A 57,671-nucleotide genomic window follows, 5' to 3' on the forward strand; every position below is an offset into this window, starting at 1 on the left:
TACGGAGAACGCTATATCACTTACGGTGCGACCAATCCGCAGACGACGCCGGCGAACTACGGGAGTCGAACGTGGAATGCAGGGGATATCGTCATCAATTACAATCCTGCCGCAGGAGGGTATATAGGGTGGGTTTGCGTGGCCGGCGGATCGCCGGGGACGTTTAAAGATTGGGGAGCCATACAGCCGTAGCTTTAGCGGAATCGGAACGGCAGGCAATTTGATCCGACATTGAGAGGAGGTTGTTTCATGTTACCTTTTAAAATATTTCCGACTGCAAGCGGTAACATGCATCATTCTCTTCCGCTCCGGCTCCATTCGGTCGGGTACCACAGCCAGCCTCCGGTTCATCACCCAAACGGCATACATTTCTGTCAGTTGATCATCGGAAAAAAAGGCAGAGGATTGTTTCGGGTGTCCGGCGAAAAAGAATTCGTGCTGAATAGCGAGCAGGCGGTCATCATCAAGCCCGTAATCAGGCATGAATATCGCGCGTTGGATGACGTGTGGGAGACAGCGACCCTTTGGTTTGATTGCAATCCTTTCGTTTTATCGCAATTTCGCATGCAGACGCATAAGCCTATGGAATTGCTCTCCTCGAAACGAGCGATGGAACTTATTGAGTTATTATGGTGGCAGGGAGGCGAGGAGGAAGGAGTGGCATCCAAAACCTCCGAGTTGATTTATTCGCTGCTGCTGGAGCTCAAATTGCAATCCGCGGGATTTCAAGAAAAGGACTCCAATCCTGTATTGACGACACAGAAAGTGATGGACTACATTCATATGCATTATGCGCGAAAGCTGACTCTTGACGAACTTTCCAATTTTTCCGGTTATACGCCTCAGCATTTAAACCGGATTTTTAAAAAGGAATCGGGCTGTTCCGTCTATCAGTATATTTTGAGGATACAGTTGGAACAGGCGGCGAATATGCTTCGAAACCAAGAAATGACCGTGGAGCGGGTAGTCTATGAAGTGGGGATGGAATGGAGATCTTTTTACCGGCTGTTCCAAAGGATGTACCAGGTTTCTCCGGGTGAGTTTCGGAATCAAGTAAAACGAAGAACATTCGGTTCATAATACGAAATACCGTGAGCGAATTTAGCTTGCGGTATTTTTTACCACATAAGAATGTTTAAGTTCTTTACAGCGCTAAAGCGCGTAGAACAGCATTCTTATTGGCGAATAAACCTACCTCTGAACGCGGTCGCTCATCTTCGAAAAGACCTCGGTAGAGGTTTATCTCATTTCTTTAGGGGTTGTTCGTTCATTTTCACCATAATTAGGTTCAGTTCGTACATAACAAATTGCTATTGATTTCGCTAGAATGAGCGTATCTACACAGAAATACTTTATAGGGGGATAAAAAGATATGAAAAAAAGCTTAAAAGTGATCGCTTCCGCAGCTTCAGCATTCTTGATGTTCGCATCGGCAGCAATGGCTGACACAGCGGCAACAACCGGCACTTCCGCTACTGCGACTGCAGCCGCCAAAACATCCGCCGATTTTAAAGATCTGGCTAACGTTGATGCAAGTCTGAAAGCAAAAATCGACGCTCTGCTGAAAGCCGGCGTGATTGAGGGCGTATCTGCCGATTCCTTCGGCATCGACCAAAACATGACTCGCGCTCAAGCTGCAAAAGTGCTGACGCTGATCTACAACGTTAAAGTTGACGATTCCGTTAAAACTTCCGGCTTCTCCGACGTTAATGCTGACGACAAAGCAAACGGCTGGGCAATTCCTTACATCGAAGCCGCTAAAAAAGCAGGTCTGATCGACGGTGTAACGGACACTGCCTTCGCTCCCGGCGACAAGGTTACGCTTGGCCAACTCGCTGCTATGCTCATTAAAGGTCTTGGCAAGAAAGTTGACGTATCCGGAACTCCTTGGTACAAAGACGCAGTCGCTCAAGCAGCAGCTGACAAGCTTCTTCCGGAAGGCGTTGACGGCGCTCAAGCTGCCACTCGCGCTGACCTCGTAACAGGCGCATTCGGCGGACAAGAAGCTTATGCTGCTCAAAACAAGCCTGCTGCAGTTTCCGTTAAAGAAGTTAAAATTACCGGCGTGAAGACGGTCCAAGTTATTTTTGACCGCGACGTTGATACTGCAAAAGCTGTGCTGTCCCTGAAGAATGGTTCGTCAGCTGTAACAACAACAACCAAATGGTCTGACGACAAGAAATCGGCTGCGCTGACTCTGACCGATACGAAATTGATGGCAGGCGAGTACACGGTAACTCTTGCCGGTTTGGATGCAGCTGATATCAAGACAGCAACCGGTACCTTCACCGCTCAGGACGAAACCGTTCAAAAGCTGGAATTCGTCACGACAAGCGATTCGATTGCTTACACCAGTCATGCTGCCATCACGCTTAAAGTTACGAACCAATATGGTGAAAACGCTTCCTTTACATCCGGTTCCTACTCTGTAATTGCAGGAAACAATAACGATGTTCAGCCGGTTATCAGCAAGAATGACGATGGGACACTGAAAATCAAGATGAACACCAAGAGCCTGACGAATGCACAGCAAAACGTATCTGTCATCCCGGTGAACGTATGGTTCAACGATACGCACCTTTCGGTCAGCAAAAACTTCACTCTGGGCGTTGCGCCGTTTGTAACTAAATTGGAACTCGGCGATGTAAAATATACGACCGGTACAGCGATTAACAAACTTGGAGAAGTGGCTACGATTGCCTTGAAGCTCTATGATCAATACGGCGGCCTTATCGGAACTGACAGCGACGCTTATTCCAGTGCCAACCTGAACACTCTTTTCACTCCTTATGAAAGCAACCTGCAAGTGGATAAGACGTATGTAAACACGGATCATCCGAACGATCCTTTTGTTCGCGTTAGCCTGCTGAACGATCTGGAGAAATCCGGCGATTACAACCTGCAAGTTTATTATCAGGGTTCATCAGCGACTACAAAGATCAGCGTTAAATCCGCAGCGGTCGCTTCCAAAGTTGCTATCGGCGACTTGGACGGCGTAATTGCTTCCGGAGATAGCGATGTTTATATTCCGATTCTCGCGTACGATGAAGCCGGCAATCAACTGAGCACTGATGACCTGATCGCCGATAAGAACCGCGATCGCATTCATTTGTCGGTTTCCGGTGCAGGTTACGAAGCGAAGATCATGAACACGGGTGACAAGAAGGGCACTATTCACATTCCTATGGTGACCGCTCCTGCGAAGAGCGTTATCTCTGTCACGGCATACATTGCAACAACCGGTGCCAGCAGCACATCTACGAAGAATTATACCATCGCTGATGTCCGCACTCCTGATCGTCTGAAGATCGCTACTGAGCCGGCTAAGAAAATCGTTGCCGGAACTAACTCTTACACGCCGTTCGTTGTTCAAGCTATCGATCAAAACGGTTCCAGCCGCGATAATTTCTACATCCTTAACAACGCTGGCGCAATGGTAACAACTGCAACTCCAATTACCGGTGTTCCGACGTCCGCCACTGATGTCCTGACTGCCGGTGTTGTCGGTAATGTATACTACTTTGCACGTGTTACTCAGTCTGGAACGAACTCGACTAACTTTATGATTACACCGTCCGCCGATAACAAAGTAAATGCGGATCCGGGCGTTCCAACGACACCGGTTACCGGAAGCGGTGCGGCTTCTACCGTATCACCCGCTAACTTCGGCAGCCTGCTGAACAAACGTTTGGCGTATTTCGATCTGGGTAACGGCACCTATGCTTATAGGATTACCGACTTCGACAGACTGAACGACACTTATCGTATTTATGCTTTTCCAGGTGCTAACGGCACTGTAACGTTCAAGGTAGAATTGGTTAAAGCTTTGATTACTGCTGTCGATGCGTCAGGCAACATTACTGCAACGAAAGAAACAGTAATAGATACTCAAACAAGAAGTGTAGACGTTGTTCCAAGTACCGCGGATCTGACATATTCGCTTAACAGTATAGCGACACTTTGGAATGCACTGGATAGCGGAGTTATCAAGGATACCAGCTATGTAAATTCAGCCGGAACAACAATAACGGTTGATGATGATGCGGTGCAAAAGGCGGCTCCATACAGCAAATTTGCTCGTGAAATCACGATATCCGCTAAACATGCATCCGGCGATGCGGTTGCAATTCCGAAGAAAATTACGGCAGTTGTTACTTCCAATCCAAGCGTCGCTCAAGCAGTTTATTGGACCAACCCGGCTACTAATGATCAAAAAGCATACGTCATCGGTAAAAAAGCCGGTACAGCCATAGTCAGCGTAACATTCCAGGCCAATGACGGAACGCAAAAGCAGTTGTCCACTACAGTAACGGTTAAGGGCGATGCACTGACAGCTGATTATCTGAAAAATGGGAATACCGGAGTACAAGCCTTCACATTTTCTACAGCCGGTGTAATTGCCAACGCATGGGATGCTATGAACTTGTCCACTTTTGACAACTATAACGTAGAGTACAATAAGCAGGCAGCCCTTCAGTATAACTACTTGCTGGGTGTAACGTTCTCCTTCTCAAACGTGAAGCCAATCAATAGCGCTCTTGCACAAGGTTCTATTTCCATCGATCAATATGGCAACATCTCCACAACCGGCGGCAACGTAACCTTCGACGTAACAGCTACCGCGCCCAACGGCAAGTCCGTGACAACTCCGTTCAAGATCAACTAACGATTCAAAAAAAAGGAGATCCTTCCGGGATCTTCTTTTTGTCTCATTTGTTGCCTGGGGGGCATTTCCCGCGCTCCTCCTGCGCGAAAAAATCCCGCACATACTGCACCCAGCCTCTGGCGGCGTAAGAGAGGTAGCTGTTTTTCCGCCAAATGATGGCGATGTTCCACTCGATAGTGGGCTTGACAGACGGGATGACCGCGATATGCGAAGGATCGAGCTTGTGGCAAACCGTCTCCGGCAAAAAGGCAATGCCGTGATTGGCGGCGACCATCTCGCTGATAAAATCCCACTGCGTGCTTTCGTACGCGATGCTCGGCTCGAAGCCCTCGCGAATGCACGCTTCGCGGACGCGGTCGTACAAGGCGAAGCCTTGACGGAACACAATGAACGGTTCCCCGGACAGCTCGCCGAGAGCTACTTCGCTTCTGTGAGCAAGCGGATGTGCGTTATTAACGATCAGCATCAACTCCCGCTCGACCAGCGGCACGATCTCGAAAACTTCCGCGTCGACAGGCAGCACGACGATGCCCAGATCAATGCTTCCGGCGAGCAAAGACTGTTCGACCTGCCTGCTGCCTTCTTCGATAACTTGAATATCGACTTGCGGATGTTCGTTTCGAAACCGGCTGATGATTTTGGGGAAAAAGCTGGAGCCTACGACGGGAGGCAGCCCCAGTTTGAATTTGCCCTTTTTCATTTGGGCGACGTCCGCCAGTGCGGCGGAAAAATCGTCGATCGCTTTAAAAATGAGCTGCGCATGAAGGTGCGCCACTTCGCCCGCATCGGTTAACCGAACCCGCCGCGTGGAGCGGTCCAGCAGGACGACGCCAAGATCGTCTTCCAGCGCTTTCAGCATTTTGCTTAACGTCGGCTGCGATACGTGGAGGTTTTGGCTTGCTTTTGAGAAGCTGACTTGATCGGCTATTTCCCGGAAGTAGCCCAGCTGTCTTAGATCCATAATGAACGCACCTCTTCATTTATAGCATTATCGCATAAATACTATTCGATATATGTATTTTACCTATAAAAGACAGAGGAGTAAACTGGAAAAAGAAAGCGTTTTACACAACCGCATTTATCATGCAGGAGGTCACAAATAATGAACCCACGCGACGTTGTCATCGTAAGCGCGGTGCGCACGCCGATCGCCAATTTTAACGGCGCATTGAAAGACGTGTCCGCCGTGCGGCTCGGTTCGGTCGTCATTCAGGCCGCTCTAAAGCAGGCGGCCATCGAGCCGGCCCAAGTGGACGAGGTGCTGATGGGCAACGTGCTCCAGGCCGGCCTCGGGCAAAACCCGGCGAGGCAAGCGCTTTTGGCGGCGGGCCTGCCGCAGGAAATTCCGGCCGCGACGATTAACAAAGTGTGCGGCTCTGGGCTCAAAGCCGTACATCTCGCCTGGCAGTCGATCGCATGCGGCGAGAGCGACATTGCCGTCGCCGGCGGCATGGAAAATATGAGCCAGGCGCCTTATTTGCTGCCCGGAGCGCGCGGCGGCTACCGGATGGGCGACAAGAGCGCCGTCGACAGCATGATCCGCGACGGCTTGTGGTGCGCGTCGGGCGATTATCACATGGGCGTCACGGCGGAACATTTGTGCGACCGGTATGCGCTCACCCGGGAGCAGCTGGATCGGTTCGCGTGCGAGAGCCAGCGCAAAGCGGCGGAGGCTGTTCGTGCCGGCCGGTTCAAGGACGAAATCGTGCCCGTTGAGATCCCGCAGCGCCAGGGCGCCGGGCCGGCCGTGGTCGACACGGACGAGTATCCGCGCCCGGATACGACCCCGGAGGCGCTGGCCCGCCTGCGTCCGGCTTTTCAAAAAGACGGCCGCGTGACCGCCGGCAACTCGTCCGGCATCAACGACGGCGCCGCCGCGCTCGTGCTCATGAGCGCGGCCAAGGCCAAGGAGCTCGGGCGGAGGCCCCTCGCTGCGATTCGCGCCAATGCGGCGGCAGGCGTAGACCCGGCCCTGATGGGCATCGGTCCGGTGCCTGCGACGCGCAGGGCGCTGGAGAAAAGCGGGCTCACGATGGCGGATATCGGCCTGATCGAAGCGAACGAAGCGTTCGCCGCGCAGTCGCTGGCCTTCGCCGGCCATTTCGAATTCGACCCAGCCATTTTGAATGTGAACGGAGGGGCGATTGCTTTGGGGCATCCGATCGGGGCCAGCGGGGCGCGCATTCTCGTTACCCTGCTGCATGAAATGAAGCGCAGAAGCGAAGTCAGGTACGGCCTTGCCGCCCTGTGCATCGGCGGGGGCCAGGGCATTGCCACGATTGTGGAAAGGTGGAACGAATAAACCTTGCGGGAGGCTATGAAAGCATGAAAACCATCTTAACTTCTTTTGCGGAAGCGGTTAGTGAAGTACGGGATGGCGCTACGCTGATGGTAGGCGGATTCGGTCTGGTCGGGATTCCGGAAAATTTGATTCTCGCTCTGGCGGACAAAGGAACAAAGGACTTGACGGTCATTTCCAACAACTGCGGCGTCGACGACTGGGGGCTCGGCTTGCTGCTGCGAAACAGGCAAATCAAAAAAATTATCGCCTCCTATGTAGGCGAAAACAAGGAATTCGAGCGCCAGGTGCTGGCGGGCGAAATCGAAGTGGAGCTGACACCGCAGGGCACGCTGGCCGAAAGAATCAGGGCGGGAGGCGCGGGAATCCCGGCCTTTTACACGCCGGCAGGGGTCGGAACCCCCATCGCGGAAGGCAAGGAAATACGCCGGTTCAACGGGACGGATTATATGCTCGTCCATGCGCTCACCGCCGATTTCAGCTTCGTTCGCGCTCATGTGGCGGATACGATGGGCAATCTGGTCTATAACAAAACGGCGCGGAATTTCAACCCGATGATGGCTGCGGCGGGGAAAGTGACGATCGCCGAGGCGGAGCGGCTGGTCGAAGCCGGGCAAATCGATCCCGAACACATTCATACGCCGGGCATTTACGTGCAAAAGCTGATCACAGGCCGGCAGCAAAAACGGATCGAAAAACGGACGACGACAGGATGACCCGCATAATAATGGGGAGGAGCAACGACGATGGAAGAAAAACAGCTTTCATTGCGGGAGAGAATTGCAAAGCGGGCGGAAAAAGAAATTGAGAGCGGTTTCTACGTAAATCTGGGCATCGGAATTCCGACGCTGGTCGCCAATTTTATTTCCGCTCATAAGCAGGTCGTGCTGCAGTCGGAAAACGGGCTGCTCGGCATCGGGCCGTACCCGGCTCCGCACGAAGTCGATCCCGATCTCATCAACGCCGGCAAAGAGACGGTGACGACGATCCGGGGATCGTCTTTTTTCAGCAGCGCCGATTCGTTCGCCATGATCCGCGGCGGCCATATTGACCTGGCGATTCTTGGAGGCATGGAAGTGTCCCGCAGCGGGGACTTGGCCAACTGGGTCATTCCCGGCAAAATGATCAAAGGGATGGGCGGCGCGATGGACCTTGTGCACGGCGCCAAGCGCATCATCGTCATCATGGACCATGTGAACAAAAACGGGGAGCCGAAAATACTTGATCAATGCACACTGCCTCTAACGGGCAAGCAGGTAGTGAACCGGATCATTACGGACCGCGCGGTCATCGACGTAACGCCGGACGGTCTGCGCCTCGTCGAAGCGGCCGCCGGATATACGGTTGAAGACATTCAGCGCGCCACGCAGCCGAAGCTTTTCATAGATGAACATATTGTGCTCGACGCTTATTGAAGCTATACAAAATAAACAAGAATAAACAAAATTACGGTAACCGGTCTCTTGCGCCATTCGTGCGCGCAGAGGCCTTTTTTGTTTGACAAAGCCCGCTCCCTGCAAGAATTTCTTGACAAAGAATAGGGTGGGGAGTACTATGGTTTTACAAATGTAATTAATTAAAACATATGTAAAAGGAGGGTCCGCAAGTGGCTGTAAAGTTCATTCAGAAGACGGAAATGTCTACGGAAAAATTGCTGGATCTGTACTATCAAATGTGGCTTGTGCGCTATTTTGACGAAAAAGTGGACGAATTTTTTGCCAAAGGTCTTATTCATGGAACGACCCATCTGTGCGTCGGGCAGGAGGGAACGGCTGTAGGAGCTTGCGCCGTACTGGAAGAGAGGGACAAAATTACAAGCACGCATCGCGGGCACGGACATTGCATTGCCAAAGGCGCCGAAGCGAGCAAAATGATGGCCGAGCTGTTCGGCCGCGAAACCGGCTACTGCAAAGGAAAAGGCGGCTCCATGCACATCGCCGACGTCGATAAGGGAAATCTCGGAGCCAACGGCATCGTCGGCGGAGGCATCCCGATTGCCGCCGGAGCGGCGCTTACCTCCAAGATGAAAAATCTCGGGTACGTTGTGCTGTGCTTTTTCGGCGACGGAGCGAGCAATGAAGGAAGCTTCCATGAAGCGGTCAACCTGGCGGCGGTTTGGCAGCTGCCTGTCGTTTTTTTCTGCGAGAACAACCAATACGGCATGTCCGGCCCGGCCAGAGAGATGATCGGCGCCGAGCATATCGCGGACCGTTCCAAAGCTTACGGCATTCCCGGCGTTGTCGTCGAGGGAAACGATATTTTCGAAGTGATGCGGGTGACGAAAGAGGCGGTCGACCGCGCGCGGTCCGGAGCCGGCCCGACATTGATCGAAGCGAAAACGTACCGCTGGAAAGGGCACTCGAAAAGCGATGCCAAAAAGTACAGAACGAAGGAAGAAGAGCAGTTCTGGAAAGAAGAAAAAGATCCGATCGTCCATATGGCTCAAAGATTGCTGGACGAACAGGTAGCTTCGCAGGATGAACTGGCGCGGCTGCAGCAGCGAGCGCTGGAAGAAATCGAAGCGGCCGTGAAGTTCGCGGAGCAAAGTCCGATGCCGTCTATGGATGCTCTTGAAGAGGACGTATATGCATAAAGCCGGGGAATCACGGCCGGGAGGAGAACAAACATGAGGGAACTCACCTATTTGGAAGCGGTTAAAGAAGCGATGTCGCAAATGATGAGGGAAAATGAGGACGTTTTTGTGCTCGGCGAAGACATCGGCGTATATGGCGGCGCTTTTGGCGTGACGAGAGGGATGATCGAAGAATTCGGTCCCGAAAGAATCCGCAATACGCCGATTTCGGAATCGGCGATCGCAGGCGCGGCCGTCGGGGCGGCGCTGACCGGGATGAGACCGATTTTGGAGCTGCAATTTTCCGATTTTATTACGATCGCTACGGATCAAATCGTCAATCAGGCGGCCAAAATCCGCTACATGTACGGCGGCAAAGGAAAAGTGCCTATGGTGCTGCGCACGCCTGCAGGTTCCGGAACGGGCGCAGCCGCGCAGCATTCGCAAAGCCTGGAGGCCTGGATGGCGCACATTCCCGGGCTGAAGGTCGTTCAGCCGTCGACGGCGTACGATGCCAAAGGTTTGCTGCGGGCGGCGGTCGAGGACGATAATCCCGTCATTTTTTACGAGCACAAATTGCTGTACAGAACGAAAGGCCCGGTTCCCGAAGAGCCTTACACATTGCCGCTCGGCAAGGCGGATGTGAAGCGCAAAGGCAGCGATGTTACGGTAGTCGCCACGTCGATTATGGTTCACAAGGCGCTGGAAGCCGCGGAATTGCTCGACCGGGAAGGCATCAGCATCGAAGTCGTTGACCCGAGAACGCTCGTTCCGCTTGATATCGAAACGATTGTCGAGTCTGTCAAACGCACCGGACGCCTGGTCGTCGTCCATGAAGCGGTGAAGCGCGGGGGATTCGGCGCGGAAATCGTCAGCCAAGTGACGGAAAGCGAAGCGTTCGATTATTTGGATGCACCGATACAGCGGCTGGGGGGGATGGCGGTGCCGATTCCGTACAATCCGTTTTTGGAAAAGAAAGCGGTTCCCCAAGTCGACGATATCGTCCATGCGGTTAAATTGACGCTGAAGTAAAGCGGCAGGAGGCCTGAGCAACATGTTGAATGAAGTGTTTATGCCCAAGCTGGGCATGACGATGGAAACAGGAACGATCATCAAATGGTTCAAGGAGGAAGGGGAGGCGGTCCGGCAGGGCGAGGTGCTGCTGGAAGTTTTGACCGACAAAATCAATATCGAAGTCGAAGCCTACCACTCCGGACTATTATTGAAGCGTTACTATGAGGAAGATTCCGTTGTTACGGTTAATCATATTATTGGCTATATCGGCGAAGCCGGCGATCTGGCCCCCGACGGCCCGCCGGACGCCGCAGGCTTGGCGCAGGATAGCGGCGGCGCCACGCAGGAGCGGGATGCGGCGGCAGAGCAGGATGCGGCTGCCGCGGCTTCGCCGGACGGCCAAGAAGCGGCCCGCCCGGCGGGCAAGCCGCGCGCTACGCCCGCAGCCCGCAAAGCCGCCCGGGAGCGCGGCATCGAGCTGGCCGCGGTTGCCGGCAGCGGCGAGCACGGGCGCATTCACCGCACGGACGTCGAGCGGCACGCCGCCGATGCTGCGGCCGCGCAGCAAGCGCTGGCGACGCCGCTTGCGAAGCAGATCGCTGCAGCCGGCGGCCTGCAGCTCGACGCGATCGCGGGCAGCGGCGACCGCGGCAAAATCGTCCGCGCGGACGTCGAGCGCGCGCTTCATGCAGGCGCGGCGAACAGCGCCGCCGCCGAGCCGTCATCCGCGCAGGCGGGTGCGCAGCGCACGGTCAAGCTGCAGGGCATGCGCAAAATTATCGCGCAGCGCATGGCGCAAAGCGCCTTTACGGCGCCGCATGTCACCCTCACATCGACTGTCGACATGACGGCGGCCAAGGCGCTGCGGGCCGAACTGCTGCCGGTTATCGAGCGGCAGACCGGACTACGCATTTCGTATACGGAAATTTTGCTTAAAGCGGTTTCAGCCTGTCTGGTTCGCCATCCGCTCCTCAATGCGCGCTGGAAAGACGACGAAGTCGTGCTGAGCGATCGCGTCAACATCGGACTGGCCGTGTCCGTGAAGGATGGCCTGATGGTTCCGGTTATTAACGGCGCGGAGCAAATGGGACTGGCCGAACTGGTCAGGAAGTCGAAGGAGCTGGCGGCCGGCGCGAGAGACAATAAGCTGAAGCCGGAAGATTTGAGCGGCGGCACGTTCACCGTAAGCAACCTGGGGATGTATGCGGTCGATTCGTTTACGCCGATTATTAATCAGCCCGAGGTGGCCATTCTTGGCGTGGGGCAAATTCAGGATAAGCCTGCGGCTGTCGACGGCCAAATCGCTATTCGTCCGATGATGACGCTCAGTCTGTCGTTTGACCATCGGGTTATTGACGGCGCTCCTGCGGCGGCATTTTTAACCGATTTGAAAAACGTGCTGGAGCATCCTTTTCAATTACTAGTCTGAGGTGAAAACAATGAACGCTTACGATTTGGCTGTACTCGGCGGAGGCCCGGGCGGATACGTCGCCGCTATTCGCGCCGCCAAGCTCGGGCTTTCCGTTGCGCTGATCGAAGGGTCTGAGCTCGGCGGGACTTGTCTGAACCGGGGCTGCATTCCTTCAAAAACGCTGCTTCATATGGCGGAAATCGCCGAAGCGATCCATAAAGCGCACGATTGGGGCATTCAAACGGGTCCGGTCTCTTTTTCCTGGAAAACGATGCTGGACCGGCAGTCGCAAGTGATCGGGCAGCTGCGCAGCGGCATCGCCGGGCTGCTGAAAGCGAACAAAATCGCCCACATCCGCGGCTGGGGCAAACTGACCGGACCCGGAGAGATTGCCGTGCAAACCGCTGAAGGGGACATCGCTGTCAGTGCGCGGAAAATCATTTTGGCGACCGGCTCGAAGCCTTTTGTTCCTCCGATTCCGGGACTGGCCGAAGCCTCGCACTATACGAGCGATACGATTTTTCAAATGGAGCGCATTCCGGCTTCGCTGGCGATAATCGGGGGCGGGGTCATCGGCGTGGAGTTCGCAGCGATGTTTTCCGCGTTCGGCTCCGAGGTAACGGTCATCGAAGCTGCCGAACGCATCGTGCCGGGCGAGGATGAAGCGGCTTCGCAAGCGCTGGCGAAGGCGCTCAGGCAGCGCGGCGTGACGATTTTGACGGGCACGAAAGTCGAGCATGTCCGGCAGGCGGGTGCGCACGTCCATATTGCGGCGTCCGGGAAGTCGAGCGAGCTGTCGGCGGAAGCGCTCTTGGTCGCAGTGGGGCGGGTGCCCAATCTCAAAGGGCTGGAGCACTTCGCTTTGGAAATGAACGGCCGCTATGTCAAGGCGAACGAGCGGATGGAAACGAGTGTGGATAACGTATACGCCATCGGCGATCTCATAGGGGGATGGCAGCTCGCTCACGTTGCGAGCGCGGAAGGCTTGGTCGCCGCATCGAACGCGGCCGGGAAGCGGGAATCCGTCAATTACAAAATTATTCCCAGATGCATATACACCCATCCGGAAATCGCCAGCGTCGGCATGACCGAGCAGGAGGCGAGAAACAGCGGGCTGCCCGTCAAGGTACACACCTACTCGCTGAGGGGCAACGGGAAGGCGATATCGATGGGCGAATCGGACGGATTCGTCAAACTCATCGCCGATGAGCGGTACGGCGAAATTTTGGGCGTTACGATGGTCGGGCCCCATGTCACCGATATGATCGCTACTTCCTCCGCATTTATGCATTTGGAGGGAACGGCGGCGGAATGGGCCAAGCTGATTCATCCGCATCCGACGGTGTCGGAAGCTTTCTTTGAAGCGGCCAACGGATGGCTGGGATTGGGAGTTCACTAGAACGGGAGGAAGATATGATGATGAACTTGAACAAAAAGCTGCTGGAGCTTGACCGCCGAGGCGGGGTTATCCGCGTGGGCCTTGTGGGAGCGGGCCAAATGGGAAGAGGGATGATCTCACAAATCGAGAGCATGAAAGGGATGCGCGTGGCGGCGACGGCCGACGTGCGCGTCGAGAACGCCCGCAACGCGTACCTGTACGCCGGTGTGAAGCCGGAGCGGATCGTGGAGACGCGGGAGCTGGAAAAAGCGGAGCGCGCGATCGGGCAGCAGCATGTCGTCGTCACCGACGATATGCACCTGCTGCTGGCGCTGCCGAACATCGACGTGATCGTCGATGCGACCGGGGTGCCGAGCGTCGGCGCGGAAATCGCTTGGAAAGCGATTTTGAATAAAAAGCACATCGTCATGCTTAACGTCGAAACGGACGTAACCGTCGGCCCGCTGCTGAACAAAATGGCGGCCTCCGCCGACGTCGTCTACACGGGCTCCGCCGGGGACGAGCCGGGCGCGGTGATGGAGCTGTACAATTTTGCCGACGCCATCGGCTTCGAGGTTGTGGCGATCGGCAAAGGCAAAAACAACCCGCTCAACGTGCAAGCGACGCCGGATTCGGCGCGGGAGGCGGCGCTGCGTGTCGGAGCGAACCCGAAAATGATCGCTTCGTTCCAGGACGGGACGAAGACGATGATCGAGATGACCGCGGTCGCCAATGCGACCGGATTTATACCCGACCGGCCGGGGATGCACGGCCCGAGCGCGCAGGTGAGCGAGCTGACGGACATATTGCGGCTGAAGGAAGACGGCGGGATTTTAGAGCGGACGGGTGTGGTGGAGTACGTCAACGGCGTCGCGCCGGGGGTGTTCGTCATCGTCACATCGGATAAGGAAGAAGTCCGGCATGAGATGGAATACTTGAAAATGGGAGCAGGCCCGAACTACGTGCTATTCCGCCCGTATCATTTGACGAGCCTGGAGACGCCGCTGTCGGTGGCGAGCGCTTACTTTTACAAGGAGCAGACGATTGCGCCATGGAAAGGGCTTGTAGCGGAGACGGTAGCGGTCGCGAAAAAAGATTTGCAGCCGGGAGACCGTCTGGACGGCATCGGCGGGTTTACGGTATACGGGACGATCATGACGGCCGCGGATGCGAAGCAGTGCGGCGGGCTGCCGATCGGACTCGTGCAGGCGCAGACGGTGAACCGGGCCGTCAAGGCGGGGGAGGTTATTACCTACGACGCCATCGAGCAGACGTCCCATTCTGTCATTTGGGAACTGAGAAAGCTGCAGGACCGAGAAGGCTATTGAGAAATGCGCCCGGCCGGAGTTGGCGCGTCCGCTCTTGGCCTTTTGGCTGTGCGGAAATTTGCTGCAAACGAGACTGCACGTACGTTAGAGCAGCGCATTCCTATTTGTTAGTGCGTAGAAAACTTGCAATAATTAAATTGTTATGAAAGCTGCGGGTTGGGGTAACCAGAGGGGCGCAGCACTGCCCAGCGTTCGCACCACGCACAGCACCCAAGCGTTCGCATCGCGCGCAGCACCCAGCGTTCGCATCGCGCACAGCACCCAGCGTTCGCACCGCTTGAAGTTCCCAGCGTTCGCATCGCGCACAGCACCCAGCGTTCGCACCGCTTGCAGTTCCCAGCGCGCGGTGTTACGCTGCATGACGGCGATCGGTCGACCACTTACCGGGGCTGCTGGAAAACCTGCAAAAGTGCAGGAATTTCCTGTAATAATGGTCCATTTTAGCGAAAAACCTGCAAAAGTGCAGGAATTTTCGCTAAAAGTGAACCTGAACCCATCTCCCCGCTGAAAAGCCTGCACATTTGCAGGAATTTTTCATGGCCGGCGACCAAGAGCGCAAATTCATGTATTTTTGCAGGTTTTTTTCGTGCAGTCAGCCAGATTGTGGTATCGCCCTCTGACGTGGGGGTTTTTCAAGAGATTTCGTGGCCGGCGACCAAGAGCGCAAATTCATGTATTTTTGCAGGTTTTTTTCGTGCAGTCAGCCAGATTGTGACTATCGACTCGGACGCGGGGGGGTTCAAGGGCGCATTAGGAGCAAAAAGCCGCACAATCTTTCACAGGTTTTTTTTCGCGCAGCCGGGCAGAACTTTTCCGCACCCGACACAGCTAGGCGGGTATGTGCGCCCAGCTCCTGCTTACGGGTTTCTCGGCAGCCTGTGCAATCAGGCGGTTTTTGCTTAAACAGGGCTTGCTTCGGCTTGCTGAAATCGGCGAATCCACCTTCGGCGCAAACCGGCAAGGGTGGATTTTTCCTCATTGAAGGAATGGAATCTGTCCTATATTATGATATAATCTGGATATTGATTACGGGTGATGGGATTGATCTATGATGACTGATGAGGAAAAGAAATTTTTGCTCAAAATTAGCCGGATGTACTATTTCGACGAATGGACGCAAGCCGAGATCGCCAAAAAAATCGGCGTTTCCAGGCCGATTATTTCCAAAGCTTTGCAGAGAGCCCGCAATGAAGGGCTGGTCGAAATCATTATTCACGACGACGGCTTTCCGACGATCGATATGGAGCAGGAAATTGAAAGCGTTTATTCTCTGGAAGACGTCATCGTCGTGCCTACGGCCGAAATGCCCCCAGAGATGAGCAAAACCGCCGTTTCCAAGGCTGCTGCGGCGTACATCGCCAAGCACCTGAAGGACGTGTCCAGGCTCGGCGTATCCTGGGGCAGAACGCTGCACGGCATCGTCAAGGAGTTCCCGAGCGACGCTTACGAGCAGCTCAAAATTATCCCTTTGGTAGGGGGGATGGGCTCCAACCGGATTGAGCTCCATTCCAATCAAATCGCCTTCGAGCTGTCCAAAAAATTAAGCTGCAGCTGCGAGTCGCTGTACGCGCCCGCCATCGTGGAAAGCGGCAGCCTGCGCGATCTGCTGCTGCAAACGCCGACCGTCGCCGATGTGCTGGAAGAAGCGAGAAGCATCGATATGGCCGTTGTAGGCATCGGCAATCCGTTCGTCCAGTCGACGATGGAGGAAATCGGGTACCTGGCCCGGGCGGAAATGGAAGATATCCGGAAGGCCGGGGTCGTCGGCGACATCAACTCCTGTTTTATACGCGCAGACGGTTCCATTGCCACAAATACGATCAACGAGCGGGTCATCGGCGTCAATGTCGAGGATTTGCGCAAAGTAAGCAAAGTAGTCGCGGTTGCGCAGGGCACCCACAAAGTGGAGAGCATTCTGGCTACGCTTGGCGGAGGATACATCGACGTGCTTATTACCGACGAGCAGACAGCGCAGGACCTCGTGCGAAAAATGAATAAAAAGAAGCCGACAATCTCATAATAAAGACGCAAAGGGTTGCATGAATACATGCGATCCTTTTGTTTTCAAGAGAAATATTGTTATTGACACCAAAAATGAAAGCGGTTTATAATACAAATGTAATTAAGTAAAACAAATGTAAAACGAGATTGAGGTGAGGTAAAGTGCAATGGTGGAATTCGGCAATATTGCTGCTGATCATTGCGTGGTTTCTCCAAGTCGCCCTTAGCTTTGTCCAAACGAAACATTATCAGCAAACGGTAAGAACGATGTCGAATCAGGGGTCGGGATTTTTAGGAGTGGGAGTGGTGAAGAGGCGGCTGGGCATCGGATCCGTTGTCATCTTGGTAACGAATCCGGAATGCATCGTTACCCAAGCCAAAGAGTTGACCGGAGTTACGGTCTTCGGACGGTTCAAGCCGGCGAAGGACTTCATCGGACGATCGGTTAACGAACTAGAGAATGAGCGCTCGGCGCACTCGCGTTATCATGCGGTAAGACAGGCCGCGGCCAGAATCAAACAACAGCTCGCCCAACAATAAGGAGGGAACTCGAATGGATTTTCTCGTACATGTAGCGGAAGGGTTTATCGGGATGTTTCAAGCCGGGGGCAAAACGTTCGTCGGATTGCTTACAGGCATTATCCCGACCCTCATTTGTTTAATCACGGTGATCAATGCGATCATCAAATTCGTCGGCGAAGAGCGGATCAACCGCTTTGCCCAAAAAACGACCAAATACGCTTTGCTGCGCTACACGGTGTTTCCGATTCTTGCCGTATTTTTTATGACTAACCCGATGTGCTACAGCTTCGGCAAATTTTTGCCCGAACGTCAAAAGCCCGCTTTTTACGATTCGGCCGTATCTTTCGTCCATCCGATTACAGGGCTGTTCGCCCACGCCAACGCTTCCGAGCTGTTCGTATATCTGGGTATCGCAAGCGGCATTACCGCGCTGAACCTTTCGCTCGGGCCCTTGGCGATCCGGTACTTCCTCGTCGGCATTATCGTCATCTTGATCCGCGGTCTCGTTACGGAATGGATTACGGCGTCCATGCTGCGCAAAAAAGAATCTCAAGCCCTCTAATCGAAAGGAGACGGCAACATGACAACTGGCACAACTTATCAAGCTGTAAGGGTCAGCAAAGGAACCGGCGGATGGGGAACGGGCTTCGTCGTTCAGCCGGATGAGAACAGGAAATATATCGTGTCCGTTACCGGAGGCGGCATCCACCCGGTCGCGCAGGCGATCGCCGATATGACCGGCGCAGAAGCGAAGGATGGCTTCAGCACGGCGATCGAAAGCGACGAGATGGCGTGCGTCATCATCGATTGCGGAGGTACGGCCCGCTGCGGCGTATATCCGAAAATGGGCATCTTGACGCTGAACGTGCATGCGACTTCGCCTTCCGGTCCGCTAATGAAATACATTAACGAAGACAACTTCGTCTCGGGCGTAACCGTAAGCTGCATATCCCCTCTGGACGGAAGCGCGGAAACGGTGCAAGCTCCGGCCGCAGCGCCCAAGTCGGTCGCGGAAATTAAAGCGGACGCCAAGGCCCGCGCTAAGGAAATGTATCCGAAGGGCCAGAAATCCAGTTTTATCGTCAACATCGGCCGCGCTATGGGCAACGTCGTCAGCGTGTTTTATCAGGCGGGCCGGGAAACGATCGATATGGTGCTGAAAAATATTTTGCCTTTCATGGCTTTTGTAAGCGCGATCATGGGTATCATTGTCTACACGGGAATCGGCGATCTGATCGCCAAATTCGTCACCCCGCTGGCCGGCAACCTGATCGGTCTGATCATTCTCTCCATCGTTTGCGCGATTCCGATCCTGTCGCCGATGCTCGGGCCGGGAGCGGTTATCGCTCAAGTCGTCGGGGTGCTGGTGGGCACGGAAATCGGCAAAGGATCGATTCCGCCGCAGCTCGCTTTGCCCGCATTGTTCGCGATTAACCCGCAGGTAGGGTGCGACTTTGTCCCGGTCGGGCTAACGCTGGGTGAAGCGAAGCCGGAGACGATTGAGGTAGGCGTGCCGGCGGTGCTGCTATCCCGTCAAATCACCGGACCTATTGCCGTCCTTGTCGCTTACTTGTGCAGCTTTGGCTTGTATTCCTAATATAGAAACGAAAAAACGCGGAGGTGTTGGAGTTGCAAATTTTATACGATGCAGCCATTACTGAAATTGGCGACGATGTCCCCATGATTGTTGAAGAAAGCATGTTGATTTTTTTCGATCAAAAAGTACCGAAAGAACTGCACGACGTAGCCGTTCTGCATAAGGACGGAAGCCTTGCTGACGATATCCGGGACGGCGATACGCTGGTGCTTGGCGATGCCGAATATCCGATTATTTTTGTGGGAGATACGGCCAATTCTACGATTCGTTCGCTGGGCCACTTTACCGTCAACTTCACCGGCGATACGTCGGAAGCTTTGCCCGGAAGCATCTACGTGGAGGCCGGACCGGTTCCCGAAGTGAGCGCGGGCTCCTCGCTCCGCTTTGTTAGAGACAAATAAACGAATCCTGGGAGGGAAACCATCATGAATTTGAATCAAAAGCTGCTGGAACTGGACCGCCGAGGCGGGGTTATCCGCGTGGGCCTTGTGGGAGCGGGCCAAATGGGAAGAGGGATGATCTCGCAAATCGAGAGCATGAAAGGGATGTGCGTGGCGGCAACGGCCGATGTGCGCGTCGAGAACGCCCGCAACGCATACCTGCACGCCGGTGTGAAGCCGGAGCGGATCGTGGAGACGCGGGAGCTGGAAAAAGCGGAGCGCGCGATCGGGCAGCAGCATGTCGTCGTCACCGACGATATGCACCTGCTGCTGGCGCTGCCGAACATCGACGTGATCGTCGATGCGACCGGGGTGCCGAGCGTCGGCGCGGAAATCGCCTGGAAAGCGATTTTGAACAAAAAGCACATCGTCATGCTCAACGTCGAAACGGACGTCACCGTCGGCCCGCTGCTGAACAAAATGGCGGCCTCCGCCGGCGTCGTCTACACGGGCTCCGCCGGGGACGAGCCTGGCGCGGTGATGGAGCTGTACAACTTTGCGGACGCCATCGGCTTCGAGGTTGTGGCGATCGGCAAAGGCAAAAACAACCCGCTCAACGTGCAGGCGACGCCGGATTCGGCGCGGGAGGCGGCATTGCGCGTCGGAGCCAACCCGAAAATGATCGCTTCGTTCCAGGACGGGACGAAGACGATGATCGAGATGACCGCGGTCGCCAATGCGACCGGATTTATTCCCGATCGGCCGGGTATGCATGGCCCGAGCGCGCAGGTGAGCGAGCTGACGGACATATTGCGGCTCAAGGAGCACGGCGGGATTTTGAACCAGACGGGTATCGTGGAGTACGTCAACGGCGTCGCGCCGGGGGTGTTCGTCATCGTCACATCGGATAAGGAAGAAGTCCGGCATGAGATGGAATACTTGAAAATGGGAGCAGGTCCCAACTACGTGCTGTTCCGCCCTTATCATTTGACGAGCCTGGAGACGCCGCTGTCGGTGGCAAGCGCTTACTTTTACAAGGAGCAGACGATTGCGCCATGGAAAGGGCTTGTAGCGGAGACGGTAGCGGTCGCGAAAAAAGATTTGCAGCCGGGAGACCGTCTGGACGGCATCGGCGGGTTTACGGTGTACGGGACGATCATGACGGCCGCGGATGCGAAGCAGTGCGGCGGGCTGCCGATCGGACTCGTGCAGGCGCAGACAGTGAACCGGGCCGTCAAGGCGGGGGAGGTTNGTACGGGACGATCATGACGGCCGCGGATGCGAAGCAGTGCGGCGGTCTGCCGATCGGACTCGTGCAGGCGCAGACAGTGAACCGGGCCGTCAAGGCGGGGGAGGTTATTACCTACGACGCCATCGAGCAGACGTCCCATTCTGTCATTTGGGAACTGAGAAAGCTGCAGGATCAGGCTCTTCTTACTGGAGGGTTGTAATATGCTGCAAGGAATTTCGGCTTCTGCCGGCATCGCGATCGGCCGCGTGCTGATCGTTGCCAGAGAAGAAAGAAACTTGAGCAAACAAGTTATCGACGAAGCACATGTGACGGACGAAATCAACCGGTTTCTGCAAGCTCTTGAACGAGCGAAAGAGCAGCTGAAATCTCTTATAGACGAGTTGGAGCGTACAGGAAACGTCCAGGAAGCCGGAATTTTGGAAGGACAATGGTTTTTGCTGGACGATCCCGAGCTTAAGCAGGACGTAACCGGCAAGATCGGCGGCGAGCGGGTTGCGGCGGCTTGGGCGGTCCACGAAGTTTTTCAGCAATATGCCTTGGCGTTCGAGTCGATTGAAGATGCTTACATCAAGGAACGAATTGCCGATATGAAAGATGCCGAAAGCCGGCTGCTGGATGAAATTACGGGCGCGACCAACACGGACCTTGGCGCTCTTGCCGAGCCTGCCGTTATTTTGGCCCATGACTTGACGCCTTCCATGACGGCGCAAATGAACAAAACGATGGTGCTGGGGTTCGCCACCGAAGTGGGCAGCCAGACGAGCCATACCGCTATTATGGCCAGAACTTTCGGGATACCGGCTGTGGTCGGCGTAAAAGATTTGCTGTCCGCATTCGAGCAAGGCGACACTGTCGTATTGGATGGAGAAGCCGGCCGCATCGTGAAAAATCCCGACGGCGCACAGCTCCAAGCGTATGCGCAAAAAAGAAGCGAATACGCCGATTTCAGAAAAAAGTTGGACGACATCCGGCATATGCCGGCAAAGACGAAGGATGGCAAAACATTCGACTTATATGGTAACATAGGGAAACCGGAAGAAGCCGAAGCGGTTTTGAAGCACGGCGGCGAAGGCGTCGGGCTGTTCAGAACGGAATTTCTGTTCATGGACAGAAGCGAAATGCCTTCGGAAGACGAGCAGTATGAAGCATACCGAAAGGCGCTTGACACGATGGAAGGCAGACCGGTGATCATTCGGACGCTCGATGTCGGCGGAGACAAGGAAATTCCTTACCTTCCGATTGACAAGGAATTCAACCCGTTTCTCGGCTGGCGCGCGATCCGTTACTGTCTGGCTGATCCCGTCTTGTTTAAAATCCAGTTGAGAGCTCTGCTGCGCGCGGCCGTTCATGGCGATCTGCGCATCATGCTGCCGATGATTTCCGGCTTGAAGGAAGTGGAGGACGCCAGGAAGCTGCTGGACGAAGCGAAGCAGGAGCTTGCTGCGCGCGGCGCCGACTTCAAACGGGAAGTTCCCGTCGGCATCATGATCGAAGTTCCCTCCGCGGCGCTCATTTCCGACCGGCTTGCCCGGCATGTGGACTTTTTCAGCATCGGGACGAACGATCTGATCCAATATACGGTGGCCGCGGACAGAATGAACGAAAATGTAAGCTACTTGTACGACGCGCAGCATTTGGCCGTATTGCGGCTGATCGACATCGTCTGCACGAACGCCAAAAAATACGGCAAGCACGTCGGCATGTGCGGCGAAATGGCCGGAGACCCGCAGATGGCTCCGCTGCTCGTAGGGCTTGGCGTAGACGAGTGGAGCATGAGCCCGTCGCAAATTCCGCTGGTCAAGCAAGCGATCGCGGGCCTAACGGAAAGCGATTGCATCCGCCAAGTGCGCGAGCTTTTGAACTGAAACCGGGAAGGAGCACAAAAGATGATAACGCAAACAGTGACTGTACAAAATCATACGGGTCTGCATACGCGTCCCGCCAAAGAAATCATCAAAATGGCCGGCTCGTTCCGGGCGCAAATTACGCTGCAAAAAGAAAACAAGGTGGCGAACGCGGCAAGCTTTATCAGCGTGCTGTCCTTGGGCGCTCCGAAAGGAACCGAGCTTCTGATTAGCGCCAGCGGCGAAGACGAAGAGCAGGCGCTGCAGACGATCGTCGCCTTTTTTAACAATAAATTCGGGGAAGAATAACGAACTTGCAGGCAACTCTAGCTTTGACAGTAGATTTGCCTCTTTCCTTTTTTATGAACGATCGCGGATTGCGGCTTCATCCTGATGTTGCCGTTACGGATTTAGGTTATACTATGCATAGAGAGAGAAAAGACTGTTTCGGGAGGGAGTAATGTTATGAAAGAGACCGAAGTGAACACGTTTCTTTTTTGCGTCCGCTGCAAAGAAGAGACGGAGCACACCATCGTCTATCTGAATCAACATATCTCTCGTATCGGGTGCGACCGCTGCGGAAGGCACATTGATATTAACATCGATATATCCCATGAAGTATACGACGAGGTTTTAAAAAGAATTATGAGCAAGCCTGTCCGCATGACCGAGGAATACCGCGATCATTTGCGGGAATTTCTGCTTTCATTGCCCGGAAGAATCGTCAGCAAGCCGTACCGCGTATACCGCGAAGCCAAGGAAATCAAAGGCTATTTTAAAAAATACAGCGTTCGGAAAAAGAAACAATAACGGGCTCTGCGGAATTTTCCGCAAGCCCGTTTTTTGCTCGCCGGAGCGCAGCGCTTGCGCCGGTTGAGCGGGGACTCGCGGGCACATCCATCCGTGGGCATGGCCCTGTGAAGCAGCCGCAGATGAGGCTGGCGAGAAACTCGCCACGCTTGAGCCAGCAGCAGCGCATCTGCCCGGATAAGCCCGGCAATGAGAAGAGAATCTGCAAAAACTCTCATGCCGCCGCGGACGTCACCACACAGAATGGTATACTGCGTTTTCGTATAAAGTTCATAGCCAGCAGAAACACCTGCCCGGCAGCGGGAAGAAAACTAGTCAGACTGATGGAAACTCATACGCTAGAAGGTAACACATTTATTCGAAAACGCGAAGAAAACCTGCAAAAGTACAGTTTTTTGCTCGTCGATACGCTAGCAGTGAAAAATTCCTGCAAATGTGCAGGCTTTTCATCGAATCTAGGGGCGCAGCCTCATTTTCAGCGAAAATTCCTGCACTTTCGCAGGTTTTTCGTCGAAACGAGCCGCATTCATCGAAAAAGCCTGCACTTTCGCAGGCATTTCAAGCTGCCAGGCCGCTTTTACGGGCGGTTGCGCGCGGTTTATGGCGGCGGCCATGTCCAGCGCCACCCTTCCGGTTGTTTCAACCGAGACCTGGTGTCACGCCCTCAACCGAGGGACTCGGACATCTTAGTTCCGAGGCGGCGGAGTCGGGACGGTGATGCCGTCAGCTGGCTTGAAAGAGAAAATGTCGCGCCATATACCCGTCTGAAGGTCGAGGTCGTTCATGTATGATTCGGATGCGCGTGGGACGAGTCTGTAACAAACGCTTGTTCCAATATCTCCGAAAAACACGCTGTCCGGTTTGTAAAAACGCTCGACCCGATAAAGCTCCAGTACTCGCTGCTTCGCTTCCTCCTTCGAGATGAGGGGCGGCCTTTGCGCCGGATAGGGAATGGCGGAAAGCTTATTGTCAAAAAGAATCAGTTTGCCGTCGTAGGCGCTGATTTGCAGTTCGACCTGCTCGTCGTCTACGGAAACCCCGTCCACGCGGCGCTGGTACGTAAATTTGTAGCCTTGCGAAGATGTGACGCTGCCATCCGTTAAGTACAAATTCATGGCGCTTAGCGATAGCTGGTTCGTCATATGGGGCAGCAGCGTCTTCAACCATTGCTCGGCGATAGCTTTGGCTTCCGCCTTGGATATCTCCGGCACGGTAATCCAATCATAGCTTTGTCCGTCCGTTGAGGAGTAGGACAAAAGAACTCCGGTGTCGGCATTCACGGAGGCATATGCGTAGCGGAAACGGTCCTGGTCCCCGGTCGGGATTTGCAGCCTGATGTTCCAGTTTCCGTTTATGCCGTCCGCTTGCACCGCTTCCGTCTGTTCAGGAAAAGCGAGCGCCTTCTTGACGATGTCCGCGGCCTGCGCAGAAGTCAGGCCCAGGCCTCCCGAAGGCTGCGCAGACAAAGGCTCTTCCGTCACCGTTCCGGACGAAGACACCTGGGGAGCGACAAGCCCTGTCTCGGCATCGACATACGAGTAGCGCTTGGAGAGAAAGGGAACAAGAGCTTCGCTGCCGCTTGCCTTGCTTCGATAAGGAGTGGTGTACGTCATATGGTCGTACCCGTCATCCGCCAAAACTTGCGCAGCCTCGTCGGCGGAAAGCTTCGGCGCGGGCGGATCGAATTGTTGGGCCGGACTCCAGTTAACAAGGTAGCTGCCCACCGTGCCGTCAGGAAGCATCCGGACTTCAAACGTGTCCTGATCATACGGAAGGCTGCCCACGGTTCGGACAAATTTTACGTTCACGGAAGCATCCTGATCCCGGCGATTACGCAGCGGATTGACCGGCGTTTGATCCAGTGCCCACACCACATCCGGGTCAGGGCTGTAGCGCTTGACGAAGTCGGCTGCGATCTGTTTCAAATCCTGCCCCGCACCGGCAGGCGCAGTCGTTTTCGAAACCGGCAGCGTTTCACTCTTCGTGTAAAAATAGATCTTGCCCGTTTCGGCATCCGACCACAGGTTGACCGAACCTGCAATGTGATCCCCGCTTTTTTTCGCCAAGCCAAGGGTCCATATTTTTACATCGCTGCCCGGCGTGAGCAATAAATGGGCCGAATCGACGGCATAATCGGATGAAAGCCGCAATTCTTTGGCGGCAGCTGCAGCCGCCTGCTCCTTGCTGATTGCGACCGGCGCATCGTCATTGTTGTTATCCGGTTCCGCCATGCCGCCCAAGTAAGCCCAGCCGTCGCCGAATGCGCCTTGCAGATGATACCAGCCGCTCCCTTCCTCCACGGGCATCACCGTCTGAGCGGGAAGCGAAGCCGCAATCGTCTCGGACTGTCCGAACGGGTACCGGTACAAAATAGTCCCTTCGGGGACTTGAACCTGTTTGCCGGAAGGGGCTAGATGCTTGGGCAGCTTGTAGCCCATATTCAGCCACTTATCGCCTTCCTCCGTCCGCACGTGATACCAGGTCCGCCATTTTTCGAACGTATGCACCGTTCCGGCGGGCAAAGTTTTCCCGGTATTGCGCGACAGGACCGGAGCGTCGAACAAATAAGCCGGCGTTTGAAGCAGCAGCGGCAGATCCTCTTGTTCTACATCTTCGAGCACGCCGTGCTGCGGCAAAATCCACTTTGTCCCGAGCCAGGTGGCAATCGGATAAAAGCCGTTGCGCGGCTCCACGATTGGCGTCACCTGCTGAGAGGCAATTTCGGCGCCGGTCAGGGCGCCCTTGTCAGGGCTATCGTAAAGCTGCTCCGCTCCGAGCAAAACGATGCCCGCCGGCTGCGGTTTCGAGACGCCAACGCCGTCGTCATGCCGGTCTTCCGCCGCATAGGCAGGCGCGGTTCCGAGTACGAGCAGCGCAGTGCAGACCGCGCCGAACAGATGCTTTCCACCATGCATGGAGGCTTCCCTCCTCCTCATAAGTTTGTAAACAATATCATACATTAGACGCGAAATGCCGGGATTAGTTGCATCCATACATGAACAAACAAAACAACCTGAGACCGGCCGAACGGCCGATTCAGGTTGTTTTTCGCACAAGGCCGCAGCCTTTATTTTCGCGACTGTGCACGCAATTCGTATTTTAATGGCTGAGCCAATAGGCAACGATTAAAAGGGTGTACAAGATGCTCGAAAATCCGATATAAACCGGCTGCTTCAATCTGATCATCCGTTACCAACTCCTTTTTTTTGAATATTTGTATGATATCACAAAAGTGTGAATGGAGTATGAACAAGGATGAAGGGCGAAATATAGGCCCTTTTCACCACAAAATCCGGCATCAATAAAAAAACCGCCGAACGCCCGGGAATCCGGGCATTCAGCGGTTTTTTCGGCAAGCGTCTTACACCATAATTTTGCAAATATCGTTTGTAAATTCGACCGGGTCCTGGATCGGCAGTCCTTCAATGAGGAGCGCCTGATTGTACAAGAGCGCCGTGTACAAATTCAGCTTTTCCTTATCTTGCTCGAAGGCGTCTTTCAACGAACCGAACACGTCGTGATTTATATTGATTTCCAACACTTTATCGGCTTTTACGTTAGGGTTGTTCGGCATCGCATTCAAAATCTTTTCCATCTCGATCGTCACTTCGCCGTCGGTAGAAAGGCAAACGGGATGCGATCTGAGCCTTTTCGACGCCCGCACGCTCGTTACTTTGCCCGCGAGCAAGCCGGCCATATGTTCGAACAGTTCTTTGTTGTCGGCTTTCTCCGCATCGCCGTTATCCTGGTTCTCTTCCGCTTCGATACCGAGATCGCCGCTGGATACCGATTTGAATTCCTTCTCTTTGTAATTCATGATCATTTTGATCGCGAACTCGTCGATATCATCGGTAAAATAAAGAATCTCATAGCCTTTTTCGGCTACCAGCTCCGTTTGCGGCAGCTTCTCGATTCTTTCGTTCGATTCTCCGGAGGCGTAGTAAATGTATTTCTGATCTTCCGGCATTCTCGATACGTACTCGTCCAGCGTGACCAGCTTTTTCTCCTTGGAGGAGTAGAACATCAACAGATCTTGCAGCACATCCTTGTGGGTGCCGTAATCGCTGTAAACGCCGAATTTCAGCTGTCTGCCGAACGATTTGTAAAATTGCTCGTACTTTTCCCGCTCGTCCTTTAACAGGCTTTGCAGTTGGCCTTTTATTTTGCTTGAAATGTTTTTGGCAATGAGTTTCAGCTGCCGGTCATGCTGCAGCATCTCGCGCGAAATGTTCAGGGACAAACTTTCCGAATCGACCATCCCTTTGACAAAGCTGAAATAGTCAGGCAGCAGGTCGGCGCATTTGTTCATGATCAGCACGCCGTTCGCGTACAGCTCCAGCCCTTTTTCATATTCCTTGGAATAGTAGTCAAATGGAATATTTTCCGGGATAAAGAGGATCGCCTGGTAAACTACAGCTCCGTCGGCGCTGATATGGATATGCTTGAGCGGCTTATCGAAACCGTACCGTTTTTCCGTGTAAAATTGCTCGTAGTCTTCGGCAGTCAGTTCGCTTTTGTTTTTGCGCCAAATCGGAACCATGCTGTTGATGCGCTGCTCTTCTTCGTAGTCTTCGAATTCGTTGTCGCTGCCTTCTTTCAGCCTTTTTCCGGTAATGTCCATCTTGATCGGGTAGCGGATGAAGTCGGAATATTTTTTGATGATCGCTTTTAACCGATATTCCTCCAAAAACTCATCGAAGCTTTCGTCCTCGGTGTTGTCTTTGATTTTCAGGATCACTTCCGTGCCGACCGAATCTTTGTCGTACGGCTCAATGGTGTATCCGTCTGCGCCGGTGGACTCCCATTTGTATGCGCTGTCGCTGTGTAACGCTTTGCTGATGACCGTTACAACGTCCGCTACCATAAAAGCGGAATAAAATCCTACGCCGAACTGGCCGATAATATTGTGCCCGTCTTTCGCTTCGTTATCTTTTTTGAAGGCCAGGGAGCCGCTTTTGGCAATGACGCCAAGATGGTTTTCCAGCTCTTCTTTGGTCATGCCGATGCCGGTATCGCGGATGGTTAGCGTTCTGCTGCTTTTGTCGACCAGCACTTTGATGTAGTAGCTGTCTTTATCAAAGACCAGCTTTTCATCGGTCAGAGCCGTATAATAGATTTTGTCGATAGCATCGCTGGCATTGGAAATCAGCTCTCTCAGAAATATTTCTTTTTGCGTATAAATGGAGTTGATCATCATTTCCAAAAGCCGTTTGGATTCCGCTTGAAATTGTTTTTTTTCCACTGGAGTTTCTCCTTTCAAAATATGAAATGAAGCTGTGACCCTCTGCAGATCACTGAATCAATTTCGCGTTAGCACTCTCGGTCAACGAGTGCCATTCCTTCTTTTTTATACCATTCCTTATTTTTGAAGTCAATACGCTGCTTGGGCTAGCCCGCGATAGTCAGGCTGCCCCAAAACCCCCGCGTCAGAGGCGATAACCACAATCTGCCTGGCTGCAGGGAAGAAAAACCTGCAAAATACATGAATTTGCGTCCTTGATCGCTGGCCACGAACAATTCCTGCAATTGTGCAGGCTTTTCAGCGGGGACGTGGGCTCAGGTTCACTTTTAGCGAAAATTCCAGCACTTTTGCAGGCTTTTCGTCAAAATAAGCTAATTTCAGAGAAAAAACCTGCACTTTCGCAGGTTTTTCCCTACCACGCTGCCTTCTGCCCATTATGTTCAGTTCCGCGACTTCACAAGGAGAGGCGCGCGCCCAGAAAAAGCGGCTGTCACTCTAAGCTGGATAAGCAGGTCGTTACCGCCGGCACACTAATTTCTCTCATACAAAAAAGCCGCTAACGCTCGGAAGCCCGAATGTTTAGCGGCTTTTGACGATTATAAGGCATCGGCTTTCTCTTGAATGCTTGTTTTCCGCGGCCTGAACTGAAAATAATAGAACAGCAAAATGCCTGCGTGCAAAGCGGCGAGAACGAGATAAATGTTGCTGAAAATCGAACTATCCGGGTTGCCCGGATACATACGAACAGGGTTCCAGGAAACCGCGGAAGGAAGATCCACCAGTTTGCTATAAACGCCTGCGGCCATTCCCTGGGTAATGAAATTCAACATGGAAAAAAGTCCCATGCCGACTCCGATCCGTTCCTTCGGCAGCATCCTTGAAATCGAGTTCGACATCGCGATCAGCATAAAAGATTGCCCCACATTGCCGAATATGAGAATCATAGCAATAATGACGGGGGAAGCTGCCGCGAAGGCCGAGAGCAAAACAAAGCATGTCAATAGCGACCCGGATGCGACGAAAAATAAAAACGGGTTTCCTTTCAAGTCCGCCAGCTTGCCGCCTTTTCGCCCCAGGATGGCGGAGGCAATCGCCGCCGGAACCATGGCAAAGCCGATCCAGGACGGCGGCAGCTGCTGCACGCGGGACAAAAGCATCGGACTCAGAAAATACAGGGAGACGCCAATTCCGTTGATCAGCACGGCAATCGTCAGACCGAGCGTATAATTTTTGTTTGTAAAAAGCTCAGGCTGAACAAACGGTTCCGCGGCGGACCGAATCCGCACAATAAACATCGCCACAGCAACCACACCGCCAATCAAGTACCACAAGCCCCCGTTCGTGACGCCAAGCAAAAGCAGCGCAACCGCAGCAGCCAGCAAGCTCCCGCCAATCCAGTCGAATTTTCCGGGTACGGCTTGTTCGTCCCGCAAATATTTGCGGTAAAAGGGGAGCGTGAACAAAATGAGAAGAGTCACGCAAAATAACCACCGCCAATGAGCGACACTGACGATCAACGCGGAAATAACCGGACCCAGCGCGCTGCCGAGCGCCAAGCCTACGGCCGACATGCCTAAAGCGGTTCCTCTGCGTTCCGGAGCAAAGTAGCGCACAGGGATGATCGCAGCCGTTGCCGGAATCGCCGCGGCGCCCGCCGATTGCACGCACCTTCCGACAAGCGCCATCCAGAACGATTGGGAGGCGAGGCCGATTACCGAACCGACGGCGAACACAAGCAAGCCGAACGTCAGCAAATTTTTGAGCTTGTACCGGTCGGCCAGCTTGCCGTAAGTCACCGTTCCTATTGCATAAATCAAAGTATAAGCCGAAGAAATCCAGCTTACTTGAGCGATAGTCAGATCGAACTCTTTGCTGATTTGCGGGAGTACGATGTTGAACATCAATGCGCTCATCGATGACAAAGTCAGCGTAAACATCAGAACGCGGATCAATTTCTCGCCCATTTGCCGCTGCGCTTCCGGTTCCATTTCCATTCCTGCATCTCTCCTTCCGGGTACCGTGCATAACGAAAACCAACGTGTGTATGCATGTACTTACTTGCAGATTTTTGATAAAAAAACTAGGGGGATAGCGCCCTAGCGAAGGTCTGTACACTCTCACGGATAAAATCTTCCATGGACACGGCGGGGAACAATGTTCCCTCGGAATTCATATTGCTTACAAACGCACCATAGTTCATACACATGAAAGCTAACGCCTGTATGTCCGGATTGACCCGGATCAGCTTGCCTTTCTCGTACATGGCATTGAAATAATCGATCAACAATTGTTTTAATTGCTCAGGGTGTTTGTTTACTTTTTCCCGGAACCCGGAGAATACGCTGCTTTCCTTGAGCGCGATCTGAATCATTTTCCGGTTGCGGTTCATGATTTCATGGTACGTCCGGCTGATGAGGAGCAAGTCGGCGTACAAATCCCATACCAGCTTTTCGTTAAAAAGCTTTGTCATCTCTTCGGTATAGTGGAAGCGATGAACGGCGGATTCGAGCAGATTTTGCTTGCTGCCAAAATGGCGGAACAGCGTTACTTCGTTCAGGCCGGCCGCGGCGGCGATTTCTTTGGTGGTGACGCCGTAATAGCCTTTTTCCGCTATTAAATCGATGACGGCCGTCAACAGCTTGTCGCTGCTGCTCGCATGCTTATCGATGGACATGTCTCTCCTTTCGAAACGATTGCAAGTACTTACTTGCATTTAGGCTAATCATATTTTGTTTATCTTAAAAAGTCAAGATCCCGGCTGCTGCTCAATGTGCAATGGAAGCCCGATCGCCTGGCCAGTAATAAAACCCCCGGATTCGCACTCCGAGGATTTTATTTGAGAGCCGAAGGGGCAAGCCCCTGGACATGCCGATGCCGGCGATGCGCTCCTCGCCAGTTTTTACAAGTTGATCCGGTTTAGCCGATAAATCCGCCTTTTTGCAGCATTTGCTTAATTTCGTCTTTGGTCATCAAAACATCATTGGCCGAATAATTCCGTGTTTTAAAAGGTGGACTGTCCGAATAAAATTCCTTTAGCTCGGCGCTTTCGTACGTAGGAAAAACGACGATAACCCGCTGATTGTACTCAACCGCATTATGGCTTTCGTATTCGGAAATGAGCAGTTCGTTGATTTTTTCGCCCGGCCTTATGCCGAGCTCGACGATCTCGACATTTTTTTTGCCGGATACATCGATCAAAACTTCGGCCAAATCGAGGATTTTGCAGGCGGTCATCGCCTTTACGAACGTTTCCCCGCCTTTTCCTTCTATAGCGGCATTAATCAGCAGTTCGCTCACTTCTTGCGGCGTCATGAAGAAGCGGACCATTCGCTTATCCGTAATGCCGACCTGATTTTTCTCCTGAATTTGCTTCATGAACAGGTGGAGCACACTTCCGCTTGTCCCCAGGACGTTGCCGCCTCTGACGCACACGAATTTCGTATCCGCGCTCAAATGATTGGACAAAATCATCAGTTTTTCCCCGATCGCTTTGGTCATGCCGTAAAAATTGCTAGGATCGGCCGCTTTGTCCGTGGACATATTGATTACTTTTTTCACCCCGTTCTGCAGGGCGGCGTCGATAATGTTTTGCGTGCCGAGCACATTCGTTTTCAGCGCTTCGATAGGCTGTTCCTCGCAAACCGGAACATGCTTCAGCGCAGCCAGATGGAATACGTAATCAATGCCTGCACACGCTTTGACAGTCGCTTCTTTGTCTCGGATATCGCCGATGGAAAACTGTAATCTAGCATCGTCAAAGGTCCGTTTCATAGCAATTTGCCCTGATTCGTTCCTCGTATATATGACGATTTTTTTCGGATTGTATGCAAGTAGTCCCCGAATCAATGCATAGCCGATAGAACCGGTTCCGCCGGTCACCAAAATATTAGATTGCGTCAGCATGATGTAACTTTCACCATCCTACATTTATTTTTACCACATAAGAATGTTTAAGTTCTTTACAGCGCTAAAGCGTGAAGAACAGCCTTCTTATTGGCGAATAAACCTATCTCATATAAGATGAATACCTCCCAGAATCGCTGTCCAGAGGTGGTTGTTGCCTTCCCATTTTTCCGCGTTGGGCAGTTGAATAGCGCACACCTTTTCCAGAGGCCAATCGAGTTCCACAATTCCGCTGACAGGGGCATGGTTAACGAGCAGAACCCGAAAATCGTGCCGGACGAGCCCCGATAAAACCGTCTGAAGGTCGTAAGTACCCTGAAAATCCCCTTCTGTTCGAATAAAAAGAATGCGCTGGCAGGTATCCGCCTTTTCCAATAAACGTTGGATGCGTCTATCAAATTTAGCTTTTACTTCCGGATAAGTCGCCAGGTTTCCGTGTGGATTAGCGGCTTTGGTGAAATCATGGTTGGAAAGAATGTGATAGAAATCGTCCGATACGAGCAGCATTTCTTCAGTAGCGTCCCCGACCACCCTCAAATTTGCCAATTCCATAAATCCGTTAAAGCGGTTCATCAGCAGCCGGTTTACTTCCGGCAATTGCGGCGATCCCATCCAATCCAACACGCCGGCATAAGGCCGCATGCCGTTCTTTTCAAGCTGAATGGAGGCCAGGCAAAGATCTCCCAAACTGAAAATGGCGTCATAATTTCCTTTCAATTCTGATAATCTCATAACGTTCCAGCTCCTAAATGGTAAGTTTTCATCATACATATCGATTTTGCATGCCGCAGCAAACCGACCGGATGATGCAGAATGGTGATACGCATGTGTTTTCCTGCCTCCTTTTCTATCCTTATAGTTCTATTTGATTCAGTTTTCGAAAAATTGCTTGGACGAAGTAGCTATAAAAATATGCTTTTATACAATTTGGGATAAGTTACCAGTAGTTTCGCCCGAACTTATCCACCTTTTCCCAATAAGCTATAGAATGTACAGGTAAATAAGAGTAGGAAGGGAAAGGTGATGAACGGTGAAGATACTTCTTGCAACATACTGGCCCGTTCCGCATGTAGGAGGAGTATGGCCTTTTATGGTGCAGCTTAGAAACAAGCTGGAACTTATGGGGCATGAAGTGGATATGCTCGGAAACGGGGACGACGACACAAATTCATTCATTTATATGGTGAACCAGAACCGGCGGCTGCCTAAAGAAAAACTCCTTCCGCTCCTCAAAGCCAAGCTGGGTTTAACGTCATTTCCGGTTATGCATGCGAATCCGCTCGTTCAATATGCAGAATTCCAAAGGTACATGTTCGAACTGGCGGCAGCTTATTTCAATATAAGCGGGTATGATGTGATCCATACGCAGGATGTCATTTCCACAACGGCGATGTCCCGGGTACGCTCCGGCAATACGGCGCTGGTCGCTACTTTGCACGGGTGCGTCGCTCATGAAATCAGGCATATCAATCATCCGACGGATTATATCGCGCACGCTTATTACGATGCGATCGAATACACGGGAGCAAGTTCCGCCGAGGCGACCCACGTTGCTAACCGATGGTTAAAAAAGATTTTGGAAAACGAGTTTAACGTGCCCGACAAACAGCTTCATGTATTTCCGTATGGCTTCGATACGGACGGTTTTATTAAACAGATGAAGGTCAAAACCGACGTAGAACGGCCGCACGGCAAGAAGGTCATCATTTTTACAGGACGGTTGGTCGAACTAAAAGGCGTTAATTTCCTGTTAGCCGCTCTTAAAAAATTGAAAGAAAAACGAAAAGATTGGGTTTGCTGGATCGTAGGAGAGGGCCAGGATATGACCGCGCTTAAAAAACAGCGCAGCGACCTGGGGCTGCAAAAAGACGTCGTATTCTGGGGGAAACGGAACGACATTCCTGCGCTGCTGCAGCTTTCCGATATTTTTGTGCTGCCCAGCATTATCGAAAACCAGTCGGTTTCCTTGATCGAAGCGCAAATCGCAGGCAAAGCGGCCATCGTCAGCAATACGGGAGGGCTGCCTGAAATGGTGGAGCACGAAGTTACGGGCTTAACCTTCCCGGTAGGGGATATCAATATGCTTGCTTCCAATATGAATCGTTTGCTGCAAGAGGAAAGTTACCGCAAAAAACTTGGAACGAACGCCCAACGATGGGGCATGCAGCATTGGTCGATGGATGCCATGACGAAGCAGCTGCTTACGCTGTATCAAAGCGCTATCCAACAACGAAGAGGGGGGTAACGCGTATGAAGCAAATCCCGGCTTTGACTAAAAGTTGGCTGCGTCGCTTGTATTGGAAAATTCGCATGATGACGGTATGGGATCGTCTGCAGAAAACTTATTATTCGTACTTCGACAAAAACCGGAAAGAAACCGTTGACGGGAAAGAATTCAACTACTTATTTATTTCACCGCCAAGCCCTGATGTTTTAGTAGACAGCAAAATCTGGCAGCGTATCGCGGATCACTTGCCCGAAAACTACCGAATTCCGGATCAGACTTCGCTTGATGCCCTGCTGCCTTCGACAGGCGATTATTACCACGCCCTGTTTTCCAACCCTGTGCCGATGTTTGGCTTGTACGTGGATAGTTCCGTTTGGAAGCCAATCAAGGCTGCCTTGCCTGTGGGATATACGATTCCCGATCCCGTTTCGCTTAGCATTTTTAAAGAGATGAAGGCGGAAAGCTATGATTCTATGTTCAATTCGAAGGCGTCTGCGCCTGGAATTATAGTCGATAGCGAGGTATGGAAGCGGGTTGTGAACAACTTGCCCAAAGGGTATACTTTGCCGGACTCTATAACGATCAATGTTCTGAACCAAATAGAACGGGGAGTGGGAGTATGAAGGCCGTTGTGACCGGGGGGGCCGGATTTATCGGTTCCCACCTCGTAGATACGCTGGCGGCAGCCGGATTCGAAGTGCATGTCATTGACAATTTGCAATCCGGATACGTTTCCTATGTCCATCCGCAGGCGGTATTTCATAAGGAAGATATTCGCAGTCAAGAAAGCAAGGAGATTATTGTAAGGGAACGGCCTGACGTCGTATTTCACCTGGCCGCTCAGGCGGATGTGCAGCGATCTATGAACGACCCGCAGTACGATGCGGACGTCAATATTAAGGGAACCATCAACCTGCTTGAGGCTTGCCGGGCGGCTTCCGTTAAAAAACTGGTCTTCTCCTCGACCTCCGGCGTTTACGGGAATTTGCAAAAAGAACTGATTTCCGAGGATGACGCTGCGTCGCCGATCTCTTACTACGGTTTGTCCAAATGGGCGGGGGAATCGTACATCCGCATCTATGCCGCGCAGCACGGCGTTCCTTTCACGATTCTTCGCTACGGCAACGTATACGGCCCAAGGCAAATGCCCAAAGGCGAAGGGGGAGTCATTGCCGTTTTCATCCAAAATATGAAAAACGGGCTGCCCCTGCACATTCATGGAGACGGCGAACAAACGCGCGACTTCGTATTTGTAAAAGATGTCGTTCAGGCGAATATCGCTGCGATCGACGCGGGAAACCGGGAAACGATTCATGTCAGCACGGGCCGCAGCATTTCTATCAATAAGCTGGTTCATTTGCTAAAGCAAATACACGGTTCCGATATTGAGACCCGCTATTCGCCGGCCCGGGAGGGCGATATTCTTCACAGCTGCCTGGATAGCAGAAAAGCCGGCCGCGAGCTGCAATGGCACCCTCAAGCGGACATGGCGGCCGGATTGTTGGAAACTTATCGCTCCTTGAAATGATGGGGATACCCGCGCCCTTCATGTCGATTTATGCAAAATGGCCCCCTTTGGCTCATAAAGGGGGCCATTTTGTTACCGGACATTCAAACAGTCGGCGAAATGCTCCTCCCTGAGACCGGCGTGCGCACCGCATCAGGAAAGCGGAGCAAAGATCGGGGAAGCCAGAATGATCGCGGAGATGAAAACGATCTGCAGCAAAGTTCGGACAAGCAGCTTTGGCACAGGCTTGCCGTCGATCGTTAAGCGTTCCCGGGCCGCTCTTATGTTGGCCGGGAACATGGCGATCAGCAGCACCGTCAAGCAGACGGATGCGGCAAGCGAAGTGGCGGGGATCAGCATGCCGATGGCCCCGGCGATTTCAAGCCACCCGGTTATCGTCACGATAAAACCGGGGTTCGGCAAAGAGGGCGGAACCATCGCGACGAGGTCCGGCCGCCTTTTTCCCCAGTGGGCGGAAGCTGTAAGCAGCAGCATAGCGGCCACGGCCCCTTGCAAAGACGGATGCCAGCCGTCGAAATAAGTCCAGCCGAGCCAACCGGCGGCGCGGAAAAGCACAAACGATCCGATAAGCACGATAAAGGGGGCCATCTTTGTTCCTTCTTTCTTTACTATTTGTTGTCGGATTTTAAAGCCTGAGCCACAAAAGACGAAAAATCGTGAGCGGTGAAAGAAGCGGGCGCGACTGGAAAAGAGGAGCGGATGCGCAATCCGAGCGACATCAGGACAAACATTTCGGCTGTTTTGCCCGCATCGACCGATTCCGGAATAACCCCGTGCCGTTGGCCCGTCTCTATCCATTGATAGGAAAAATGCACGGACCGCTCGTAATAGTTTTTGAGCGCTTCGGCGACGGCAGGATCATCTTCTTTGCCCAGCAAATATACTAAAACCTTATTGGTCACATCATGCGCGTCTTCCAAATGGGGGAGCTGGCTTGCGACTTGCTGCATCGGCCCCTCAAACGTTCGACCGCCTTGCTCCACTTCGTCCATGAAACGCCGGTTGTTCTCTTCAAGCCGCTCTTGCAGCACCCAGGCAAAAATTTCGTCCTTGGTTTTCACATAGTGGAAGATGGCCCCTTTGGAAATGTCCGATTTTTCCATAATGTCTTTCATGGTGATGGCGTGGCAGCCTTTTGTCCGGATCAGCTCTTTGGCAGCATCGAGCAGTTTCTGAATCGTCCGCTGTCTGCGTTCCTCTTGTTTCAAAGTGATTCCTCCATGTATCGTTATAACCACATTATACATACCGACCATCGGTTTGTAAATGGAGTTCATGTCAAAATACGGCGGTTCCGCCGCCGCGAGGATGCGGCTTTGCGAAGGCAGCGCTGGCCGGCATCGCGCGCAGAAAAGCCCGCCAGAGCTGATGCTTCCTGCTTGCAATGCGCAGAATTCCTGCAAAAGTGCAGCTTTTTGCGCATTGATGCGCCGGCTGGGAAGAATTCCTGCAAAAGTGCAGGCTTTTCGCGGAAATCTGGTGCCCAGCCCATTCCTGAGCGAAAATACCTGCACAATCGCAGGCTTTTCCGCCAAACGGGCCGCTGCCGTCGAAAAAGCCTGCACTTTTGCAGTTTTTTGGACGGTTGAGGAGTTGTTCACCGGTCTCGCTTTAGCAGCCCCGACTATTTTCACTCTGTGGGGACGTCCACGCAGTTTTTGCCCGGCCACCGGCCGTTTCGCAAAAACGGGAAAAGCCCGCCAGGAAATTCAACCTGACGGGCATTACTGCCGTGCGAATGCCGGGTCCGGCGATTCGCCTTATTTTAAGAACCGCTTAAATATTGCTTTAACCATTTCAGAGCGGGACGCTCGGTTCCCGAACTGGAGATCAGGTGCGTATTCGATGCCCACGTTTGTCCTTGGATGTAGCCCCACAGAGTAATCCCTTTAACGGCCGAATGCTGCCATAAAACCGGGAATTTTTGCTGGTATCTGGCCAATTGCGTATTGTCGTCGCCGGTCATGTCCAGCTCGGATACATAAATGGGCAATCCCGTTGCCGCAAGCGTATTCAGAACATTGGTCATTGTGCTTACAGATACAGTGTCCATATTGAAATAATGGCATTGAATGCCAATGCCGTCGATTAGCCCTCTGCTTTTAAGCAGATTAATAATTTTGACATAGTTTGCCGCGGCGTTGGGATCGCTTATAATTCCATACTCGTTAATCAGCAATTTCGAATTGGGAAAAGCCTGCCTTGCTTGCTGGAATGACCAGATCACCCAATCCCAGCCCGTGGAACCGTCTCCGCCTATCGCATTCCTATAAGATGGCTTGGCGTGCAAAGGTTCATTGACAACGTCCACGAACTCCGCGTTCTTATATCTCTGGCCGGCTGCCTGGATCCACTGCGTGACCTCGGCCTTTTGATCGGCTGCCGAAAGACCGCTGATCCAGCCCGGCTCCTGGTTACCCCATACAAGCGTATGGAATTTGAATGGAAAACCTTTGCTTTTCGCATAATTATAAGACGTATCGGCCCCTGACCAGTTCATGCTGTTTCTGGTAGATTCGACGGAACCCCATTTCGTGGAATTTTCCGGTGTCACCTGGTTCCAATACGTGCCGAAGTTAGAAGGAACGCTGCCGGCAATAATGTTTCCTAAAAATTTGTTGCCGGTAGCGATACCCGCACTGGCGCTCGGAGCGATCGCCGTTGAGATCAGTGCGCCTGCCAATACAAGCGCTGTACTTAACTTTGCCAATTTTGACTTTAACATAAAATACCTCCTCAAAATAGTGTTTTATCCAAGCTTCATCTTTCCTTGATACCGCTTTGCCGCAGTTGTCATCCCACCTCCTCACATGGATAAGAACATAAATAAAACGCTTACATTTCTATATTATAAGGATAGATAAACGCATAAGATACCAAAAAAGTATAGATTTTACTTTCAAAATTAATGGAGTTACTCCGCCAGACGGTGTACGCCGCGAAACTGCTGGCGGCTGCGTTCATCGATGCTGGGGATCGCATACTCCGTAAAGGGATTCTGACCGCCGCCATGCGTCGGCGACACAACGCGCGCCCGGGATTCGCGAGCGTTTACTTTTCTCGCTTGTTCAATGCTACGGTGTTCCAGCGCCTGTACGATTTCCTTCAGGCAGTGCTGCACGCGGTGCACAAGCCGTTGTCTTTTGGCCGACACAAGCGGAAGCCGCTAATGGCTCCCGCTTGCACGACGTTTACAGAGCTTTTGCTTGTTTCCACTCTTCGTGTTTTTTCTGCACCTTTTTCCATAAATCGTCCCGCTCCCGGCTGCTATAACGAACCAGATGCTCGCCAAAAATATTTCCCAAAACTTCGAGCCATTGCGATTTCGTCCGAATCTCCGTTTTTTCAATACCGGCACTATCTCTTTTGCTCCATATGCAGCCTCTAAGTTCATTGCTTCCCTCTGCATGTCTTTGCCGGATAAGAAACAGATTGATCCAGGGTGACTCCGCCGACTGGCAGTAATGGTCGTGTTTCGGCTTAAATTCATTCATATCGTATATGACCTCTGGAGCAAAATCGACTCCGGCAAACGAAGCGCCAGAATCATGCTCCAACCGCCAGCCATTGTCAACTACAGCCGACTCCATGACCTTGTAAACGAGTGGGCCCTGCTTATAAACTCCTGTTTGAAGCGGCAAAGGTTCGAATGGCATGTCTCCGAGGCCGACATCGACGATCCATTTTTCTTCCTTCTGCGATTCGTTTGCCAAGTCGACTGTTAATCCGAGGTGGAACGAATTGACGCGAGGCTCTTCCCCGAGCGGCTGGACCCCGGCCCTGTGCCAGGAAACTTTATAGCCCAAGGAGCGGAGAAGCGTGCTGAACGCGCCATTGAGATGAAAACAATAACCGCTTCTGCGGTTAATGATAAGCTGCACCGATTCCTTGACGTCGATGGAAACCGGTCTTCCGGCAAAAATATCGACGGTTTCCCACGGAACGTTACTTACATGAGCTCTATGCAGTTCAAACAGATAGGCTTTGTTGGGCGGCTCTATTTCTGCAACACCGATTCTTTTCAAATAAGCTTTGACTTCTTCGTTCGTCATTATATTGAAGAAAGTTTTCACGCTGCACATCGCCTTTCCCGGAAATTAGGTGCTCCGTTTCGTCGCCGGACGGCAATTAATGGGTCACCCATATAATAAGTTACCAAATGGTAACATGTCAATGGGTATTGGGACGATACGGCCTGGCAGCTTGGGCAAAAGCCTGCGAAAATACAGTTTTTTTCGCTAGTAACGGCTCGTTTCAGGAAAAAGCCTGCGATTGTGCAGGAATTATCGGTCAAAATGGGTCTAAGCTTAAATTTGAGCGGAAAAGCCTGCAGATTTGCAGGAATATTTCGCGACAAGAGGATCAAGGAGCAAAAAGATGCACTTTTGCAGGCTTTCTGGTGAGCTCCTGGAAATTTCCAAGAAGAATCATCAGGATTATATCTGGCTATTCCAAATCCGGGGTTGTATAATTCATCCAAAGACCGCCGTATTGGAGGATATCGAATGAAAACGATTATGATCGTCGAAGACGAGGACGCGATTTCCCGGGTTCTCGCGGCGTATATCCGCAAGGCCGGATTTGATTGCCTTATCTTCCGGGACGGCTGTCAGGCCGTGGAGTCTTTTGATTCGGTACAGCCGGCTCTTGTCATTCTTGACGTGCTGCTCCCTGGAATGAGCGGCTGGGAGGTTCTGCAGCATATTCGCAGCAAAAGCGTATGCCCTGTCATTATGCTGACAGCCAGGGGCGGTGTCGGCGACCGGATTACGGGACTGAACGAAGGGGCGGACGACTACATGTCGAAGCCGTTCGAGCCTGACGAAGTCATTGCCAGAATTCATGCTGTGCTTAGACGCCCGCCCCAGTCTCTGGTCGGTTCGGATCAAGTCAGCTTCGGGAGCTTTCGCATCGACTTCAAGTCCCGCAGCGTCTTCCTGAACGGAGCGACCTTATCGGTTACGCCCCGAGATTTGTCGCTTCTTATGTTTCTGGCGGAGCATCCGAACCAGATTTTCAACCGCGAGCAGCTGATTGAGAAGGTATGGGGCATCGATTATGAAGGCAGTGACCGGGCCGTGGACCTGGCTATCAAGCGTCTGCGGAAGCTGCTTCTTCACTGGCCGCCGGAAGAAGGGGAAATCAGAACATTGCGCGGGACGGGATATCAACTTTATGCCAACACATCCAATTAGGCGCCGGACGCTGCTCAGTCGTTGGACGTTTCGTTATATACTTACTCTTTTCTTGGGACTGCTTGCCATCGGACTTGTATCCATTCTCTATATCCGGCAGGAAACTATCGACGAGCGGAAGCATGCTCTCCAGGAATTTTCCCAAGCGGCAGCCCAATATGTGACAGACGGTCATGGCAGCATCGTCATTCCGGGCGATTTGTATGAATGGATTGACCGTACGCAGCGGCGATACTCCATTCCCGGACAATTCGCTTTCGTTGTGTTCGAGCGCGGCGATACCCCTGTTTTTGTCAAAAAAGCGCCCCCAAGCGCCCCCGGCCGTTCCTCGCTGAATATCGAAGCGAAGCCGGAGCTGACCGACCGACTGCGTGCAGCGAGAATCGGGGAGGATTTTGTCGTAACAACACCGGTGATGGACAAAAATTCCCCTATCGGCGCTATCGTTATTGCCTACAGCTATCTTGAACTCTCCGATGTCAATCAAAACTACATTTTGATTATCTCACTGCTCTTCTGTGCGGGCTTGCTTGGCTGGACGATCATCTATTTCCTGTCGTTGAATTTAAGAAAACCGATCATCCAACTGTCCGAAGCGCTCAACAAGATGGAAGCCGGCGATTACAATGTAACCGTCCCTGCCAATGTGAAGGAGAAAGAAATTCACGATCTTCTCTTGTCCTTCCAGGCAATGGCTTCGCGTCTGGGACAGCTGGAAGAGCTGCGTACGGAATTACTGGCTGGCGTCAGCCATGAGCTGAAGACACCTGTCGCCTCGATTCATGGCTTGATCCGCGCGGTTCGCGACCAGGTAGTTACGGACGGCGAAGCGGTGGAGTTCCTGGACATCTCCCTTGAGCAGACGCGCAGGCTTCAGCATATGGTCGCCGATCTGCTGGACTTTAATTCTTTTGCTTCAGGCATAATCAAAGTTCGGGAGGATTCGATTGATTTGGGCAAGCTTTTGAGCGAAATCGCTTATCAGTGGGGGCAGCTCGATCAAGAAGAAGGGATAGAGACCACGGTCGATATTCCAGACCGGATTTTTATGTGCATGGGGGACGCCAGCCGCATTCAGCAGATCGTGGTGAATTTGCTGAACAATAGCAAACAGGCGTTCCAAGGTCAAGGGCATATTGGCATAACGCTATCGGAATATTCGGACCAAACCTATGAGGTCATCGTTTGGGACGACGGTCCCGGCATACCGGAAGCCGAGCAAGCTCATATTTTCGAAAAATACTACCGGGGCGAGCGTAAAAAGCTATCCGTTGGCGGCCTAGGACTCGGCCTGACCTATAGCCGGATGCTTGCTGTTGCGATGAAAGGCCAGCTTCATCTAAAAAACAGCTCTCCCGGGGGCACCGCGTTCCAGCTGTTGCTGCCCAAGCAGTGTTAGGCATTGAAGCATTTTTGGGAACTAGCGGCTTCTTGACGTTTTCCTGACACATTGGTGCATTAATCTATCCCTAGGAGTCAATCCGAGGGAGTTACTTTTGTGCATGCGGGGTAAACGAGTTCACCGGACAGACTCCTAACACAGTCATTCCCAATGTGAGAGGAGAACACAAAATGAAAATCAAAAAATTTATCATCGTCCCGACTTTACTGTTCGCTTGCAGCGCAGGTGTATGGTTGGCATTCGCCGGCGGTTCCCAATCCTTAACCAGAGCGGAGGCGGCAGCCGCTAAGAAATCTGACCCGGTTCATGCCGCTCCACAGCAATCCGCAGGCCCCGCAGCCGAAAACGACAGCAGCATCACAACCGATCAGAACGGATATACCATCGCTATTTCCGGAGGGTATAATACGGACCCGCAGGATCATGGCAGGCCGATCGTGCTCATTGCTGCCGCGCTCGGCGTCCCTGACGATGTATTCAGGCAAGCTTTCAGCGGCGTAAAACCGGCAGGCGCCGGAAGCTCCGGCCCGACATCGGAACAGGCGCGATCCAACAAAGCGGCATTGATGAAGGTGCTGAAACCGTACGGCATCACCAACGAACGCTTGGATGAAGTATCCAACTACTACCGCTACAGCGGCGTCAAAGGCGAAGTTTGGAAAAGAACGCCTGCTTTGCTGACCACAACGGTCAAGGACGGTATCTTAAGCGGGGTCACGATAATCCATGCAGGTTCCGGCTATTCTTCAGCACCGACTATCAAGATTACAGGACCGAATGGAGCGATCACCTCCGCAACTGCAACCATCGCCTACACGTCGGATTTCAAAACCAACGGCAGTATTGCCTCGATTTCAATTCAATAGGCATCGACTTCGCAGAGTGAAATTACCAGAGCTATACATTTATTCGCCATTTTCAGCGATCAGGCGCTTGTTCTCAATCGCCGCGGAAAGCACGATCAGCGTCGAAGAGAAACCGTGCGGACCGCACGAATCGAGAAAAGCGCTCAACGTTTCCATCGATGCGGTAATTATTTTCAGCATAAAATTATACTCCCCGCTGATGCGATACAATTCGACGACATCCGGGGATTGCCAGCAAAATTCCTGGAAGTCCTGACAATTGTTCGTTTTGAACAGCACGAACGCCGTGACGTCTTTGCCGAGCTTCTTAGGCGATAGAACCGCTTTGTAGCCGGCGATGATCCCCTGTTCTTCAAGCATGCGTATCCGTTCGGTAACGGCAGGCTGTGTCATCGCGATCGTGCGGCCGATTTCGGCAACCGGCATTCGCGCATTCTCATGCAGCAGCGATAAAATTTTACTGTCGATTTTGTCCATAGCGATTGTTCCCCTTTATTTTGTGTGCTGAAATCGTATTTTTAACTTTAATATAAAGAAAATTGCTCCAATATAACATGATTTATATATGTAAATTATATTCCTAACCTTATAAAATGTCATTGAAAGAGATTTTAAAGGAGTGGATAACGAATGATCGCGACAAAATCACTTAACCTTGATACCCCTCTCGCCATTGGCGGCGTCGAGCTGCGCAACCGGCTAATTATGGCGCCTATGCAGCAGTACAGCGGCTCGCCGGAAGGCTATGCGACCGAGCATCATATTCAGCATTACTCGAGAAGGGCAAAAGCGATCGGATTAATGATCGTGGAATCGACGGCCGTGTCCGATAACGGCAGGCTGGTGCCTAACGATATAGGCATTTATTCGGATCGGCACGCCGATGCGCTGAAAAGGGTAACCGATGCCGTCCATGCCCACCATACACCCGTATTCGTTCAATTGTCCCACGGAGGAAGAAAGTCGGCGCCTGAAGTGACGAAACGGCTCATTGCCCCAAGCGCAATTCCATATGACGATACTTACGGAAAGCCTGCGCAATTGTCGGTCTCCGAAATCGAGGCCCTCATTGAAGATTACCGAATAGCCGCCAGACGCAGCGTCGCGGCGGGTTTTGACGGGATTGAGGTACATGCGGCTCATGGATTCTTGATTCACCAGTTCCTGTCGCCGATTACGAATCTCCGCAGTGACGAATACGGCGGAACGCCCCGTGGCAGGACGAAATTTTTGCAGGACACGCTTGCTGCAATCCGCTCCGAAACCGGCCGGGATTATCCGGTTATCGTACGGATCTCCTCGACCGATTACGTCGACGGCGGCCTAAATCCGCAGGAGCTGGCGCTGATGCTCAAACCGCTTGAAGCGGAAGGGCTTCTTGACGCGGTTGACGTATCATCCGGCGGCCTGCTGCCGATTCAGCCGACGGAGACCCATCCGGGCTACCAGCTGCCTGACGCAGCCGTCATGAAGCAGCATCTTCGCGTACCTGTCATCGCCGTCGGCAAAATCTATACCCGCAGCTTTGCCGACCGGATCATCAGGGACGGGCTGGCGGATGCCGTCGCTATCGGACGGCCGCTGCTGGACGATCCCGATTTCGCGCAGAAAATGATTGACCGAAAAGAGTGAAGCCTCCGGGGCCGGGGAGCGATTCCCGGCTGTCCGAATAGCCCGGGGGATAAGGGATTGCTCCCATTTAAATGAGAAAGCCCTATCCGGTTGCTGGCCGGCAGGGCTCTCTCGGTACTAAAAATTAATTGAATGAAACCTTCGATTCTGCTCGATGCACGTCCTCTCAAAACTTTTTTGCGCAGGGGCTTGCATACTCTGAATTTTTCATGTATAATTCGAAAAGTCGACATCAATAAGGGGCCTTAGCTCAGCTGTGAGAGCGGCGCAGTCAGTTACATTGCTCCAAAAATTGAATACCAGCAACGATGTAATACGTTTCCTTGATTGGAAATATATGGGGAATTAGCTCAGCTGGGAGAGCGCGTCGCTGGCAGCGACGAGGTCAGGGGTTCGAGCCCCCTATTCTCCACCAATACCACACACAGACGGCAGAGATGCCGTTTTTTTGTTCTTTTAAATACTTCTTCTATGCTACTTTGTGTGACAAAGCTTCAAAAAAATTTAGATTTCCACTTGAACCTTACTTAACGTAATGATTTATAGTGAACATAACGGCAGGACGAAACACGGGCCACCGGCCAAAAAATCGGCAAAATAATTTCGAAATCGGAGGAGAAACGAATATGAGGAAACTAGTATTGTTCATGCATGTGTCGCTGGATGGGTATGCGTCGGATTCGAACGGAGGACTGGATTGGATTCCATACAACGAGGAATTCGAGAAATACGCCGAGGAGGTCGTAGCCGAAGTCGGCTCTCCTGTTTACGGACGCACAACGTATCAATTGATGGAGGGCTACTGGCCCACGGTGCTGGACAATCCGAATGCTTCGAAGCACGGTTTGGAGCATGCCAAATGGCTGCAGGATGTGAAGAAGATCGTCATTTCCAGTACGATGGACAAGGCGGAATGGAACAATACGATGCTGATCAAGGACAATATAGCAGAGGCAATTAAGGCGCTCAAGGAACAACCTGGAAAAAATCTCGTCATCTTCGGCAGCCCGGGTGCGGCGAAGACGCTGCTTGAGCTCGGCCTGATCGACGAATTCCTGCTGACGATTTGTCCGGTCGTCCTTGGCAGCGGAAAATCGGTATTCGACGGCGGCGGCGAGAAAATCAAGCTCAAGCTGCTGTCCAGCCGAACGTTCAAGTCAGGCGTAATCGCGGCCCGCTACGAGTTGGAGAAATAACCGCGCCGTACAATCTGAACAGCATGTCTTGATCATGATTGCCTTAGGGCATCATCCACCCAGCCGACGAATTCCTTGTTGCGCCAGAGCGCATCGCTGGCAGCGATGAGGTCAGGGGTTCGATCCCCCTATTCTCCACCACATATAAACAACCAAGCAGCCGATACGGCTGCTTTTTTTGTATATGGTGAGCCTTGGGCAGGAGAGAACCCCTGGCGGGTTCGTCCCGCGCGGACGGAGCGTTCTTCGGTGCCCCCTCAAAGGCGTTCAGTCCCACGTTATTTCAGAATAAACAATTCTTCGACGGGAAGACCAAAAACTCTTGCCATCTTAATGGCTAACACTGTACTCGGTATGAACTTGCCATTTTCAATCGTGTTGACCGTCTTTCTGGTGACCCCAATCAATTCTGCTAACTGTTCTTGTGTCAAATTCATTTTGGCTCGTTGCACCTTTATAGTATTTTCTAGAACATCTTCACTCATCGCCGAGAACCTCATCTTTGTCAAGGATTAAGTAACTTACTAGGGGAGAAATGACACCAACGACGAGCAATATGTGTAAAACAAGCTGGATATTTAATGCAACATACAAGCTGAGCGTAAATAAAATCCCTACCAACCCCAAAATAACCCAAAAGCCTATCGTAAAGCTCTTAAGTCGAATCATTTGAAAATACTCATTATTTAATGATATGGCCAATGGGCGCTTCTTTTGCATGAGAAACGATAACAGGACAATTTTTATGAGGTAATACGCCCAGACAATCCCACCAATAACAGAAATAATGGCAGTGAAGCCTGTGATTAATTTGACGGTGTCTAAATGTAGATACCGAATCAAATATGTCAGCTGCCATATTGCAAAACCAATCAGGCTTCTTTTAATGAATGTTGTCCTGTTTTTTTCCAACTGTGTTACTTCAGATGCCAAATGGATTTCCCCCTCAACAATGTAACCTTTATTACTCATAATATCACCTTAGTGTTACAAAGACAAGGTATACTTTCAAGCATCGCTCGTTTTGCACGGAGCGAATGGATACCCATCTTCATACATGACGTCAACGTCTTTTACTGCTATAGATTCGGGTGAGCCGAAGCGGCCATTAATGTCTGCGGTGTCGCCTTTTTACAATACATCGGAATTGCGGAGCTCCTATAATAGAGACGATCAGAAGAAATGGAGGAATGGAAATGACGAATGACAGAAACAATGAAGGTATAACCGGAAAATATACCACAAATGGGAAACCAAACGGGTACACGGCCATTACACCGTTTATCGTCGTGAATAATCCGGCTGAAGCGATTGCCTTTTACGAAACCGTATTTGGGGCAAAAGCGAAAAGTGTGACAGATATTGGCGATGAAGGCAATAAAATCATTATTCATGCCGAAATCGATTTTGGCAACGGGTTTCTGCAACTGGGAGCCGCTAACCCTGCTTTTCGATTGGTTTTACCGCCAGGGGAAGGCGATGCGTGCTATTCTTTAGGAATATATGTCTCCGACGTTGACAGTACCTTTTCCTTGGCCCTAGCCAACGGAGCGAGCGTCAGAGAGCAAACAACGAACTTTATTTCAGGGGATCGGTATTGCAGTATTCTGGACCCGTTCGGAATCAGATGGTCAATTATGACTCGAATTGAGGATATTTCGGAGGAAGAAAGTTTCCGTAGGGTGGCCGAATGGAGCAAAAGTTTGGGGCAATGAAACCGACAAGTGTGGGAGAACGCTTGCATGGCATGCATGGGTAGGGGTTCGATCCCCCTTGGCCCACCAATATAAAAATTCAATCCACCCGACAAGGTGGATTTTTTATGCCTTGGCTCCACCAATATAGGTTAGCAGACCAGTTCGCCATGGAAGTGGTTTTTTTCTATTTTTTTGATGGGCCCTGAAATAGAGAGGCGTTTCACGGGTTTGAGTAACTACAATCGTAACATGAACGTTTGAATATGACATACAGTTGTCAGTTTCTAAATGTTAATATATACAAAAACCATACAAAAGGAGAGACAGGCTTTGAATAAAAAGATAGATTACAAGAAAGATTTTAACCAACTCTATATGCCTGATATGTTACCGGAAATTGTGAAAGTGCCGAGGATGCCTTTTTTTATGGTCAGTGGTTCTGGAAACCCTAACGGTGAGGAATTTTCCAGGGCGGTAGAAGCTTTGTACAGTTTGAGTTATGCGGTGAGAATGTCTTACAAAAGTGACGATGTGCCGGCTGGATACTACGAATATACGGTTTTTCCGCTTGAGGGCGTGTGGGACTTGCTTGATCGGACCAAGCCGGCGATGGACAAAAACAATTTGAAGTATACGATTATGATACGCCAACCCGATTTTTTGACAGAAAAATGGTTTATGCGGTTTCTAGAACAGACGAAAAAGAAAAAGCCAAATCCGTACCTTGAGAAAGTCCGGTTTGAGCATGTGGATGAAGGTTTGTGTTGTCAAATGATGCATATCGGCAGCTTTGACGATGAACCGAAAAGCTTTGCTCGAATGGAAGCATTCTGTGAAGAGAATGGTTATATCCGTACCAGCAAAATTCATCGGGAGATTTATTTGTCAGATCCTCGAAAGACGAAACCGGAAAAGCTTAAAACAGTGTTAAGATTCCTGATAATGAATGCAGATTCTCGTCCTTAGGCAAATTGGGGCAGTGAAACTGGCCACGGCGGGAGAGCGCATCACTGGCAGCGATGAGGTCAGGGGGTTCAATACTCCTAGGCTCCACCATACCTATTCAGATACGGCAAATCCATAAAATGTTACCTTCCCTTTGCTTTATCTCCACGAAGGATCATGCAAGTACTTGTTGCATAGGCTACAAGACTTTGGTTTTTGTCAAATACACTGCAATCAATAAATCCTACGGTTTGTCCTTTCTTCATTACCTTCGATTCCGCCCTGATCGTACCATTCCATACCGGTTTCAAAAAATTGATTTTTAATTCAATGGTCGTAAAGCTCTCATCCGGCTGAAGGGTCGTCCCGAAAGCCACACCCATCGCAATGTCTGCAAGCGTACTTGTTACGCCCCCATTTAGTGTTCCTTAGGGATTGGAGTGGCTCTCGGTCGCCTCCATCTCAAACATGACACCCCCAACACGCCCATTAAGGCGTGTTTTTTGCGTTTGGCGGATCGATTCCCAGGACGCCATACCCTAACGGACACTAGGGACGTTAATTTGCTAAAAGCAGCCGTTTTCAAATTATAACGGTCACCACAGCGCTTATTTAATCCGAACCGCCCCCCAAAGCGGCATTTTCACCAAATATCTGCAACTGTGTCCGTTAGATATCTAAATGGTCGAGATTTCCCTCAATAGGCGCCACTGTGTCCGTTAGAAGATTTGGTCTTACAAAATTCACCTACGCTCCCATCGTAATTGATAAGTTCGATATCGCTGCTTCCCGCTGGCTACCGTTAACAAATTTCGTTCGACTAATCCATGCAATAGACGTCGAGAGTGACGATCGGAAAGACGGAGATGACCAGCCAGTTCGGCAGCAGTAAAAGGATGCAGCAATCGGCGTGCGAATCGAATTGTTTCAGTTTCAGCCCAATCCAAGTCGGATGACACAGGAGTGGAAATGAATTTTCCGATAAAGGCAAGCACAAGTTGTCTGCAAAATTCAGGTTCTTCGACGATGGAGAGATAGGCAACGGTGAGGAGTGTCCAATCGTCAAGAATTAGCATGGAGTGCTTCTTGCATAAATCCTTGAAGCGTGTAACACCGATGTCTCTGGCGTGGGATCGGTAGTCTTGAATTTCAATGCAGCCCTTGGCGTCTCCCGGCATATACGCCAGATCCAGGTAACGCATGGAATTATGAATATCCCTGACCTCCCATTCGGGGTAAAGATGATCCAAATTTCCGACTGCCGGATACCAACAGGATCGTAGAAACTCCACGGAGCTGTGGGTCAATCCTTTCTCAAGAATTTCGCGTCTTCTTGGTTTTTTCTCGTTTGCAATATGTCGTTGCAGCCATTCCTCATAAGTTTTCGTAAAGAAGCCCATTGATGCAGATTCCCCCTTTTGTCAGCAAGTAAAAAGCCGCTCCAATACGGTAGCCGTAAACGGACGCTCGTATTAAAGCGGCATGTGCTTCACGCCGATTCGATTTGGTTAGAGTATACCCCATTATCCCGAATACCACAACTGATTTAGACATTAATAAAAGGCCGCGAAAGCGCTGAATGAGCATGAAACTAATCGGAACGAGCTTCAATGCATGGCTTCACTTTGAGGGGAAGAAAAACTTCCGCTGCGATTTACTTCGGCGAAAAGGCTTCGTCAGCAGTTATAACGAGATATCTTATTCAGGGTCGATCTTTTCATGCGAGATGATCCGCGAGAGGATATCGATAAGCTGGGTGCGCAAATCCATGGGCAATGGTTTAAGCAGATCCTCTTTCACTTTTTTCGCGGCTACACGTCCTTGTTCAATGAGAGGCGGAGCAATGTCCGTCAGCTTGACCAGCATCGCTCGGCGATCCTTGGGGTCGGGTATTCGGACAAGCAGATGTTCTTTCTCCAAGGCATCGACGAATTGGGTAACCGAAATGGCCTTGATGTCCATCGCCGCGGCCAAATCGCTCATTCTGACCGGCTCCGATTCGGAAACGGTTATTAACAGGCGCAGTCTCGGCCCGGTTAAAAATGCAGGCAGATCCATGGAGGAAAGGCGCAGCTCAAATTCGTGCTTGATATAGTGGGCAGTACGAATAAGCGCATCAAGCGCATCGACTTCCGAAGAGACGGATTCTTCCGATGAAAACGGCATATTGGACATGAAAAAACTCCTTGACGGATAAATAATTAATAAGTAAACTTACTATCAGCAACCATATTAATAAGGTTGCTTAATATATCTAACCTTTGTAATTCTATTGTACCGCATGATCCGTTTGAAGGGAAGCGCAACAAACCGAATGGATTCTTTTTGAGGAGTGATCGCTTATGTCCGAGCAAGCAAAGAAAACCAACTATATTGTCGCCGGATTAATGCTGGGAATCTTGATGTCATCGATGGACAATACGATCGTCGCAACGTCGATGGGGACAATCGTGTCAGATCTGGGAGGGATGGAGAACTTCGTATGGGTTACATCATCCTATATGGTGACTTCGATGGCAGGCACCCCGATTTTCGGAAAGTTATCCGATATGTATGGCCGCAAACGTTTCTTCGTATTTGGTCTAGTTGTATTTCTAATTGGGTCCATTCTATGCGGGCTTGCATCAAGCATTGTTCAGCTCAGCGCGTTTCGGGCGATTCAGGGTATTGGCGGCGGAGCCATTATGCCTATTGCATTAACGATCCTGTTTGATATATTTCCTCCGGAAAAACGAGGGAAAATTTCGGGTATATCCGGAGCTGTGTTCGGCGCATCCAGTATTTTCGGTCCGATGCTTGGAGCCGTTATTTCGGACCACCTTGGATGGAATTGGATTTTCTACGTCAATGTGCCGTTCGGCATAATCTCTTGCCTGCTTATTGTACTGTTCTATGAAGAATCGCTTGCGCATTCCAGGCAAAAGATCGATTGGCGCGGAGCGGCAACGTTGATCGGATCGGTTGTCTGCCTTATGTTCGCACTAGAACTTGGTGGCGGCCGTTATGCTTGGGACTCCGGCGTAATAATCGGTCTTATTCTGTTGTTTGTTATCCTGCTAACCGGATTTGTAATCGCGGAAACGAAGGCGGAGGCGCCGATCATTTCGTTTCGCATGTTCGCAAACCGCTTGTATACGGCCAGCATCGCAGCAGCTTTTTTTTACGGATCGGGTTTTGTTATTGCAACGGTATATGTGCCCATCTTTATTCAAGGTGTATTTGGTGAATCGGCGACCGGTTCTGGCATGATCCTGATGCCGATGCTGGTAGCCGGAGTCCTGTTTAGTCAAATCGGGGGCAGACTGACAATGAAAATAAGTTACCGGAATTTGATGATCGGTTCCGCCTTGTTGTTCGGTACCGGCATGTATTTGCTTAGTCTTTTGTCGCCGGCTTCTTCGCGTTTCATGACAACGGTGTTCATGATTGTAACCGGGATGGGGATCGGCGTGTCCATGTCCGTCTTGATGCAATCGGCGGTCCATCCCTTTGATATGCGGCAGCGCGGAACCGCGACTTCATCTGTCGTGTTCATTCGCTCGCTGGGCATGACGATAGGAATCACTATTTTTGGCATCATACAGCGGAACATCTTTAATCGCAAGCTGGGTGAGTCTTTCGAAGGATTAGGGGGGATTTCGGAAAACTCCTTGATCGACCCGCGCTCAGCATTGACACCGGGTCATCGCGCTCAACTCTCTCCGCGGACACTGGACATAATCATCAACTCTCTCTCTTCGTCGATTGCCCATACTTTCCTATGGGCGCTCGTCCCGGCGGCGCTTGCCATGATCGCCGTTATGCTCATGCCAGCGGATAAGGTATCGGGGACAAGGAAAGCAGGCGAAAAGGGTTGAAGCATCGACCGAAAGAGCTTTTAGAGAATGTCTGGAACGAATTGAGGTCTGGTGGTAAGATTGGGTTATTTACGATCTTTACTGTGCGTTGCACGAACTGAGCAGCTCAGATCATCTCATAGGTTTTTGATTAGCGGCACCGGCATAGGTCTGCAGTTGATAACGGGAATTATAGGTTGAACGCGGGGGTTCTCGCTTGAAAGTTTGGAACGGGAGGAAAATAGGTGTCAAACGTGCAGCGTAGTGATGCTGAGTATCCAATGGTGAAAATTTCTGCAGGTGAAATTGAATTAAGAGACGATCGAATAAAGAAGACATGGACGGCCAAGGTGAATTCTTTTTTGCTTGCACCGGTTCCTGTTACTAATGCGTTATATGGCTCGATCGTGCAAAAGCCAGCTGGACCTCATGACGAACCACAGGCTCCGGTTGTGGGTGTTTCATGGAATGATGCTATTCTCTTTTGTAATTTGCTTTCTCGGCATTCGGGTCTACTGGAATGTTACTCGGTAAGCGATGATGGTGAGAATGTCGTCTGCAACTGGGAGGCGGATGGATATCGTCTTCCTACGGAAGCGGAATGGCAGTATGCGTGTAAAGCGGGAACGGGCGGTTACCGGTACGGTGAGCTTGATGAAATAGCTTGGTATCGCGAAAACTCTGAGGGCATGGTGCATGAGGTCGGTAAAAAGCTGCCGAATGCATGGGGGCTCTATGATATGTTAGGAAATGTTTGGGAGTGGTGTTGGGATTTATACGATGTAAAAGCTTACGGCTCCTACAGAGTTTTTCGCGGCGGAAGCTGGGCGGAAGAGGCCCGGGGCTGTGGAGCGACGTGCCGCCGCCGCAGTCACCCTACATTTCGCATCGACGATCTTGGCTTTCGTCTTGCCAGGTCGCTACAATCGGGATAAATAGCAATTGAGAAGAACTCCTATGCTGTACTGCGTGATATGATAAGGGAAAGTTATTAATCCTAGGTTTAACGAGTAGCGCCAGCAAAAATTAAACGTTAAAGGAGTGCTTCCCGATTGAGTGATCAAGAATTGATTGAAACATACAAAAGCTATTTACATAGTTATTCCATGGAGCAGCTTAGGTATATACCCGCGCAAGGGGTTTGGTCTCTCGGCCAATTGTACAACCACATGATTCTCACTGCTCTTGATTACCTTGACAAAGTGGGAATTTGCGCGACTGAACGCGAAGAACAAGAGCTCGGGAAGACGGAGGCCGGCGAGCATTTGTTCAAAATCGGCGGTTTCCCGCCGATTAAAATCAAGCTGCCGGACGGGCCGGAAAACACGCCGAGCAATTCGGATAGTAAAGAAGACCTTATGCGCGGACTCGATCAAGTGCAGCAAAAGATGAAAGAATGGGAAGTGAAAATAGATGCTGTAAGTCCAAATTGCAAAGTCAATCATGATGGCTTTGGCTGGTTGAACGCGAGGGAGTGGTTTGCCCTTGTCGATATGCATTTCCGTCATCACTTGCGTCAAAAGAGCGAGCTGGATCAGATGCATGGGTTATGACCGCCGCGGTGGGGACTGCTGCTGTGTAGCTTGCCAAATATTTTGGAGCGGAAGTTACCGGGGATGCAGCAGGGTACCGGCACCATAAACGTAAACGGCAGAAATGCCGTTTTTTGTTTTGCCGTTTTTCGGGGGGGCAATCTGTCAATAATTTGAAACGCTTATTCGGCTCATGTTACGATGAAACAAGACGTAAAATTAAAGTGCAGAGGGAGCCGTTAACACGATGTCACACAGAGTATATTTATACAATGTCAGCGAACCTTCTCAAGCGCAGAGTACCGACAAGATGATGATGGAGTGGGGCTATGAAATGCCTCTTTTATTGCAGCCGCTCTTAGTCGACGGAGGGTTCGCCGCCGGCAATAATTACAACAACCATACAGAGTTGGACAATACCGGACTGTATTTTAATACCCGGACGGGTATCGAAAATATGAAGCGGTTTTATGATTTCCTGGAGAAGCAGGAATCGTTGATCGAAAATAAAGAAGCTTTTATTGAAGCGAAAAACAATCTTTTGCACTACCTCGAAAAGCTGGAACTCCCCTATTTCCACCTGGATGCCTGGGATGTGTTCAATATGGACGATATCCCTCACGCCGAGCAGGCGGAAACTTGGCTGTCCAACATTAACCATAACAATGAGATCATTACAAGAGCGATGGAAAACGACGATATTTCGATGCTGCGCTATTCCGATTTCAGGGACGTAAGCCCCGGCTTCAAGTCGTTCGCCGAGCTGCTCAACTATGAGGATTACCAATATGGGTGGGAACATATTTGGCAATCTGAAGAAGATCGCGATGAACTGATCTTTGAAGAAAATGGCTTGTGGGGGCTTAAAGACAAGTCCGGCAATGTGGTGCTCAGCCCGCAATTTGAGGCGTTTTACAGCTTCGGATCCGAAGATCTTGCCGTTGTCGTCAAGGACGGAAAGTACGGCTATGTACATGTATCCGGCCATATTGCCATCCCTTTGGTATGGGACGATGCCTTCGATTTTGAATATGGCTCCGCTTCGGCGATTGTCAAACTGAATGACAAATTCGGTCTGATCGACATCAAAGGCCAGCCGGTTTCGCAAATGCAGTATGAAAGCTTGGAGGTGCTCGGCTACGACGGTTATTTTACGGCCAAGCTGGATGGCAAATGGGGAGTGCTTGATAATTCCGGTTCGGTAATTATAAATTTTGAACACGACGCCCCTTTCGAGAGCGGTGACCGCTTTTACCACACGGCAATCGAAGGGCAAAAAAACCGGAAAATATTTAACGGGAATTTTACATATATAGGCGAATTTCCGGTATCTGCACTGGAATGCATCGGCGATGGACTTATTCTGGTAAAAGCGCACAAAAATGTGAACCATAACACGCTGTACAAAAAAGACGGAACCGTGCTCGCATCGGGCTTCGATAAAATAAACCGGCAAACCGGCCTCTCCAATATGCTTATACTGCGCAAAGGGAAAAAATACGGAGCACTGGGCATGCAGCAGGAAAGCTTTCTTTTGCCCTATGAATACGATGCGCTGATTGATATGCAGGTTAATGTCGATGCAAGTACAAGCAACCTGGTACTGGCGCAAAAGGATGGGGAAAAAGGCGTTTTTAGAGGAGACATCGCTCATCCGTCGTGGTTAATTCCTTTGGATCATTACAATAAAATCGTTTGGCTGTATGAACACTATTTTGCTTTGCAGCAGAACGGGGCATGGTGCATTATGTGTTTGCCCGATAACCTTTTGAGCGGCTATGAATTCGATCTTGTAACCCGGAAAATGCCTCTGAACGGTTTCGCTTATGCTTTTAAAGGTTCCGAAGTTTTTACAGCGGATGCGTACGGGCTTTCGAGGGCTGATAAAGCATTGGTGCTGGAAGAAATCGAGAGCGGATATGACGACTATTATTTTGATGTCAACGTACGCAATCGCCTGCTGGCCTATGCAAAAACAGATGTTACCGATGATGGCGGCATGGATGAATATTCACCGGTGGAGACTTTACACGACTTGGGCTTGGATGCTCTTCAAACGGACGATTTTGAAACTTCCATCCGCTATAATACTCTTGCTGCCGAAAAGGGCTACGCTCCAGCCATGAACACTCTTGCCTATATTTATTACAGCATAGAGGGCTGCCTCGATGAGAATAAGGCTTTTTACTGGTACGAAAAAGGCGCAGCCGCAGGCAGCATATACGCCATGAACGGCTTGGGCATGTGCTACAGCAACGGTACGGGTACGGCCCCTGATGCGGAAAAAGCGCTGTACTGGCTGGGCCGGGCCGCACACAATGGCAACGCGATCGCAAACAACAATCTTGGCGAATTGTATTTTCAAGGGCAGCTTGTATCTCAAAATATCGATAAAGCGATATATCATTACGAACAAGGTGAAGCATTCGGCACACCTCACAATGACTGGCTCGGCTACCTGCATTACTATAAAGGGAACTATGACAAGGCGATGCACTATTTCCAGCGCGATTATGAAGACGGCGGCGATTTTGGGGCGTATTATATGGGGATATTTTACAGCGAGGGCTTGGGCACTGCCAAAAATATCGCCGAGGCCATAGCCTATTTTAACGCCGCAGCGGATAAGTCGTATCCTCTCGCCCATATCGAATTGGCGAAAATATATTTGAGCGAAAGTGATTTTGCCGACGAAGCCTTGGCGAAATACCATATAGCCCAGGCCGAAAAGGCGGGCCTCGAAATTCCCGATGACCTCAGACCTGATCATTCGAGGTCCTAAAATGATTGTGTATGACGATTTTGTTGCAATGGTTTTGGAAACGTTGTTTTCGGTTCCCGGTTCGTGCTAACCTAGAATAATAGACAAGTTTTGGCTAAAGGAGTGGGGCTGGGGTGTCGAACGGTTTATTGTACTGGATTTTTCTGGGGGCGGCGTTTGCGGTTCCGTTTATTCTCGGTGTCTGGATGATGCGAAGGACGGACAGGCTGCAGTTTTCATTTTGGATCTCAACGGCATTGAATATAGGTATGACGGCGGCAGCCATGCTGTGGTGGAAATCCGTCAGTCACGACCCGTTTCGGATGATGTTCGGGATCACATTTTTCGGGGTTTCGGCCGTGAATTTGATGGCAATCGAATTTTTCGCATTGCTCAGCATCCGCAAGAAATCAATCGCTGGGGGACAAGCAGAAGGGGAATGAAGACTGGAAATGCATAGAAGAAACTCTGTTCGTTTTTACATATGGTTGGCCGCTTCCGTTATTTGGATGGCGGTTATTTTTATCAAATCGGCTGAGACGTATCAGCAGCAGAGCCTGCGGCCGCTTCTGACGGAATGGTTGGCGGGATCGGATGCGCTCAGCAATTTGCCTCATTGGGAGTTTAATTACGAT

56 protein-coding genes, 2 tRNA genes and 1 pseudogene (2 of these 59 cut by a window edge) are annotated in these 57,671 nt (G+C 51.5%); 40 read left to right on the top strand and 19 right to left on the bottom strand.

The window, feature by feature from the left end; genetic code table 11:
- The 3 genes from AC6RNO_RS20145 to AC6RNO_RS20155 form a co-directional block, all read left to right on the top strand.
- Positions 1–192: the 3' portion of a glycosyl hydrolase family 28-related protein gene (locus AC6RNO_RS20145; protein WP_497106531.1), read on the top strand. The gene continues 1,194 nt to the left of window position 1, outside the view; 192 of the gene's 1,386 nt are visible here — the last part of the coding sequence; the start codon falls outside the window, past its left edge; it ends in the stop codon at positions 190–192.
- 57 nt (positions 193–249) lie between these two features.
- Entirely contained in the window at positions 250–1,080 is an 831-nt protein-coding gene (locus tag AC6RNO_RS20150; RefSeq protein WP_497106532.1) for a helix-turn-helix domain-containing protein, read from the top strand.
- A gap of 292 nt (positions 1,081–1,372) precedes the next feature.
- On the top strand, positions 1,373–4,666 hold the full coding sequence (locus AC6RNO_RS20155) for an S-layer homology domain-containing protein (protein WP_497106533.1): 3,294 nt from the start codon (positions 1,373–1,375) through the stop codon (positions 4,664–4,666).
- 43 nt (positions 4,667–4,709) lie between these two features.
- Here AC6RNO_RS20155 and AC6RNO_RS20160 read toward each other — a convergent pair whose 3' ends face one another.
- Positions 4,710–5,627, bottom strand: a complete 918-nt coding sequence (locus AC6RNO_RS20160; protein WP_497106534.1) for a LysR substrate-binding domain-containing protein — start codon at positions 5,625–5,627, stop codon at positions 4,710–4,712.
- 141 nt (positions 5,628–5,768) lie between these two features.
- Between AC6RNO_RS20160 and AC6RNO_RS20165 the strand changes: the two genes are divergently transcribed.
- The 19 genes from AC6RNO_RS20165 to AC6RNO_RS20255 all read left to right on the top strand — a co-directional run bounded on the left by AC6RNO_RS20165 (position 5,769) and on the right by AC6RNO_RS20255 (position 23,074).
- Positions 5,769–6,968 (top strand): acetyl-CoA C-acyltransferase, encoded by a 1,200-nt coding sequence (locus AC6RNO_RS20165; RefSeq protein WP_497106535.1) that lies wholly within the window; start codon positions 5,769–5,771, stop codon positions 6,966–6,968.
- A gap of 23 nt (positions 6,969–6,991) precedes the next feature.
- The gene (locus AC6RNO_RS20170) at positions 6,992–7,681 is read left to right on the top strand and encodes a 3-oxoacid CoA-transferase subunit A (RefSeq protein ID WP_497106536.1); all 690 of its coding nucleotides are present in this window, start codon (positions 6,992–6,994) and stop codon (positions 7,679–7,681) included.
- Between the two features lie 30 nt (positions 7,682–7,711).
- Positions 7,712–8,380, top strand: coding sequence for a 3-oxoacid CoA-transferase subunit B (locus AC6RNO_RS20175; RefSeq protein ID WP_497106537.1), 669 nt, complete (start codon positions 7,712–7,714; stop codon positions 8,378–8,380).
- Between the two features lie 221 nt (positions 8,381–8,601).
- The gene (locus tag AC6RNO_RS20180) at positions 8,602–9,558 is read left to right on the top strand and encodes a thiamine pyrophosphate-dependent enzyme (RefSeq protein ID WP_497106576.1); all 957 of its coding nucleotides are present in this window, start codon (positions 8,602–8,604) and stop codon (positions 9,556–9,558) included.
- A gap of 33 nt (positions 9,559–9,591) precedes the next feature.
- On the top strand, positions 9,592–10,569 hold the full coding sequence (locus AC6RNO_RS20185; protein WP_488434899.1) for an alpha-ketoacid dehydrogenase subunit beta: 978 nt from the start codon (positions 9,592–9,594) through the stop codon (positions 10,567–10,569).
- 22 nt (positions 10,570–10,591) lie between these two features.
- Positions 10,592–11,980, top strand: coding sequence for a 2-oxo acid dehydrogenase subunit E2 (locus AC6RNO_RS20190; RefSeq protein ID WP_497106538.1), 1,389 nt, complete (start codon positions 10,592–10,594; stop codon positions 11,978–11,980).
- Between the two features lie 10 nt (positions 11,981–11,990).
- On the top strand, positions 11,991–13,361 hold the full coding sequence (gene lpdA / locus AC6RNO_RS20195; protein ID WP_497106539.1) for a dihydrolipoyl dehydrogenase: 1,371 nt from the start codon (positions 11,991–11,993) through the stop codon (positions 13,359–13,361).
- Positions 13,362–13,378: 17 nt separating this feature from the next.
- A complete protein-coding gene (locus AC6RNO_RS20200; RefSeq protein WP_488434973.1) occupies positions 13,379–14,668 on the top strand; it encodes an NAD(P)H-dependent oxidoreductase in 1,290 nt (429 codons plus the stop codon).
- A 358-nt stretch (positions 14,669–15,026) separates the two neighbouring features.
- Positions 15,027–15,176 carry a hypothetical protein gene (locus AC6RNO_RS20205; protein WP_497106540.1) on the top strand — a complete coding sequence of 50 codons (150 nt, stop codon included), beginning with the start codon at positions 15,027–15,029 and terminating at the stop codon, positions 15,174–15,176.
- 540 nt (positions 15,177–15,716) lie between these two features.
- Positions 15,717–16,688 (top strand): sugar-binding domain-containing protein, encoded by a 972-nt coding sequence (locus AC6RNO_RS20210; RefSeq protein WP_497106541.1) that lies wholly within the window; start codon positions 15,717–15,719, stop codon positions 16,686–16,688.
- Positions 16,689–16,831: 143 nt separating this feature from the next.
- The gene (locus AC6RNO_RS20215; protein ID WP_474679555.1) at positions 16,832–17,209 is read left to right on the top strand and encodes a transcriptional regulator GutM; all 378 of its coding nucleotides are present in this window, start codon (positions 16,832–16,834) and stop codon (positions 17,207–17,209) included.
- A 13-nt stretch (positions 17,210–17,222) separates the two neighbouring features.
- The gene (gene srlA / locus AC6RNO_RS20220; protein WP_474679554.1) at positions 17,223–17,753 is read left to right on the top strand and encodes a PTS glucitol/sorbitol transporter subunit IIC; all 531 of its coding nucleotides are present in this window, start codon (positions 17,223–17,225) and stop codon (positions 17,751–17,753) included.
- Between the two features lie 18 nt (positions 17,754–17,771).
- Positions 17,772–18,788, top strand: a complete 1,017-nt coding sequence (srlE, locus tag AC6RNO_RS20225) for a PTS glucitol/sorbitol transporter subunit IIB (protein WP_497106542.1) — start codon at positions 17,772–17,774, stop codon at positions 18,786–18,788.
- 32 nt (positions 18,789–18,820) lie between these two features.
- Positions 18,821–19,189 (top strand): PTS glucitol/sorbitol transporter subunit IIA, encoded by a 369-nt coding sequence (locus AC6RNO_RS20230; RefSeq protein ID WP_497106543.1) that lies wholly within the window; start codon positions 18,821–18,823, stop codon positions 19,187–19,189.
- A gap of 144 nt (positions 19,190–19,333) precedes the next feature.
- Positions 19,334–20,437, top strand: coding sequence for an NAD(P)H-dependent oxidoreductase (locus AC6RNO_RS20235; RefSeq protein ID WP_497106577.1), 1,104 nt, complete (start codon positions 19,334–19,336; stop codon positions 20,435–20,437).
- A complete protein-coding gene (locus AC6RNO_RS20240; RefSeq protein ID WP_497106544.1) occupies positions 20,434–20,619 on the top strand; it encodes a hypothetical protein in 186 nt (61 codons plus the stop codon). Before AC6RNO_RS20235 ends, AC6RNO_RS20240 begins: the two co-directional genes overlap by 4 nt.
- Position 20,620: 1 nt before the next feature.
- Entirely contained in the window at positions 20,621–22,285 is a 1,665-nt protein-coding gene (gene ptsP, locus AC6RNO_RS20245; RefSeq protein WP_497106545.1) for a phosphoenolpyruvate--protein phosphotransferase, read from the top strand.
- A 21-nt stretch (positions 22,286–22,306) separates the two neighbouring features.
- Positions 22,307–22,573, top strand: coding sequence for an HPr family phosphocarrier protein (locus AC6RNO_RS20250; protein WP_474679550.1), 267 nt, complete (start codon positions 22,307–22,309; stop codon positions 22,571–22,573).
- Between the two features lie 156 nt (positions 22,574–22,729).
- Entirely contained in the window at positions 22,730–23,074 is a 345-nt protein-coding gene (locus tag AC6RNO_RS20255; protein ID WP_488434892.1) for a bh protein, read from the top strand.
- Between the two features lie 455 nt (positions 23,075–23,529).
- On the opposite strand, the gene AC6RNO_RS20260 is transcribed toward AC6RNO_RS20255, so the two are convergent.
- The 7 genes from AC6RNO_RS20260 to AC6RNO_RS20290 all read right to left on the bottom strand — a co-directional run bounded on the left by AC6RNO_RS20260 (position 23,530) and on the right by AC6RNO_RS20290 (position 32,951).
- Positions 23,530–23,688, bottom strand: a complete 159-nt coding sequence (locus AC6RNO_RS20260) for a hypothetical protein (protein ID WP_497106546.1) — start codon at positions 23,686–23,688, stop codon at positions 23,530–23,532.
- 72 nt (positions 23,689–23,760) lie between these two features.
- The gene (locus AC6RNO_RS20265) at positions 23,761–25,989 is read right to left on the bottom strand and encodes a YcdB/YcdC domain-containing protein (RefSeq protein WP_497106547.1); all 2,229 of its coding nucleotides are present in this window, start codon (positions 25,987–25,989) and stop codon (positions 23,761–23,763) included.
- A 446-nt stretch (positions 25,990–26,435) separates the two neighbouring features.
- A complete protein-coding gene (htpG, locus tag AC6RNO_RS20270) occupies positions 26,436–28,316 on the bottom strand; it encodes a molecular chaperone HtpG (RefSeq protein ID WP_497106548.1) in 1,881 nt (626 codons plus the stop codon).
- Positions 28,317–28,912: 596 nt separating this feature from the next.
- Positions 28,913–30,304, bottom strand: coding sequence for an MFS transporter (locus tag AC6RNO_RS20275; protein WP_474679846.1), 1,392 nt, complete (start codon positions 30,302–30,304; stop codon positions 28,913–28,915).
- 92 nt (positions 30,305–30,396) lie between these two features.
- Positions 30,397–30,990: a TetR/AcrR family transcriptional regulator gene (locus AC6RNO_RS20280; protein WP_488434889.1), complete on the bottom strand. Its 594-nt coding sequence runs from the start codon at positions 30,988–30,990 to the stop codon at positions 30,397–30,399.
- Between the two features lie 242 nt (positions 30,991–31,232).
- Positions 31,233–32,219 (bottom strand): polysaccharide biosynthesis protein, encoded by a 987-nt coding sequence (locus tag AC6RNO_RS20285; protein WP_474679544.1) that lies wholly within the window; start codon positions 32,217–32,219, stop codon positions 31,233–31,235.
- A 108-nt stretch (positions 32,220–32,327) separates the two neighbouring features.
- On the bottom strand, positions 32,328–32,951 hold the full coding sequence (locus AC6RNO_RS20290) for a DUF1796 family putative cysteine peptidase (protein WP_474679543.1): 624 nt from the start codon (positions 32,949–32,951) through the stop codon (positions 32,328–32,330).
- A gap of 298 nt (positions 32,952–33,249) precedes the next feature.
- Here AC6RNO_RS20290 and AC6RNO_RS20295 point away from each other — a divergent pair, with 298 nt between their 5' ends.
- The 3 genes from AC6RNO_RS20295 to AC6RNO_RS20305 are packed head-to-tail and all read left to right on the top strand — an operon-like array spanning position 33,250 to position 35,974.
- Complete coding sequence (locus AC6RNO_RS20295) at positions 33,250–34,464, top strand: glycosyltransferase family 4 protein (protein WP_474679542.1); 1,215 nt, start codon at positions 33,250–33,252, stop codon at positions 34,462–34,464.
- 5 nt (positions 34,465–34,469) lie between these two features.
- Positions 34,470–35,069, top strand: coding sequence for a hypothetical protein (locus AC6RNO_RS20300; protein WP_474679541.1), 600 nt, complete (start codon positions 34,470–34,472; stop codon positions 35,067–35,069).
- Entirely contained in the window at positions 35,066–35,974 is a 909-nt protein-coding gene (locus tag AC6RNO_RS20305; RefSeq protein WP_474679540.1) for an NAD-dependent epimerase/dehydratase family protein, read from the top strand. Before AC6RNO_RS20300 ends, AC6RNO_RS20305 begins: the two co-directional genes overlap by 4 nt.
- 132 nt (positions 35,975–36,106) lie before the next feature.
- Here AC6RNO_RS20305 and AC6RNO_RS20310 read toward each other — a convergent pair whose 3' ends face one another.
- From AC6RNO_RS20310 to AC6RNO_RS20330, 5 genes are all read right to left on the bottom strand, one after another.
- Complete coding sequence (locus AC6RNO_RS20310; protein WP_474679539.1) at positions 36,107–36,562, bottom strand: DoxX family protein; 456 nt, start codon at positions 36,560–36,562, stop codon at positions 36,107–36,109.
- Positions 36,563–36,582: 20 nt separating this feature from the next.
- On the bottom strand, positions 36,583–37,182 hold the full coding sequence (locus AC6RNO_RS20315; protein WP_474679538.1) for a TetR/AcrR family transcriptional regulator: 600 nt from the start codon (positions 37,180–37,182) through the stop codon (positions 36,583–36,585).
- 557 nt (positions 37,183–37,739) lie between these two features.
- Positions 37,740–38,699: an endo-1,4-beta-xylanase gene (locus tag AC6RNO_RS20320; RefSeq protein ID WP_474679537.1), complete on the bottom strand. Its 960-nt coding sequence runs from the start codon at positions 38,697–38,699 to the stop codon at positions 37,740–37,742.
- A 189-nt stretch (positions 38,700–38,888) separates the two neighbouring features.
- Positions 38,889–39,128 carry a hypothetical protein gene (locus AC6RNO_RS20325; protein ID WP_474679536.1) on the bottom strand — a complete coding sequence of 80 codons (240 nt, stop codon included), beginning with the start codon at positions 39,126–39,128 and terminating at the stop codon, positions 38,889–38,891.
- A 37-nt stretch (positions 39,129–39,165) separates the two neighbouring features.
- Positions 39,166–40,026: an arylamine N-acetyltransferase family protein gene (locus AC6RNO_RS20330; RefSeq protein ID WP_474679845.1), complete on the bottom strand. Its 861-nt coding sequence runs from the start codon at positions 40,024–40,026 to the stop codon at positions 39,166–39,168.
- A 453-nt stretch (positions 40,027–40,479) separates the two neighbouring features.
- On the opposite strand from AC6RNO_RS20330, the gene AC6RNO_RS20335 reads away from it, so the two are divergent.
- The 3 genes from AC6RNO_RS20335 (at position 40,480) to AC6RNO_RS20345 (ending at position 43,437) form a co-directional block, all read left to right on the top strand.
- Entirely contained in the window at positions 40,480–41,169 is a 690-nt protein-coding gene (locus tag AC6RNO_RS20335; RefSeq protein WP_497106549.1) for a response regulator, read from the top strand.
- The gene (locus AC6RNO_RS20340) at positions 41,150–42,568 is read left to right on the top strand and encodes an ATP-binding protein (RefSeq protein ID WP_497106550.1); all 1,419 of its coding nucleotides are present in this window, start codon (positions 41,150–41,152) and stop codon (positions 42,566–42,568) included. Before AC6RNO_RS20335 ends, AC6RNO_RS20340 begins: the two co-directional genes overlap by 20 nt.
- A 173-nt stretch (positions 42,569–42,741) precedes the next feature.
- A complete protein-coding gene (locus AC6RNO_RS20345) occupies positions 42,742–43,437 on the top strand; it encodes a hypothetical protein (RefSeq protein ID WP_497106551.1) in 696 nt (231 codons plus the stop codon).
- 39 nt (positions 43,438–43,476) lie between these two features.
- Here AC6RNO_RS20345 and AC6RNO_RS20350 read toward each other — a convergent pair whose 3' ends face one another.
- Positions 43,477–43,914: an AsnC family transcriptional regulator gene (locus AC6RNO_RS20350; RefSeq protein WP_497106552.1), complete on the bottom strand. Its 438-nt coding sequence runs from the start codon at positions 43,912–43,914 to the stop codon at positions 43,477–43,479.
- Between the two features lie 153 nt (positions 43,915–44,067).
- Between AC6RNO_RS20350 and AC6RNO_RS20355 the strand changes: the two genes are divergently transcribed.
- From AC6RNO_RS20355 to AC6RNO_RS20365, 3 genes are all read left to right on the top strand, one after another.
- Complete coding sequence (locus AC6RNO_RS20355; RefSeq protein WP_497106553.1) at positions 44,068–45,069, top strand: oxidoreductase; 1,002 nt, start codon at positions 44,068–44,070, stop codon at positions 45,067–45,069.
- Between the two features lie 339 nt (positions 45,070–45,408).
- Positions 45,409–45,484: transfer RNA gene (locus AC6RNO_RS20360), tRNA-Ala, on the top strand.
- Positions 45,485–45,695: 211 nt separating this feature from the next.
- Positions 45,696–46,265 (top strand): dihydrofolate reductase family protein, encoded by a 570-nt coding sequence (locus AC6RNO_RS20365; RefSeq protein ID WP_488434881.1) that lies wholly within the window; start codon positions 45,696–45,698, stop codon positions 46,263–46,265.
- A 278-nt stretch (positions 46,266–46,543) separates the two neighbouring features.
- On the opposite strand, the gene AC6RNO_RS20370 is transcribed toward AC6RNO_RS20365, so the two are convergent.
- Complete coding sequence (locus tag AC6RNO_RS20370; RefSeq protein WP_160043326.1) at positions 46,544–46,750, bottom strand: helix-turn-helix transcriptional regulator; 207 nt, start codon at positions 46,748–46,750, stop codon at positions 46,544–46,546.
- Positions 46,743–47,198, bottom strand: coding sequence for a hypothetical protein (locus AC6RNO_RS20375; RefSeq protein ID WP_488434880.1), 456 nt, complete (start codon positions 47,196–47,198; stop codon positions 46,743–46,745). Before AC6RNO_RS20375 ends, AC6RNO_RS20370 begins: the two co-directional genes overlap by 8 nt.
- A 263-nt stretch (positions 47,199–47,461) precedes the next feature.
- Between AC6RNO_RS20375 and AC6RNO_RS20380 the strand changes: the two genes are divergently transcribed.
- The 3 genes from AC6RNO_RS20380 (at position 47,462) to AC6RNO_RS20390 (ending at position 48,928) form a co-directional block, all read left to right on the top strand.
- A complete protein-coding gene (locus AC6RNO_RS20380; RefSeq protein ID WP_488434969.1) occupies positions 47,462–47,980 on the top strand; it encodes a VOC family protein in 519 nt (172 codons plus the stop codon).
- Positions 47,958–48,049: transfer RNA gene (locus AC6RNO_RS20385), tRNA-Ala, on the top strand. Before AC6RNO_RS20380 ends, AC6RNO_RS20385 begins: the two co-directional genes overlap by 23 nt.
- Positions 48,050–48,292: 243 nt before the next feature.
- Positions 48,293–48,928 carry a GyrI-like domain-containing protein gene (locus tag AC6RNO_RS20390; RefSeq protein WP_497106554.1) on the top strand — a complete coding sequence of 212 codons (636 nt, stop codon included), beginning with the start codon at positions 48,293–48,295 and terminating at the stop codon, positions 48,926–48,928.
- Positions 48,929–49,050: 122 nt separating this feature from the next.
- Here the strand turns inward: AC6RNO_RS20390 and AC6RNO_RS20395 are convergent.
- The 3 genes and pseudogenes from AC6RNO_RS20395 to AC6RNO_RS20405 all read right to left on the bottom strand — a co-directional run.
- Positions 49,051–49,323: pseudogene (locus tag AC6RNO_RS20395) on the bottom strand (PaaI family thioesterase); the annotation flags it as partial.
- A gap of 327 nt (positions 49,324–49,650) precedes the next feature.
- Positions 49,651–50,307: a transcriptional regulator gene (locus tag AC6RNO_RS20400; protein WP_474679524.1), complete on the bottom strand. Its 657-nt coding sequence runs from the start codon at positions 50,305–50,307 to the stop codon at positions 49,651–49,653.
- 298 nt (positions 50,308–50,605) lie between these two features.
- The gene (locus AC6RNO_RS20405; RefSeq protein WP_488434877.1) at positions 50,606–51,082 is read right to left on the bottom strand and encodes a MarR family winged helix-turn-helix transcriptional regulator; all 477 of its coding nucleotides are present in this window, start codon (positions 51,080–51,082) and stop codon (positions 50,606–50,608) included.
- Positions 51,083–51,249: 167 nt separating this feature from the next.
- Between AC6RNO_RS20405 and AC6RNO_RS20410 the strand changes: the two genes are divergently transcribed.
- From AC6RNO_RS20410 to AC6RNO_RS20435, 6 genes are all read left to right on the top strand, one after another.
- Positions 51,250–52,764 (top strand): MDR family MFS transporter, encoded by a 1,515-nt coding sequence (locus AC6RNO_RS20410; RefSeq protein ID WP_488434876.1) that lies wholly within the window; start codon positions 51,250–51,252, stop codon positions 52,762–52,764.
- A gap of 224 nt (positions 52,765–52,988) precedes the next feature.
- Positions 52,989–53,678 (top strand): formylglycine-generating enzyme family protein, encoded by a 690-nt coding sequence (locus AC6RNO_RS20415; RefSeq protein ID WP_488434875.1) that lies wholly within the window; start codon positions 52,989–52,991, stop codon positions 53,676–53,678.
- Between the two features lie 117 nt (positions 53,679–53,795).
- A complete protein-coding gene (locus tag AC6RNO_RS20420; protein ID WP_488434874.1) occupies positions 53,796–54,296 on the top strand; it encodes a DinB family protein in 501 nt (166 codons plus the stop codon).
- 226 nt (positions 54,297–54,522) lie between these two features.
- Complete coding sequence (locus AC6RNO_RS20425) at positions 54,523–57,057, top strand: SEL1-like repeat protein (RefSeq protein WP_488434873.1); 2,535 nt, start codon at positions 54,523–54,525, stop codon at positions 57,055–57,057.
- Positions 57,058–57,170: 113 nt separating this feature from the next.
- Positions 57,171–57,479, top strand: a complete 309-nt coding sequence (locus tag AC6RNO_RS20430) for a hypothetical protein (protein WP_474679519.1) — start codon at positions 57,171–57,173, stop codon at positions 57,477–57,479.
- Positions 57,480–57,488: 9 nt separating this feature from the next.
- Positions 57,489–57,671: the 5' portion of a VanZ family protein gene (locus tag AC6RNO_RS20435; RefSeq protein WP_497106555.1), read on the top strand. 318 nt of this gene lie beyond the right edge of the window; only the first 183 of its 501 coding nucleotides appear in the window; the start codon lies at positions 57,489–57,491; the stop codon falls past the right edge of the window.

The organism is Paenibacillus sp. sgz302190, assembly GCF_059820445.1.

Bases quoted from the DNA above. Each gene is read 5' to 3' on its own strand.
- AC6RNO_RS20150 (WP_497106532.1), top strand. From the start codon at position 250: ATGTTACCTTTTAAAATATTTCCGACTGCAAGCGGTAACATGCATCAT.
- AC6RNO_RS20155 (WP_497106533.1), top strand. From the start codon at position 1,373: ATGAAAAAAAGCTTAAAAGTGATCGCTTCCGCAGCTTCAGCATTCTTG.
- AC6RNO_RS20160 (WP_497106534.1), bottom strand. From the start codon at position 5,627: ATGGATCTAAGACAGCTGGGCTACTTCCGGGAAATAGCCGATCAAGTC.
- AC6RNO_RS20165 (WP_497106535.1), top strand. From the start codon at position 5,769: ATGAACCCACGCGACGTTGTCATCGTAAGCGCGGTGCGCACGCCGATC.
- AC6RNO_RS20170 (WP_497106536.1), top strand. From the start codon at position 6,992: ATGAAAACCATCTTAACTTCTTTTGCGGAAGCGGTTAGTGAAGTACGG.
- AC6RNO_RS20175 (WP_497106537.1), top strand. From the start codon at position 7,712: ATGGAAGAAAAACAGCTTTCATTGCGGGAGAGAATTGCAAAGCGGGCG.
- AC6RNO_RS20180 (WP_497106576.1), top strand. From the start codon at position 8,602: ATGTCTACGGAAAAATTGCTGGATCTGTACTATCAAATGTGGCTTGTG.
- AC6RNO_RS20185 (WP_488434899.1), top strand. From the start codon at position 9,592: ATGAGGGAACTCACCTATTTGGAAGCGGTTAAAGAAGCGATGTCGCAA.
- AC6RNO_RS20190 (WP_497106538.1), top strand. From the start codon at position 10,592: ATGTTGAATGAAGTGTTTATGCCCAAGCTGGGCATGACGATGGAAACA.
- lpdA (WP_497106539.1), top strand. From the start codon at position 11,991: ATGAACGCTTACGATTTGGCTGTACTCGGCGGAGGCCCGGGCGGATAC.
- AC6RNO_RS20200 (WP_488434973.1), top strand. From the start codon at position 13,379: ATGATGAACTTGAACAAAAAGCTGCTGGAGCTTGACCGCCGAGGCGGG.
- AC6RNO_RS20205 (WP_497106540.1), top strand. From the start codon at position 15,027: ATGACGGCGATCGGTCGACCACTTACCGGGGCTGCTGGAAAACCTGCA.
- AC6RNO_RS20210 (WP_497106541.1), top strand. From the start codon at position 15,717: ATGATGACTGATGAGGAAAAGAAATTTTTGCTCAAAATTAGCCGGATG.
- srlA (WP_474679554.1), top strand. From the start codon at position 17,223: ATGGATTTTCTCGTACATGTAGCGGAAGGGTTTATCGGGATGTTTCAA.
- srlE (WP_497106542.1), top strand. From the start codon at position 17,772: ATGACAACTGGCACAACTTATCAAGCTGTAAGGGTCAGCAAAGGAACC.
- AC6RNO_RS20240 (WP_497106544.1), top strand. From the start codon at position 20,434: ATGACGGCCGCGGATGCGAAGCAGTGCGGCGGTCTGCCGATCGGACTC.
- ptsP (WP_497106545.1), top strand. From the start codon at position 20,621: ATGCTGCAAGGAATTTCGGCTTCTGCCGGCATCGCGATCGGCCGCGTG.
- AC6RNO_RS20250 (WP_474679550.1), top strand. From the start codon at position 22,307: ATGATAACGCAAACAGTGACTGTACAAAATCATACGGGTCTGCATACG.
- AC6RNO_RS20255 (WP_488434892.1), top strand. From the start codon at position 22,730: ATGAAAGAGACCGAAGTGAACACGTTTCTTTTTTGCGTCCGCTGCAAA.
- AC6RNO_RS20260 (WP_497106546.1), bottom strand. From the start codon at position 23,688: ATGGCCGCCGCCATAAACCGCGCGCAACCGCCCGTAAAAGCGGCCTGG.
- AC6RNO_RS20265 (WP_497106547.1), bottom strand. From the start codon at position 25,989: ATGCATGGTGGAAAGCATCTGTTCGGCGCGGTCTGCACTGCGCTGCTC.
- AC6RNO_RS20275 (WP_474679846.1), bottom strand. From the start codon at position 30,304: ATGGAACCGGAAGCGCAGCGGCAAATGGGCGAGAAATTGATCCGCGTT.
- AC6RNO_RS20280 (WP_488434889.1), bottom strand. From the start codon at position 30,990: ATGTCCATCGATAAGCATGCGAGCAGCAGCGACAAGCTGTTGACGGCC.
- AC6RNO_RS20285 (WP_474679544.1), bottom strand. From the start codon at position 32,219: ATGCTGACGCAATCTAATATTTTGGTGACCGGCGGAACCGGTTCTATC.
- AC6RNO_RS20290 (WP_474679543.1), bottom strand. From the start codon at position 32,951: ATGAGATTATCAGAATTGAAAGGAAATTATGACGCCATTTTCAGTTTG.
- AC6RNO_RS20300 (WP_474679541.1), top strand. From the start codon at position 34,470: ATGAAGCAAATCCCGGCTTTGACTAAAAGTTGGCTGCGTCGCTTGTAT.
- AC6RNO_RS20305 (WP_474679540.1), top strand. From the start codon at position 35,066: ATGAAGGCCGTTGTGACCGGGGGGGCCGGATTTATCGGTTCCCACCTC.
- AC6RNO_RS20310 (WP_474679539.1), bottom strand. From the start codon at position 36,562: ATGGCCCCCTTTATCGTGCTTATCGGATCGTTTGTGCTTTTCCGCGCC.
- AC6RNO_RS20320 (WP_474679537.1), bottom strand. From the start codon at position 38,699: ATGTTAAAGTCAAAATTGGCAAAGTTAAGTACAGCGCTTGTATTGGCA.
- AC6RNO_RS20330 (WP_474679845.1), bottom strand. From the start codon at position 40,026: ATGACGAACGAAGAAGTCAAAGCTTATTTGAAAAGAATCGGTGTTGCA.
- AC6RNO_RS20335 (WP_497106549.1), top strand. From the start codon at position 40,480: ATGAAAACGATTATGATCGTCGAAGACGAGGACGCGATTTCCCGGGTT.
- AC6RNO_RS20340 (WP_497106550.1), top strand. From the start codon at position 41,150: ATGCCAACACATCCAATTAGGCGCCGGACGCTGCTCAGTCGTTGGACG.
- AC6RNO_RS20345 (WP_497106551.1), top strand. From the start codon at position 42,742: ATGAAAATCAAAAAATTTATCATCGTCCCGACTTTACTGTTCGCTTGC.
- AC6RNO_RS20350 (WP_497106552.1), bottom strand. From the start codon at position 43,914: ATGGACAAAATCGACAGTAAAATTTTATCGCTGCTGCATGAGAATGCG.
- AC6RNO_RS20355 (WP_497106553.1), top strand. From the start codon at position 44,068: ATGATCGCGACAAAATCACTTAACCTTGATACCCCTCTCGCCATTGGC.
- AC6RNO_RS20365 (WP_488434881.1), top strand. From the start codon at position 45,696: ATGAGGAAACTAGTATTGTTCATGCATGTGTCGCTGGATGGGTATGCG.
- AC6RNO_RS20370 (WP_160043326.1), bottom strand. From the start codon at position 46,750: ATGAGTGAAGATGTTCTAGAAAATACTATAAAGGTGCAACGAGCCAAA.
- AC6RNO_RS20380 (WP_488434969.1), top strand. From the start codon at position 47,462: ATGACGAATGACAGAAACAATGAAGGTATAACCGGAAAATATACCACA.
- AC6RNO_RS20400 (WP_474679524.1), bottom strand. From the start codon at position 50,307: ATGGGCTTCTTTACGAAAACTTATGAGGAATGGCTGCAACGACATATT.
- AC6RNO_RS20405 (WP_488434877.1), bottom strand. From the start codon at position 51,082: ATGTCCAATATGCCGTTTTCATCGGAAGAATCCGTCTCTTCGGAAGTC.
- AC6RNO_RS20410 (WP_488434876.1), top strand. From the start codon at position 51,250: ATGTCCGAGCAAGCAAAGAAAACCAACTATATTGTCGCCGGATTAATG.
- AC6RNO_RS20425 (WP_488434873.1), top strand. From the start codon at position 54,523: ATGTCACACAGAGTATATTTATACAATGTCAGCGAACCTTCTCAAGCG.